This window comes from Sorangium sp. So ce119 (genome assembly GCF_051524405.1).
GTDB classification, from domain to species: domain Bacteria; phylum Myxococcota_A; class Polyangia; order Polyangiales; family Polyangiaceae; genus Sorangium; species Sorangium cellulosum_G.
The window spans coordinates 5,359,406-5,417,076 of record NZ_CP150310.1 but is presented as its reverse complement, the minus strand read 5'-3'; the positions used below and the strand labels follow the sequence as shown (position 1 = coordinate 5,417,076).

The window sequence follows — 57,671 nt, the reverse complement described above, 5'->3', positions numbered from 1 at the left end:
GCGCTCGAGGCGGACGGCGCCTTCCGGCAGCTCGTCGACCGCGTCGGGGCCGCCGGCGAGCTCTGCCCCGCCGTCCCCGCGGCGCTCCGCGCCGAGCTCCGGCCTTACCAGCTCGACGGCTTCCGCTGGCTCTCGCGGCTCGCGGCGTGGGGCGCGGGCGGCGTCCTCGCCGACGACATGGGCCTCGGCAAGACGGTGCAGGCGCTGGCCGTGCTGCTCGATCGCGGCGCGCTCGGGCCCGCGCTCGTCGTCGCCCCCACCTCGGTGGCGTTCAACTGGAAGGACGAGGCGGAGCGCTTCGCGCCCTCGCTGCGCCTCACGCAGTACGCGGACGCGGCCGACCGCGACGACGCGCTCGCGTGGCTCGGCCCTGGCGACGTGCTGGTGGTCAGCTACGGCCTGCTCGCGCGCGACGCCGAGCGCCTCGCCGCCCGGCGCTTCGCCACGGTCGTGTTCGACGAGGCCCAGAGCCTGAAGAACGCGACCACGCAGCGCTCCCGCGCCGCGAGGGCGCTGCAGGCGGACTTCAAGTTCGCGCTCTCGGGCACGCCGATCGAGAACCACCTCGGCGAGCTCTGGAGCCTCTTCACCGTCGTGTTCCCCGGCCTCTTCGGCGGCTGGGAGTCGTTCCGGGGCCGTTACGCCGCGCCGATCGAGCGGCAGAGCGACCCTGCCGCGGCGCCCGCGCTGGCGCGCGTGCTCGCCCCCTTCCTGCTCCGGCGGACGAAGGCGCAGGTCGAGGCCGAGCTGCCGGCGCGCACCGAGGTGCGCGTGCCGGTCGTGCTCTCGGGCGCCGAGTGGCAGCTCTACGAGGACGCGCGCCTCGCGGCGCTGTCCGAGCTCGAGACGCGGCGGTCGGTCCTGCGGGAGCAGGAGCGCCGCGTCGAGGTGCTCGCGGCGCTCACGCGGCTGCGGCTGCTCGCGTCGCACCCGCGCCTGTACGACGAGCGCTCCGAGCTCGTCTCGTCCAAGCTCGAGCGCTTCCTGGAGCTCGTCGACGAGCTGCGCGCCGAGGGCCAGCGCGCGCTGGTCTTCAGCCAGTTCACGTCGCACCTCGCGCTGGTGCGCGAGGCGCTCGCGGAGCGCGGGATCGCGTTCGTCTACCTCGACGGCGCGACCCCCCGGAAGGCGCGGGGCGATCGCGTGAGCGAGTTCCAGGAGGGCACGGCGCCGCTGTTCCTCATCTCGCTCAAGGCGGGCGGCTTCGGCCTGAACCTGACGGCGGCCACCAACGTGATTCACCTCGATCCGTGGTGGAACCCGGCGGTCGAGGACCAGGCCTCGGATCGCGCGCACCGCCTGGGCCAGCGGCGGCCGGTCACCATCTACCGCCTGGTGGCGCTGGGGACGATCGAGGAGCAGATGCTGTCGCTGCACGAGCAGAAGCGCTCGCTCGTCGCCCAGGTGCTCGGCGGGAAGGACGAGGCGGGCAAGCTCACGACGCAGGAGCTCCTGGGCTTGCTCTCAGGGCGGCCCCGCGGGCCGGCCGGCGCGGATGGCGGGGAGGACGGGAGGGCGCTGGCGCCCGACGGCGGCGACGGCGTCGAGGCGGAGGCGCCCGACTGAGGGCGCTACGTCGCCCAGAGCAAGCGGAGCTCGATCTCGATCGCGTCGAAGGGCGTAGCGCGGACGCGCGCGGCGTCGCGGTGGGTGGCGACTGGCGTCCAGCCGCGTCCCGGGGCGAGCGAGAAGACCTCCAGGGTCCGCTGGATCGGGTCGACCAGCCAGGCGTGCTGCACGCCCTCGCGCGCGTAGATCGGCATCTTCTCCTTGCGGTCGACCTGCTCGGTCGACGGGCTCAGGACCTCGCAGATCCAGTCCGGAGCGAGCGAGAAGTAGGACGTATCCGGGAGCGCTGGCATGCGCTCGCGGCGCCAGCCGGCGATGTCCGGGACGAGGACCTCCACATCGCGCGGCGAAGCCGGGTCGGGGAAGTGGAGCTCGGGCTCATCGAGGATCCACCAGCCTCCCGGGCCGTTCTTGCCGTGGTCGAACGGACCGGTGAGCTCGGCGCCGAGGCCCGAGCTCGCGCGCGCATGCCGCGGCGCCGGCCGCGGGAAGACGTGCAGCACGCCGCGGACGAGCTCCGCCACCTTGTTCGGTGGCACGGCCTCGAGGTCAGCGTACGTGGCGCGGCGGGGCTTCTCGGCGGGCTGGCCCATGCGCTCAGCCTGCCCGCAGGGTCGCGGCAAGGCAAGCCGCCGGGGGAGCGCTCAATCTGGGTGAGCTCCTCGCCGCGGAGGCCGCCCAGCCCGGGTGAGCTCTCGGCCCTTCGCCCTCCTCACGCCTCGCCGACCTCGTTCGCGAAGGCCCCGGCGGGGTCGGCCTCTCTCGTCGGGTCGGCCGCAGGGGCCTTCTGGACGAGGGCGCGCTTCCAGCGCCCCGAGGCGTAGTACGCCAGGCTGGCGATCAGCGACACGACGAAGCTCACCGCGATGGCGTACCAGACGCCCTCCACGCTGCGCATCTCGCGAGAGAGCCAGTAGGCGAGCGGGGCGCGGATCACCCAGAGGCTGAGCAGGGAGATCACCGTCGTGACCACCGTCGCTCCGGCGCCGTTGATGATGCCGTTGCTCACGAACGACAGCCCGAAGAGGACGTAGCAGGCGCCGACGATGTGCAGGTACGAGACGCCGAGATCGACGACGACCGGATCGTTGATGAACACCCGGAGCAGCGCCTCGGGGAAGACGAGGGCCGCCGCCGAGATCACGAGCGTGATCCCGCCGCTGAACACGCAGCCCCACGTGAACACCTCGCGCACGCGGCCGTGGTGCCCCGCGCCCAGGTTCTGCCCGGCGAGCGTCGAGATCGCCATCCCCATGTTGATCGCGGGCAGGAACGCGATCTGGTCGATGCGCGAGGCCGCGCCGAACGCCGCGGTCGCGACCTCTCCGAACCCGTTCACGATCCCCGTGACCACCACCATCCCCAGCGAGACCACCGACTGCTGGATCGACGCCGGCACGCCGATCCTGCACGTCTTCCGGAGCGTCGGGCCGAGCTGGCCGAAGCGGGGCCACCTCGGCGCGATCGGCGACTTCTTGACGTGGAGGTACACGTTGAGCGCGACGAGCGAGATGACCTGGGAGACGATCGTGGCCCACGCCGTCCCGTTCAGGCCGAGCTCCGGCAGGCCCAGCCGCCCGAAGATGAGGAGCGGGTCGAGCACCGTCGTGAGAAGGACGGAGCCGAGCTGAAAATAGAGGGGTGTCTTCGAGTCTCCGGTCCCCTGGAGCATGCTCCGGAGCGCGAACATGCCGAAGCTGAAGGGCAGCGAGAGAAGGAAGACGCGGAGGTAGCTCACCGACGGCGCGAAGACGTCGGCCGGCGTGTCCATCGCCCGGAGGATCTCGGGCGTGAAGATCTCCCCGACGACGGTCAGCAGGACGCCGAGGCCGTAGATGAGCGCCGTGGAGCCGTCGACCACGCGCCGCAGCTCGTCGAAGCGCCTGGCGCCGAAGCTCTGCGAGACGAGGATGTTCGTCGCCAGGGTCATGCCCATCCCGACGCCGAAGATCGTGAAGATGACAGGGAAGCTCACCGTGACGGCCGCCAGCGCCCCGGTGCCCAGGAACTGACCGACCCAGATCGCGTTGATGAAGCTGTAGGTCGTCTGAAGGAAGCCCCCGAGGAGCATCGGGAGCGAGAACGTCACGAGGTGTCTGGGGATGCTGCCGGTCGTGAGATCGGTTCCGAACCTGGGTTTCATCGGGCTCCTCGCCCGAGAGCGGGCGGAACGTGGCGGCGTGGGGGCGGGTCGCGCGCGCGCAACGTGGCGTGGGCGGCTGGTCGCGCGCGCGTAACGTAGCGAACGCGCAGCGAGATTCCACTGCCCCTGGCGTGCAGCTTGCAGTCGGCGGCCGCGGCTGAGCGCACATCTGCCATCACGCGCCAGCGAGGAGAACGACATGGCGAAAGCAAAGTCTGCGAGCGCCTCCAGGCAACCGGGAGCGCAGGCAGCGAGCGCCGGGCCGTCCGAGGCGTCCTTACCGCTCGTGCCCACCGCGGCCGACCAACATCTCCTGGGCCGCGCCCTCAAGCTCCTGGTCAACGTCCAGGCCGCGCCGTTCATCGCGCGCGCCCGCCGCGAGGGGTACACGCCCGCCGAGCACCGCGAGGGGTGGCGGCTGCTCAAGCTCGCCTCGGGCGAGCAGCGCCCGCTCGAGCACCTGTTCGTCGAGGCGTCGGGCGGCGGCGCCGTCGAGGGCGCCGAGCGGCTGCGGCTGCTCCAGGAGGTCGACGCGTTCGAGGGCACGTGGTTCCCGCGCACCCGCGCGATCATCCGCCGCGTCGTCCCGCGCGAGCGCCGCGACGGCTTCGAGACGGCGTTCTTCAAGAACCTCGAGCAGCAGCCGCTGGGGCCGGCGGCGACCCTGGCGGTCGCGACCTTCCTTCGCCGCGTCGAGGGGCTCGCCAGGAACAGCGACGAGGACGCGAGGAAGGTCCAGCGGACGCTCGCGGCGCGCGGGCTGACCGAGGTCAGGATGCAGCAGGCGCGCGAGCTGCTCGGCAAGCTCGAGGCCGGCGCGCCCGCGCCGCCGCCCCGGATCCCGGCGGCCGAGCTGGAGAGGGCGTGGAAGGAGCAGCGAGAGGCGCTCGAGGGCCTGCGCGGCTGGTTCAACGACTGGGCGACGACGCTCCGGCAGGTCTTCCCGCTCAAGGCGCAGATCCAGCTCGGCCTCACCGCCGTGAGGCGCGCGGCGGCCGCCCCGGGAGAGGTCGAGGAGGACGCGCTGCTCGACGAGGACGACGCCGAGCTCGCCGGCGCGGAGCCGCCGCTCGGCTGACGCGGACGGAGGCTCGTCCGGGCGTCCCCGGACCATCCGAGGACCATCCGATCCCGTGTGCAGGCGCACCGACGGTCGGTGGGCGACGCGCTGCCTCGCGGCGCCGGCGCCAGCGGGGTTCCGCAACCGGTTGCTTCCTTCCGCAATGGGTTGCGTCATCCGACAAAGTTTCGCGCCGCCGCGGCCCGGGACGTCACGTCCCCACGGCACTGCGCCTGCGCGTCCTCCAAGACCTACCTCGGACAGCGCTGCCTCGCCGCGCGGCCGCGCCCGGCGTCCGGCGCGGCATTCAGACCGCGCGCAGCCTCCACACCGCGGGTCGCAGCAGCAGGAGCGGCGCGGCGAGGCCTGCGAGCACGCCGGCCCACACCGTCGCTTCCACGCCGATGCGGCCCGCGAGCCAGCCGGCCGCCAGGGTGCCCGCGGGCAGCAGCGCGCCCGTGATCACGTGGAGCGTGGCGTTGACGCGGCCGAGCACCGTCAGGGGCAGCATCGATTGCCGGGCGCTCACCGCGTGGATCATGAACGCGACGAGGAAGGCGTCCCCGACGAGCTGGTGCAGCACCAGCGCGGGGACGGCCAGGTCGCCGAGTTGCGCGGCGAGCGGGATGAGCAAGGCGCCCGCCTGGCCCACGGTGAGGCTGAGGATCATCGCCGGACCGGCGCCGAGGCGGCGTCCCAGCCAGCCCGCGATGACGCTGCCGCCGAGCGCGCCGATCCCGCCCACGCTGATGATCAGGCCGACCGCGGCGGGCTCCAGCCGCAGGTGCTCCAGGAGGTAGAGCATGTACAGCGCGGAGAAGGCCCCGCCGCTGAGGAGCGCCTGCGCGCCCAGGGCCATGAACGTCGCCCCGACCACGGGGTGGCCGAGGCCGTGGCGCAGCCCCACCCGGAGATCCTCGCGGAGCGAGGCGCCGCTCCCGGCCGCGTCGCCTTCAGGGGCGGCCGGCGCCTCCGCCGCCCGGATGCGCCCGAGCAGCGCCGCCGACCCGAGGTAGGACAGCGCGTCCACCACCATCGTCACCGGCGCGGTGAGCGCCTGGATCAGGAGGCCCGCCGCGCCGGGGCCGGCGATCTCCGCGGCGGCCTCGGTCCCCTCCAGCCGCGCGTTCGCCTCGACGAGGCGGTCCTGCCCGACGAGCGCCGGCAGGTACGCGTTGTCGGCGATCTGGAACAGGGACGTGGCCATGCCGACCAGCGCGGCCACCGCGGAGAGGTGGACGAGGGTCAGCGCGCCGGCCCATGCCGCGATCGGGACCGAGAGGATCAGCGCCGCGCGCGCGAGATCCGCGCCGATGAGCAGCGGCCGCTTGCGCGAGCGATCCACGAGCCCGCCCGCGAAGAGCCCCACCAGGACGCCCGGCGCGGTGGCCAGCGCCGAGAGCACCGCCACGCCCGCCGCGTCGGCCCCGAGGCTCACGATCGCGATCACGGGCAGCGCCGTCCGGCTGACGCGCCCGCCCAGCGCGCTCACCGCCTGCGCCGCCCAGAGGCGCAGGAAATCGGGGTTGCGAGAGAGGCCGTCGCGGGAAGGGGAGGGCATGGAGAGCGCGAGCAGAGCAGGAAAGCGGAAGGAGGGGGAGCGGCGTCTGCCGCCGCATCCGCGCGCCTCGATCGACGGGATCGCGGTGGCCGCGCGGAGGCGTGGCAAGCCAGAGGTACTCCGGACAGATGCGCGATGCTCACGTCCCGCATCGGACTCACGGCGCCCGCATCTCGCTCGCCTCGGAGGGCCGGCGCGGCTACTAAGGCCTCCCCGGAGCCACTCGCGCCCATGCCCACGCTCCTGCGTTCACCGGCCACCAGGATCGGCGCAGCGCTCGTCGCGATCGCGATGGCGCTCGTCGGCTTCCTGCCCCTCTTCGACGGCCCCGGCTACGAGAGCGCGCTCGCCGCGGGCCTCCTCGTGCCGGGCGCCGCCGCGATCGCGACCGCGCTCGACGTCGCCGCCCACCGGCCCGCGCCGATCGAGGCGTTCCGGCGCGGCGTCGCGAACGGCGCCCTCTTCGCCCTCGTCGCGTACGCCACCACGCTCGCGCACGGCCTCCGCGCCGGCTTCTGCGACGTGCTCGGCGGCTCCGCGCACTTCGCCCTCGGGCCCGGGCTCGGCGCCGCGCTCGGCGGCGCGTGGGGCGCCGTCGCGGGCGAGCTCGCCGCGGGCAGCCGGCGCGACGACGCCGCGCCCCCGCTGCCGGCGTGGCGCCGCCGCCTCGCCGCCGTCGTCGCCGCGCTCGCCGCCCCGCTCGGCTCCGCCGGCGTGAGCGTCGTCCGCTTCTACACGAGCCCGATCGTCTTCGCCTACGACCCCTTCGCCGGCTTCTTCAGCGGCACCCTCTACGACACGGTCGTCGACGCCTCGGGGCTGCTCACCTACCGCGCCGGCACCCTCGCCACCCTGTTCGCCGCGTCCGCGCTCGCGCAGCACCTCGTCCACGACGCGAGCGGCCGCGTGACGTTCCAGCCGCAGGGCCGCCCCGGCCTGCTCCTGCTCGGCGCGGCGAGCGCCGCGGTGAGCGCCGGGACGCTCCTCGAGGGCGCGCGCCTCGGCCACTTCCAGACCTCCGAGAGCATCGCGGCCGAGCTCGGCGCGCTCTCGCAGGGCCAGCGCTGCGAGGTCGTCTACCCGCGCGGCATGCGCGAGGCCGACGTCCAGCGCTTCGTGCGCGAGTGCGACGCGCACATCGAGGCCGGCGAGCGCTGGCTCGGCGCGCCCGCCGAGGTCGACGGCGAGCCGCTCCGCGTCCGCGCCTACCTGTTCGAGAGCGCCGCGCAGAAGGGCGCGCTCATGGGCGCCTCGCGCACGTACGTCGCGAAGCCGTGGCGTCACGAGGTGTACCTGCAGGCCGCCGGCTACCCGCACCCCGTCCTCGGGCACGAGATCATGCACGTGCTCGCCGGCGCCTTCGCCCGCGGCCCGTTCAAGGTGGCCGGGCGGCTCGGCGGGTGGCTCCCCGACCCGGGCCTCATCGAGGGGATCGCCGTCGCCGGCTCGCCCAAGGAGGGCGAGGACCTGAGTCCGCGCGGGTGGGCCAAGGCCATGAAAGATCTCGGGATCTTGCCGCCGCTCTCGCGCCTGTTCGCGCTCGGCTTCCTCGCCGAGAACTCGTCGGCGGCCTACACCGTGAGCGGCGCCTTCGTCGGCCACGTGCGCGCGACGTACGGCGCCGCCGCGGTGCGCGCGTGGTACGGCGGGCAGCCGCTGCCGGAGATCACCGGGGCGCCGTGGGCGGCGATGGAGCGCGCCTGGCACGCCGACCTCGACGCGCTCGCGCTCCCCGACGCCGCCAGGGCGCAGGCGAAGGCGCGCTTCGACCGGCCCGCCGTCTTCGAGCGGCGCTGCCCGCACGTGGTCGACGCGTGCACGCAGAAGGCCGAGCAGCTCCGCGCGCGCGGCGATCACGAGGGCGCGATCGCCGAGTACCGGCGCGTCCTCTCGCTCGACCAGAGCCCCGCGACCCGCGTCGCGATCGCCGAGACGCGGCTCGCCAGCGACGCGCCCAGCAGCAGGAGCGAGGGCGTCCGCGAGCTCGAGGCGATCGCCGGCGACGGGTCGATCCCGCGCCACCTGCGCGACCGCGCCGCTGAGCGGCTCGGCGACGTCGCGCTCGCGGCGGGCGACCGGGAGCGCGCCGTGACCTGGTACCGCGAGGTCGCCGGACGGCTCGTCGACGAGGACCGGCTCCGGACGCTGGACGTGAAGATCGCCGCGGCGAGCGACGAGCGCGCGCGCGCGGCCATCGTCGAGCTGCTGATCGGCACCCGCGGCGGCGCGCCGGACAGGCTCCGGGCGGCGGAGCTGCTCGGCGCCTGGGCCGCGCAGGCGCCCGGCGACGGCCTGCCGAGCTACCTGCTCGGCCGCCAGTACCTGAACGACGGCCGCTTCGACGAGGCCGCCGATCGGCTGGAGCGGGCGCTCGCGGCCCACCTGCCCATCCAGCGCGTCTGGATCGAGGCCGAGCGGCTGCGGCTCGTCGTGGCGTGCGGCCTCGACGACGCCGAGACCGCTCGCCGCCTGTTCGCCCAGTACGCCGCCCACGACGGGGCGGCCGGCGCCGGGCCCGCCGTGAGCGAGGAGCGCCGGGACGCCGCCCTCCGCCTGCTCGAGCGCTGCGCCGGGCCTACGTCCCCGGCAGCCTCTTCCGGGCCGCCGGCGGGACAAAAGTGAAGAATGCCTCTCGTTCCTGCGCGCCGCCGTGGTGAGATGTCGTGGAAATGCTCGATGCGCCCGCGAGCGAGAGGTCCCGCCGCCTCGTCGCGCTGAACGCTGTCCTCACCGTCGTCGCTCGCCACTCGAACCTGCTGCTGCCGAGGCCGTTCGAGGAGCTCGCCGGCGCCGTCTGCCGGTTCGCCCCGTTCCACCTGCTCGCGGTGGTGTTTCCCGAGCCCGAGGGGGAGCTGCTCGCGTACGCGACCTTCCGCGGCGAGACGCTCTCCGCCGCGCCGTTCGCCGCGCGGCTCCCGGCGCCCGCGGCGCTCTTCCGGCGGGTCTTCGGCGAGGGGAAGACGTTCTCCTGCGAGAGCACCCGCGCGGGCGACGCGCTCGACAAGATGGGGGCCGCCGAGGGGTGCCTCTCGTACGTCGCGCTCCCGGTGCGGAGCGCGCCGCCCGGCGCCGAGCCCGGCCAGCCGGCGGCGCGGTCCTCGGCGCCCGCGAGCGCGGGCGCCGGCCCCGTCATCGCCGCGCTCGTGCTCGGCTACGCGGAAGCCGCCGCGGCGGCGCCGGTCGCCCTCCTGGAAGAGCTCGCCGAGGCGCTCGGCGCCGGCCTCGATCGCTCGCTGCGCGTCGTCGCCGGCGAGCGCGAGGCCGCCGAGCGGCTGCTGCGCATCCGCGAGCTCGAGGAGCAGCACCGGAACCTGCTCGACAACGCGCCGCTCATCATCTTCCGCCTCGATCCCGAGAGCGGCGAGCTCTCGTTCCTGAACCGCCACGCCGAGCGGCTCCTCGGCGTGCCGGTGGCCGAGGCGCTCAGGACGCCGGGCTTCCTCGCGGAGGCGCACGCCGACCCGGAGGGCGTGATGTGCTTCGAGGACGCGGTCGCCCGGGCCAAGCTCGGCGCGCCCTCGGCCTCCTACGAGGCGCGCCTGCGCCGGCGGGGCGGCGACGCGATCACGGCGCGCGGCACGGTGTACCCGCTCGTCTCCGATCGCGGCCGCGTGGTGGCGATCGAGGGCGTCCTCGCGGACGTGAGCACCGAGCACGCGGCGCGCACGCGGCTCATCCAGGTCGATCGGCTGTCGACGCTCGGCACGCTGGCGGCCGGCGTGGCCCACGAGATCAACAACCCCGCGGCGTTCATCCTGCTCGGCCTCGACATGCTCGACCGGCTCCTGCGCGGCCCGAACGTGCGCATGGAGGGCGCCGCCGCCTCGAGCGCGTCGGAGCTGCTCCAGGAGCTGCGCGACTCCATCAAGCGCATCGTCGACATCGTCCGCGATCTCAAGCTGTTCGCGAGCCCGCCGCAGCCCGAGGGCTCGCGGCGCACGCTGACGGACGCGAACCGCACGGTCGAGTCCGCGCTGAGCCTCACGCGCGGCCAGATCATCGAGCGGGCGCAGATCGTGAAGAGCCTGTCGGAGGTGCCGCCGGTCCTCATGGAGGACGGCCGGCTCGGGCAGGTCATCGTGAACCTGCTCGTCAACGCGGCGCAGGCGATCCCGAAGCCGAGCTCGAAGCTCGAGGCCCGCGAGCAGACGGTGACGGTCGAGACGCGGAGCGACGGGCAGACGGTCGAGATCGTGGTGACCGACACCGGCGCCGGCATCGCGGAGGAGAACCTGCCGCGGATCTGGGCGCCGTTCTTCACGACGAAGGGGCCCGAGGTCGGCACCGGGCTCGGCCTGTCGATCAGCCGGGAGATCATCGAGCGCGCGGGCGGCCAGATCGCGGCCGAGAGCCCGGTCCCCGGGGCCGATCCGCCGGGCGGCGCGCGCTTCATCATCTCGCTGCCCGCGGCGGGGCGCACGGAGGAGGCGACGCCGAGCGTGTCACCGGTGCCGCGGCTCGTCTCGAAGCGGGCGCGGGTGCTCGTGGTGGAGGACGAGGCGTCGCTCGCGCGCGCGCTGTCCGAGCAGCTCGGCCGCGTGCACCAGGTGTCGCTCGCGCCGAGCGCCGACGCCGCGATGGGGATGCTCGCGGGCGGCCAGCGCTTCGACGTGGTGCTCTGCGACCTGCGGATGCCCGGCATGTCGGGCGACGTCTTCTACACGCGCGTCCGCGAGAGCGACCCGGCGCTGGCGCAGGGGTTCATCTTCATGACCGGCGTGGGCTTCGGCGCGGACTTCGAGCGGTTCCTCGCCTCGTCGGGCCGCCCGCTCCTCGAGAAGCCGTTCTCCGCCGAGGACGCGCTGTCCGCGATCGCCGAGGTCGTCTCGGCGAACAGCGCGAGCGCGCGGGGCAGCGGCGCGTAGCGCGCGCGGGTCAGCCCAGGATCTGCGCGCAGGCGCGCTGGAGCTCTCGCAGCACGTCGGGGGTGGCCTGGAGCGTGATGCGCGAGCGCGCGTCGCCCTCCTGGTAGCTCAGCGTGAGCACGACGACGGGCGCCGCGATCTTCGCCCCGCGGCTCGCGGCCGCGATCGTGTCGATGCGCCAGTCGACGCCGGTGAGCAGCTTGCCGTGGTCGAGCAGCGCGCCGCGCACGATCTCCCGCCGCACGACCGCCCTGGCCTGGTCGTAGCCGGCGAGCAGGATCGCCTGGAGCTCCTCGGCCTCCTCGACGGGCACGAGCACCGCGAGGTCGGTCGAGAGCGCGGCGGGGTCGAGATCGCGCTTGCTCGCCTCGCGGACCAGGAAGCGGCAGGCCTTGAGCACCCGCGCGAGCGCCTCGGACCCGACCTCGTGCCGGCGGCAGAACTCGTCGAGGTGCCGCTCCACGGCTGCGGGCACCGGCTCGCCGAGGCTCGGCCCGAGCGCCTCCCAGAGGCGCCGGCGCGCGCCCTCGGGCAGCTCCAGGAGCCGGCGCAGGTCGGCGGCGAGCTCCGGGGGCGGCGGCTGCCCGCCCAGGCTGCGGAGCCCGGCGCGGGGGGAGGGCGCCTCGTGCGCCGGCGTGCTCATCGCGACCTCGACAGCACGCGCGGCTCAGTCGCTGAGCTGGATGGGGACGTAGAGGGCGCGCATCTTCGACATCGTGCCCTGGCGCGTGTACCCGGCGAGCCCGTAGAGGAGGTTCCACCAGTGCCCCTCCGGCGTCTCGCCGTACGAGAACACGGGGAAGAAGTGGAACTCCCACTCCTTGCCTCGCCGCACCCGCTGCTCCTTGTAGAACGTGTTGAGCGCGAGCTGCGTCACCGAGTTCTGGTCCGCGAACCGGAAGAAGAGCGGCAGGACCACCGTGGTGCGCGAGCTCGGCGACGCGAAGTCCCAGAGGAACGGCGCGACGACGAGGTGCGTCGAGTTGCGATCGCGCCCCGAGTAGAAGAACGGATAGATGTCCGTCTCCCAGCCGGTGAGATCCTTCGTGTGCCGGATGAACGGCGTGAGCCACGTCGTGTCGCTCAGCCCGTGGCGCTTGAAGCGGCCGTAGAGCGGGAACAGCGCGAGATCGTCGCTGCGCGGCGAGGTGTTCCGGTAATAGAACGGCAGCAGCATCGTCCGCTCGAGATCGATGTCGGGATCGCGGTACTGCCAGAAGAGCGGCGTGATCATGTCGAGCTCCGTCCGCCCTCGATAGCGAGCGTAGCCCCAGGTCGCGAAGGTGCTCTCCCCCTCCTCGCCGCGCGCCTTCACGAAGAGCGGCGTGATGAGCAGGTTCGAGTTGCCCTCGACGCCGTAGTGGAAGAACGGGAACAGCGTCGTGCGGTCGTGGTTCTTGCCCCAGCTATGCCAGTAAAACGGCATGACGTTGAACACGTCACCCTTGCGCGAGTGCTGCCAGAGCAGCGGCCCCCACAGGTTCGTCGAGCGGTCTCCGACGTCGCTGTAATGGTAGTAGTGCAGGAGCGGCGGGATCACCTCGTACTCGCTGCTCTCGTCGCGGCCGTAGAAGTAGAGCGGCGCCAGGCCGAGATCGATCTTGTCGGCCGAGCGCGCGTCGCACGCGGGGCCGCCTCTCCAGCTACAGAAGAGGGGCCCGACCATGTTGAAGCCGCTTCGCGCGGTGTGGTGCGTGAACGTGAGCAGGGGAGGGATGTGGAAGTAGCCGCTCCCGTCGTCGCTCTTGCCCTCGAAGAAGAGCGGCGCGAGCCAGTTGTCGTGCCGGCCCGGCTCCGCCTTGCGCCCGGGGCTCGCCGGGCGACCCTCGGACTCGCGGTGCATGAACGGGCCGACAATCGTCGTGTGGGTGTTCTGGTCCCGCAGCTTCCAGAAGAACGGGAAGAGCACGTCGGCGTCGACGTCCTTGCTCCGCCGGTTGTAGTAGAACGGCGTCACCATCGTGGCGCGATCGCCGGGCATCTTGCGCTCGGCCCAGAAGGGCACGACGGTCCGGAACTGGTAGTCGCCGCTCCGCTCGCCGTAATAGAGCCCGTACCAGTCGCGCTGGATCTCCTCGGCGCGCCCGCGCTCCCACTCGCCGGGGTCGTTCGTGCCGATCTGCTTCTTGACCGACGGCGGCACCGCGAGCGGGTCCTCCGGCAGCGTCGGCTCCTGCGTCTGGATCGGGCTCTCCTCGGAGGTCGGCGCCGCGTGCGTCTCCGGCGTCCCGGGCGGCGGCTGCTGCGGTGAGCTCGTCGGAGGCGGCCCCATGCCGGGCTGGCCGAAGCCGACCTGCGCCGCCGCGATCGACGGCGCGGCGAGCGCCGCCAGCGCGGCCGCGAGCGAGAGCGCCGGTGCCGAGCACCGCCGCCGCGCGCCGCCCCTCGCCTCGCCCGGCCGCGCGCCGCGCGCCGGTTCGCTCACCGGAGCGCCGCGCGCCCCCCGCGAGCAGCCCTGCTCTCCCATCGCCTCGTAGGTCAACGCGCTCCCCGCTGGCCGCCGCCCGGTGAAGACTCGAGGGCCCGATCCGCGAGCACGCGCGCCGCGCCGTCGAGCGGGATCTCCTCCTGCACGTGCGCCGCGAGGTCCTTGATCTGAAGGACGCCGCGCTCGATCTCCGCGTCGCCCAGGATCACGCAGAGCCGCGCGCCGAGGGCGTCCGCGCGCCGGAGCATCGCCTTGAGCCGCCCGCCGCGCCCGTCGAGCTCGACCGAGACGCCGAGCGCGCGGAGCTGCTTCGCGAGCAGCAGCGCGCGATCCGAGCCCACCTGGCCGAGCGGGGCGAGGAAGCAGCCGGGCCTCCGGCGCGACGTGTCGCCCGCCATCAGCGTGAGCAGCCGCTCCATCCCCATCGCGAAGCCGATCGCCGGCACGCTCGGCCCGCCGAGCCCCGCGATCATGTTGTCGTAGCGGCCGCCGCCCCCGAGCGTGCTCTGCGCCCCGAGATCGCCCGAGGTCGCCTTCACCTCGAAGAGCGTGCGCGTGTAGTAGTCGAGCCCGCGCACGAGCGACGGGTCGACGACGTAGTTCACGCCGAGCACGTCGAGGCAGCGGAGCACGCCGTCCCAGTGCGCCCGGTCCGCGTCGTCGAGCAGGTCGAGGATCGACGGCGCGTCGCGGGACACCTCGTGGTCGCGCGGATCCTTCGAGTCGAGGATGCGCAGCGGGTTCTTCTCGAGGCGGCGCTGCGAGTCCTCGCTGAGCCTGTCCTTGCGCGGCGTGTAGTGGGCGAGCAGCGCCTCGCGGTAGCGCTCGCGCGTGCCGGCGCTGCCGAGCGAGTTCACGTGGACGACGAAGTCGCCGATGCCGATGCGCTCCAGGAAGCCCGCGATGAGATCGATCGTCTCGGCGTCGCAGAGCGGCCCCGGGTCGCCGAAGAGCTCGCAGCCGGCCTGGTAGAACTGGCGGTAGCGCCCCTTCGCCGGCCGCTCGCCGCGGAACATCGGCCCGAGGTAGTACCAGCGGGTGATCGGCTCCTTGGCGTGGACCGCGTGCTCGACGTAGGCGCGCGCGGCGCCCGCGGTGCCCTCGGGCCTTACCGTGAGCTGATCGCCATGGCGCTCGAAGGAGTACATCTCCTTCTCGACCACGTCCGTCGTCTCCCCCATCTGGTGGCGGAAGAGCTCCGTCGGCTCGAGCAGCGGCGTGCGCACCTCGGCATAGCCGTGGAGCTCCGCGTGGAGGCGGAAGGCCCCCTCGAGCTTGTGCCAGCGCTCCACCTCTTCGGGGAGGATGTCGTTCATCCCCCGGACCGCGCGCAGTTCCATCGCGCGGCGCTTATGGTCGGTGCTGGCGAGCGGGTCAAGCCGGTCGGATGCTTCCCTGTACGTTGGGTCTCGCCGGCTCACCGTCCGAGGGCTATGTGCTCTCCCCAGAGGCATGGCGAAGGCGAAGACGCGCGCTGCGGCGATCGATCTTGGGAAGGCCCGCGTCGGCGTGGCCGTGACCGACGAGCTCGGGCTCTACGCCCACCCGCGGCCGCACCTCGACGGGCGGAACCGGAAGGCGCTGCTGGAGGCGCTTGCGGCGCTCGCCCGGGACGAAGGCCTCACGCGGTTCCTTGTCGGGCTGCCGCTCGAGATGAACGGGGACGAGGGGCCGGCCGCGCGGCGGGCGGTCGCCTTCGCCCAGGCGCTGGCCGACGCGGCTGGCGTGGAGGTGGAGCTCATCGACGAGCGGCTGACCACGGTCGAGGCGGCACGGCGGCTGCGCGACGGAGGGAGCTCGGCGCGCAAGAGCAAGGAGCGCGTCGACGGGGCGGCGGCGGCGCTCTTGCTCCAGGCGTGGCTGGACGGGCGGCGCAGCTAGCGGGGGGCGCGGCCCTAGCGGCTCTCGCTGCGGAGCAGCAGGTACGCGCCGGCGGCGCCGACCGCGCCGATCCCGAACAGCACCACGTCCCACATGGGCCACGCGACGCCGGCGGCGCGCCGGAGGACGACGGCCTCGATGACCCGCACGAGCAGCGACGCGAAGCCGTACGCGCACAGCCCGACGACGATCGGCCGCCGCAGGTTGTCGGACAGATCGACAGCCTTCATGCTGTTGTTCCACACGTTCCGGCGCACGTGGCGCGCGCCGATCAGCGCGGGGGTGATCAGCGCGAAGCCGATCCCGGACGCGAGCAGGACCGCCTCGAGGCCCGTCAGGTTGTCGGTCACCCCGCCGCCGCGCGAGAGACGGATGATCGCGGTCACCAGCGTGATCAGGCTGCCGGCGACCCAGAACACGCCCAGCGTCGAGAGCAGCAGGATGAGCGGCCTCGCCATGCTCACCTGCTGCGCCTGGCGGAGCTGCATCGTCGGCGCGGCGCGCGGCGCCGACGGCAGCGACGTGCGCGGCCCGGGCAGGGCGGGGGAGGTCGGCTCCCTCGGCTCGGGCTCGCTCGAGTCGTAGAGCGCGAGCTCCGCGTCGAACTCCTCCATCGTCTGGTAACGGTGGTGGGGCTCCTTCGCCATGGCCCGCTGGATGATCATCTCCAGCGGCTCGGGGATGCTCGGCTCGAGCGAGCGCGGGCGCGGCGGGTCCTCGGTGAGCACCGCGGTGAGCGTCGCGGTCGGGTCGTTGCGATCGAACGGGCGGCTGCCGGTGAGCGCGCAGTAGAGGATCGCGCCGACGGCGTAGATGTCCGCCCGGTGATCGACGCGCTCGCCGCGGGCCTGCTCCGGCGCCATGTACGACGGCGTGCCCATGATCATGCCGGTCTGCGTGAGCGCGGCGCCCGGCGCGTCGTCGACCTTCGAGATGCCGAAGTCGATCACCTTGGCCGTGGGCATCGTGAGGTCGCCGGTGAGGAACACGTTCTCCGGCTTCATGTCGCGGTGCACCACGCCCTTCGCGTGCGCCGCCGCGAGCGCCTTGCAGATCTGCCGCACGATGCGCACGGCGGGCCCGATCTTCATCTTGCCGACGTCGTTGAGGTAGTCGGCGAGCTCCTTGCCCTCGAGGAACTCGTTGACGAGGAACGGCCGCCCCTCCGCGGTGCGGTGGACGTCGAAGACGGTGACGACGTACGGGCTCTGCACCGCGGCCGCCGCCTCCGCCTCGCGCTGGAACCGCGAGATCACCTGCGGCTGCCGCGCGAACTCCGGGTGGAGCATCTTGATGGCGAACCGCTTGCTCGAGATCCGCGTGTGGCGCGCCTCGTACACGCGGCCCATGCCGCCCTCGCCGACGACGCGCACGACCGTGTAGGTCTCGTTGAGCGTCTTGCCGACGAGATCGTCGCGCAGCGAGTCGTCGACCGAGTCGTCGAGCGTCGCGGCGTCGCGGGGGCACACCCTGAACTCGGCCGGGTACCGGACCCCGCAGGTGGGGCAAACCTTGGGCGTCGCGTTGTCGCTTCCCGGGGTCGGGAGCGAGGTGGCCGAGGTGGAGAGGCTCGTCATCGCGTTGGCGATATGCAGATCCGACTGCGAGCCGCGTGCGTCCGACTGCGGTCGGGACTGCGGTCGGGAGGCTTCGTCAGGGGGCCGGATGGTGCCGGGCATCGCCGACCGAGGGTAGCCAATCGGCGTTTCTGGGGGTGACAAATCGCGCGACCATGTCGACCGCGTTGACGGACCGAGGCACCTGCGTATACTCGCGCGCTCCTCTGCTCACTGGCCTGAACCTCGTGGGCTCCCGCCGCTCCGGGCGGGGGGCTCGCCTTCAGGCGTCGCTTGGCCAGTCGCCGGCGTTACCAACGCACCGGCCCGGACGCTCGGCAGCGCACCGGACAAGGCCATGGAGAGCCAGCCATGCTGCATTCTGTTCAGAAGACGGACATCATCCAGAAGTACGCGATCCACGAGGGGGACACCGGGTCGCCCGAGGTCCAGATCGCGCTCCTCAGCGAGCGGATCAACCAGCTCCAGGAGCACTTCCGCACGCACCAGAAGGACCACCACTCCCGCCGGGGCCTGCTGAAGCTGGTCAGCCAGCGCCGCCGTCAGCTCGACTACCTGAAGCGCGTCGACATCGAGCGCTACCGCAACCTCATCAACCGCCTCAACCTCCGCAAGTAGCGGAATCCTCAGGCAGATCGCGCCGCTCTCGCCGGCGCGACGCCCTCCTGCCGCGCCTCCCCATGCGGCAGCGCGGCGGGCGGCGCGCTTCGCCGTGAGCCCGCCTGGGCTCGCTCGTCCGTCCCGCGGCTCCGCGCGGCGGAGGGCGGCCCCGCCCCATTCCGTTCCAGGATCTCTCCAGCGCCGGCGTTTCGCTGGCGTTCGCGTTCCTTCCGTTCGGGAGGTTCGCGGTGCGCACCCCTGAACGTCTGCTTTTTGCGCTGGCGAGAGCGGAGCGGACGCTTTAAGGAGGTCATTCACTGACCATGGAACAGCGGGGTGACCGGCCTCGCCGTTCCCGAGCGCGGGCTCCGCGCGTCTTCGTCTTCGCTTCGTGCGCAGCAGCGCGGCTCCTGCGCAGGGACCGAGGAAGAAGAGCAGCCCCTCGCGCTCGGCGTAGCGCCGCACGCAGCGGCCCTCGCGATCGCGAGAGAGAGCTGAAAATCCAATGTTCGTTCGTGAATCCGTCATGGTGGGCGGCCGTGCCCTCACCCTCGAGACCGGCCGCCTGGCCAAGCAGGCGCACGGCGCCGTGCTCGTCACCTACGGCGACACCATGGTGCTCGTCACCGTCGTCTCGCAGGACGAGCGGCCGGGCCTCGACTTCTTCCCGCTCACCTGCGAGTTCGTCGAGAAGACGTACGCCGCCGGCAAGATCCCCGGCGGCTTCTTCAAGCGCGAGGCGCGCCAGCGCGAGGAGGAGATCCTCACGTGCCGCCTCATGGACCGCCCGCTCCGCCCGCTCTTCCCCGAGGGCTTCAAGCGCGACACGCAGATCATCGCGACCGTCCTCTCCAGCGACAAGCAGAACAAGGCCGACGTCCTGGCGCTGACGGGCGCGAGCGCCGCGCTGCACATCTCGGAGATCCCCTGGCACGGCCCGGTCGTGGGCGTGCGCGTCGGCCGGCTCGACGGCGAGTTCGTCGCGTACCCGACGGTCGCCGACATCGAGCGCTGCGACATCGATCTCGTCGTCGCCTGCTCGCGCGACGCGATCGTGATGGTCGAGGGCGGCGCCGCCGAGGCGACCGAGGCGGAGATCATCGACGCGCTGATGTTCGCGCACGAGACGGCGCAGCCGGTCATCGACCTCATCGAGAAGATGCGCGCCGCGGTGGGCAAGCAGAAGCGCGAGTTCGTCGCCCCGGCGCTGCCGGACGACGTGAAGCAGCGCGTCGCCCAGATCGTCGACGAGGACCTCAAGGCCGCGACGCGGGTGACCGACAAGAAGGCGCGCTACGACGGCTACAGCACGCTCAAGAAGAAGCTGACCGAGACCCTGAGCGCCGAGCTCGGCGCCGAGAAGTTCCTTCCGCTCCAGGGGCTCGTGAAGGCCGAGTTCGAGGAGCGCAAGGCGCACGTCGTCCGCACCTACGTGATCGACGAGGGCCGGCGCATCGACGGCCGCGACGGCAAGAGCATCCGGCCGATCATGTGCGAGGTGGGCCTGCTCCCGCGCGTCCACGGCAGCGCGCTGTTCCAGCGCGGCGAGACGCAGGCGATCGTCACGACGACGCTCGGCACCTCGACCGACGAGCAGAAGATCGACGGCCTGATGGGGGAGACGTGGAAGCGCTTCTACCTCCACTACAACTTCCCTCCCTTCTCGACCGGCGAGACGAAGCCGATGCGCGGCCCCGGCCGCCGCGAGATCGGCCACGGCGCGCTCGCCGAGCGCGCGCTCTCCCGGATGATCCCGCCGCCGGATCAGTTCCCCTACACGATCCGCATCGTGTCGGAGACGCTGGAGTCGAACGGATCGTCATCGATGGCGGCGGTCTGCGGCGGGTGCCTGTCGCTCATGGACGCGGGCGTGCCGATCAAGTCGCCCGTCGCCGGCATCGCGATGGGGCTCATCATGGAGGGCCAGCGCTACGCGGTGCTCTCGGACATCCTCGGCGACGAGGATCACCTCGGCGACATGGACTTCAAGGTCTGCGGCACGGCGCGCGGCGTGACCGCGATCCAGATGGACATCAAGATCGCCGGCCTGAGCCGGGTGATCCTGATGCAGGCGCTGGATCAGGCGCGCGAGGGACGGCTCCACATCCTGAACAAGATGCTGGAGACGCTGCCGACCACGCGGCCCGAGCTCAGCCAGTACGCGCCGCGGATCACCACGGTGCGCGTGAAGCCCGACCAGATCCGGCTCATCATCGGCCCCGGCGGCAAGACCATCAAGGGCATTGTCGACCAGACCGGCGTCGCGATCGACGTCGAGGACGACGGCACCGTGAACGTCGCGTCGGCGGACTCGGACGCGGTGCGGAGGGCGCTCGACATCATCAAGGGCCTGACCGCCGAGCCCGAGGTCGGGGCGACGTACAAGGGCACGGTCAAGCGCCTCACCGACTTCGGCGCGTTCGTCGAGATCCTGCCGAACACCGACGGCCTGCTGCACATCTCCGAGATGGCGCACACGCGCGTCGAGCGCGTCGAGGACGTCCTCAAGGAGGGCGACTCGCTCGACGTGAAGGTGCTGAGCGTCGACCGCGACGGGAAGATCCGGCTGAGCCGGCGCGAGCTGCTCCCGCTCCCGGAGGGCGAGGAGGGCGATCGGGCGCGCGAGCGCATGGCGCAGGCGCGCGACGCCGGCCCGCCGCCGCGGCGCGACGGCCCCGGCGGTGGCCGCGGCGGCGATCGCGGACCGCGGCCCGGCATGGACCGCGATCGCGGCGGGCCGCCGCGCGAGCGCCGCGAGCGCCGCTCCTAGTCGATCGCCCCCGAGGACGGGGACGCCATGCCGCGCTGCGGCGCGCCGCTGGGCCTCCCCCGTCGCTCACTCCCCATCACGAAGTACGTCTGATTTGCGGCGATCCGCGGCCCTGCGCGGCGATCGCTGCCTGCCAGCGGGCCGGCGCGCCCGGCTGCTGCGTTGACGCGCGCGGCCGCGGCGCGCGCCGCGCCTGGAGCAGGCATCGCGCTGCTTTGTTGGAATCTGATGAACTCCGCATGGCCCGTTCACAATCAGGGTAGTGTCGAGACCCCTGCTCGTGGCATGCTCCGCCCGTGCTCGTACGCAGAGCGAAAATCGTCTGTACCATTGGCCCTTCGTGTGACTCTCAAACGACGCTGGAGCAGCTCATCCGCGCCGGTATGGATGTCGCTCGACTCAACTTCTCTCACGGCTCGCATGAGGATCATGGCAAAGCTATCGCCACGGTCCGCGCGGCTGCGGAGGCCTGCGGGAAGCCTGTGGCGATCCTGCAAGACCTCTGCGGCCCGAAGATCCGAGCCGGTCGCTTCCCCGGCAACACCTTCGAGGTCGCTGACGGGGCTTCGGTCACCCTGATTGAGGCGAACAGGGACAGCCCTGTTGCCACGCCCGGCGAGATCCCGATCCTCTACGAGGGTCTCGCGTCCGACCTGCAGCCGGGCGACGTCGTCCTGATGGACGACGGCCGCGTCGTGGTCACCGTCACCAAGGTGGACGGGGAGCGCGTCCACGCCGGCGTGACGCAGGGCGGACGCCTGCGCGATCGCGTCGGCGTGCACCTGCCCGCGAGGCGCGTGCGCATCTCGGCCCTCACCGAGAAGGACAAGGCCGACCTGAGCTTCGGCCTCGCGCAGGGGGTCGATTACGTCGCCCTCTCGTTCGTGCGCAACGCGGACGAGGTCCGCCACGTGCGCGACATCTGCGAGGCCTGGGGTCGCCCGACGCCGATCGTCTCGAAGATCGAGACGCCAGGCGCCATCGACAACCTCGAGGCGATCATCCTCGCCTCGGACGGCGTCATGGTGGCGCGCGGCGACCTCGGCGTGGAGTTCAACCCGGAGCGGGTGCCGATCATCCAGCGCGAGATCCTCGGCCTCGCGCGCGTGCACCAGAAGCCGGTCATCGTCGCGACCGAGATGCTCCAGTCGATGGTGACCGCGACGCGCCCGACGCGCGCCGAGGCGAGCGACGTGGCGACGGCCGTCTTCGACGGCACCGACGCGGTCATGCTCTCGCAGGAGACCGCGACCGGCGCGCACCCGCCGCTCGTCGTGCGGATGATGGCCCGCATCGTCACCGAGGCCGAGCAGAGCTCGTTCTACCGCTATCTCTCGAGCGAGCAGCCCGGCCAGCGCGCCAACGTCCCGGAGGCGACCGCGCGCGCCGCGTGCGACATCGCGAAGGACATCGGCGCGAAGCTCATCATCGCGTTCACCGAGAGCGGCCTCACCGCGCGGTACGCGTCGAAGGCGCGCCCCGTGGTGCCGATCGTCGCCTTCTCGCCGAACGACACGACGCGCCGGCGGCTCGCGCTGCTCTGGGGCGTGGTGCCGTTCCCCGTCGACGCGCTCCGGAACTCGGACGAGATGGTCGAGCGCGCGACCGGGCAGCTCCTCGCGAGCGGCCTGGTCTCGCCCGGCGACAAGCTCGTCACCATCTTCGGAGCCCCCGTCGGCGTCTCTGGGTCAACCAACACGATTCGGGTGAAGGTTGTTGAATGAGCCTGCCCGCCCCCGATAGGGGCTCGACGGGCGAGCAGGACTCCCTCTCCAGACACGCGGGCGCGGAAGGCCTCCCGAAGCTCGACAAGTACGAGCTGATCGAGGAGCTCGGCCATGGCGGCATGGCCACGGTCTACCGCGCCCGCGACCCGCGCCTCCGCCGCGAGGTCGCGGTCAAGATCATCCACAGGCACCTCCGGGAGAACGCCGAGGTCGGCACCCGCTTCGTCGCCGAGGCGCGCGCGGCGGCGAAGCTGCGCCACCCCGGCATCGTCGAGGTGTTCGACGTCTCCAGCGAGCAGGACCGCGAGCGCTACCTCGTGGTCGAGCTGCTCCGCGGCTCCACGCTGCGCAAGATCGTGAGCGCCCACCGCGACATGCCGGCCGAGGTCGGCGCCGCCGTGGTGCTCGAGCTCTGCGACGCGCTGGAGCACGCGCACGCCGCCGGCATCATCCACCGCGACGTGAAGCCGGAGAACGTGCTGGTCGAGCTGCCGTCCGACCGCGACGGCGCGAGCTGGGACGGCGCGGGCGTGGTCATCAAGCTGACCGACTTCGGCATCGCCAAGGTCCTCGACGCCCAGGGCGTCACCTCGACCGGGCAGGTGCTCGGCTCGCCGGCGCACATGGCGCCGGAGCAGATCGAGGGGGGCGAGGTCGACGCGCGCACCGACGTGTTCGCGCTCGGGGTGCTCTTCTACGAGTGCCTCGTCGGGCACCTGCCGTTCGAGGGCAAGAACCCGGCGCAGGTGCTCCGCAAGGTGCTCGAGGGGGCCTACCCGGAGGCGGAGCGCGAGCGGCCCGCCGTGGGCGCGCGGTGGAGCCGGATCGTGGCGGGGGCCCTCGCGCACGACATCGCGGCCCGCACGGCGAGCCCCCGGGCGCTCGCCGATCTGATCCGGGCCGAGCTCACGGAGCTCGGCGTGGTGGAGCCGCGCGCCGAGCTCGCCGCCTACTTCGCGGACCCGGCGGGCTACACCGAGCGCCACGTGGCGCGGCTCGTCCCGCGGCTCGTGGCGCGCGCGGAGGCCGCCCGCAAGCGCGGCGACGTGCCGGGCGCGGCCGCCGACTACAACCGGGCGCTCGCCCTCGCGCCGAACGACCTCTCCATCCTCAAGCGGCTCGCGCGGCTCAACGCGAGCCGCAACCGGCGGAAGCTCGCGCAGCGCGCGCTCGCCGTGGCGCTCGGGTCGGTGGCGCTCGGCGTCGGCGCGTTCGCGATCGCCCGCGCCCTCCGCGAGCCTCCGCCGCCGGACGGGGGCGCGCTCGCGCCGCCCGAGCCGCAGCCGTCGGCGCCCATGGACGGCCTGGTACCGCGGCCGAACCTGCGCGCGGTCGCGCCCCGCGCCACGGAGGTGCCCAGCGCCATGGACGTGGCGGTCGCGCCGCGCCCCCGCGCGCGGCCGCAGCCTCCGGCGGCCGCGTCGCAAGAGGAAGTCCCGTCGGTCCGCGATGTCGTCTTCCAGATCGTCCCGAGCGGCGCGAAGCTCGTGCTCGACGGCGTCGAGATCAACTGGTTCGGGGCGAACAAGATCACGCCGCTCAAGATCGGCGCCCACAGCGTCCACATCAGCGTGCCGAACTCGAGGTGCTGCAAGCCGTACTCGGGCGTCATCTCGGTCGCCGCGCCCAAGCCGGGCGTCACCGCGCCGCAGCGGATCATCCACAAGCTGGAGATCCTGCCCAGCACGGTCGTCCTGAGCGGCGCGCCGGCCAACGCGCAGTACGCGTGCCCGCAGATCGGCCTCATCGGCTACGCGGGCAGCCCGCAGACCGTGACCCTCAGCGACGTGTTCTGGAGCGGGCGCTGTCGGTTCACGCCTGCGGCGTCCGACGCCGCGCCGCTCGTCGGCAACGTGACGCTCGTGGCCGGCGAATCGAACACCGTTTTCTGGCCGTCCGGTTGAAGGGATCGCCGTCGTTCCCCGTCATTCCCGCGTCGGTACCTGAAATCTCAGCATCTCCGGCGAAACTCCGCTACATCACGGCGAACTCCTCCGCATGGCTGCGCGAACTCCAGGCGGGAAATCTCCCGGCGCTCGCTTCCCATCGGTCGGGAGCCGCCGCGCCCTGCCGGCGCCGCGGCGCCTCGCGGCGGCGGCGGCGGGCGCGCTCGCGCTGTGCTCCGCGGCGCTCGCGCGTGCCGACGACATGCAGCAGTTCGAGGTCGCGAAGACGCGCTTCGACGCCGGGAGCTACGAGGAGGCGGTGAGCCGCTTCGCGGCGATGCTCGACCCCGCGAACCCCCCCTGCGAGCGCGGCCCGACCGAAGCCGCGAGCACGCCGTGCAGGATCTCCGAGCCCGATCTGATCGAGCGGGCGCGCGGCCTCGCCGCCGCGGCGCTGGTGGCGCTGCGGCGCACGAGCGAGGCGGACGCGTACATCGAGCAGATCCTCCTCGCCAATCCGGGCTACGCGCCGAACCCGGCGGTGTTCCAGCCCGAGGTCATCGATCGGTTCTCCGCGGTCCGGGCGCGGATCCGGGCGCGGCTCGAGGAGGTGACGCAGCAGCGGGCCGAGGCGCAGCGCGCGGCGCGGCTGCGGATCGAGCAGCGCCGCCAGGACGAGCGCCGGTGGGTCGCCGAGCTCCAGCGCCTGGCCGGGCGCGAGCGGGTCGTGGATCAGAACTCCCGCTGGATCGCGATGCTGCCCTTCGGGGTGGGGCAGTTCCAGAACGGCGACGAGGGGTTCGGCTGGTTCTTCCTGGTCAGCCAGGCCGTCGCCGGCGGGACGTCGATCGTCTCGGCGCTGGCGCTCGCGAGCTACCAGAACGTCGACGTCACGGCGAGGCCCCCGCCGCAGGGCGGCGGCCCCGTGCAGAGCGTCGACATCGACGCGCTGAACCGCCGGATCGGCACCGCGGCCGCGGTCAACCGCGTGGCCTTCGGGGCCTTCGCGACGCTCGTCGCGGCCGGGATCGCCCACGCGCAGATCACGTTCGTCCCGCAGACGGTCGCCTTCCGCGCGCGCCCCGTGCCGCCGCCGCCCCCGAGCTTCACCGCCGCGCCGACGATCTCCGCGCTCCCCGGCGGCCTGTACGCGGGGGTCGCCGGCCGGTTCTGACCGGGCCCGCCCCGCGCGGCGCGGCTCACGCCTTCTGCGCGGCGGCGATCCAGAAGCCGCCGAGCTGCGCGAGCGGCGAGTCGCACAGCGCCCACTCCGCCCGGTGCAGGAGCCGGCCGAGGCCCGGCACGCGCATCGCGGCCGCGAACGGGGTCACGATGCGCACGCCGCGCGACGCGACGACGCGCATGCCCGCCGGCATCAGGGCGGCGGCGGCGCGCGGCGCGTCGAAGCGCGTGTAGACGGCGCTCTCCCGGGTCCTGTCGCTGATGGCGCCCGCGGGGCCGAGCTTCTTCACGAGCCCGCGCAGGCTGTAGGGGTTGTAGAACTCGGCGATCACGTGCCCGCCGGGCCGCACCACGCGCGCCATCTCCGACAGCGCGCGGCGCACGTCCTCGACGTGGGCCAGCACCTTGAACGAGCAGGCGACGTCGAAGCTCCCGTCGGCGAACGGCAGCGCGGTGGCGCTGCCCTCCACGACGTCGAGGCCGCGCTCGCGGGCGCGATCGAGCATGCCCGGCGAGAGGTCGACCCCGCGCGCGGCGCGCGCGAACTCGCGGATGCGCGCGAGCAGGAGCCCGGTCCCGCACCCCACCTCGAGCACGTCGCGGCCCTCGCCGAAGCGCCGCACGAAGTCGACCTCGAGCGCGTCGACGAGGTCGTGGTAGCCCCCCCGATCCCGGCCCCCGCGCCGGGCCTCGTAGCGCGCCGAGAACTCGTCGTAGTACGCCCGCGTGGCGCGCAGGTGCTCGTCCGCGGTGGCCTCTTCCGTCTGGGATCGCATGGGCTCGCTATAGTACTCCCCGGCGCGCGCGGCTTGCGCCGGGGCGCAGAGGGGCGCATCTCTCCTGCGAGGTGACCCCATGAAGCCCGGCGACCATCCTGATTTCTTCCGGTTCGCGCCGCCCCCCGGGACCTCGCGCGAGAGCTCGATCCGGCTCGATCGCGAGGGCCGCTTCTGGCACGACGGCGCCCGCGTCGACCATCCGGCGCTCGAGCGCGGGCTCCGGTCGTGGATCGCGCGGCACCCGGACGACGGCCGTCCGATCCTCACGAACGGCTACGACTGGTGCTACTTCCAGGTCGAGGCCGCCCCGCTCTTCGTCGACGCGCTCCGGATCGACGACGGCGGCGTGACGCTGGTCCTGTTCGACGGGACCGAGGAGCCGCTCGATCCGGCGACGCTCTCCGTCGGCGACGACGGCGTCGTGTACGCTCGGGCCCGGGGCGGCGCCCTGGAGGCGCGCTTCACGCGCCACGCGCAGTCGCAGCTCGCCCCGCTGCTCGTCGAGGCCGAGCCGCCCACCCTCCGCGTCGGCGGGCGTGAGGTCCGGCTGCCGCCGCGGGCCGCCGCCGCTCAGTAGCGGTACTGCCAGAGCAGATCGAGCACGCCCGAGGTCTCCTGGCGCTCGTCGACGCCCACGGTGCCGCGGAGCGTCCAGTGCTTGTCGATGCGCCAGTCGACGGTGACCTCGGTCCGCGTGCCGCGCTCGTTCGCCGTGCCGCCGGGGGTCGGCCCGCCGGCGCTCTGCGTGGTGCTGCCCTGGACCGCGCCCTCCTGGAAGGTGGCCAGCGCCGTGATCTCGTCGTTCAGCCGGTAGACGAGGCTCGTCCGCAGCGAGCCCTCCGAGGTCGTCCCGAACCGCGTCGACAGCCCGCGCAGCGGCGCGATGCCGCTCAGCAGGGCGTTGAACTGGGCGGCCGCGAGCTCGCCGCCCACCGACGCGGCGACGCTGCCCGCGGCCTGCCAGCCGGGCGTCTCGGCGCCCGCCGCCTGCGCCCCCTCGGAGAAGTCGGCGCCGAACAGGAGGCGCGCGAGGATGTCCTGCTGAGAGCTCGGCGGGTTCGAGGTGAAGCGGAGCTTCTCGTTGGTGATGGGCCGGAGCGTGCCGTTGTAGGTGGCGTAGATGCGCGTGCGGTCCGGGGCGTCCCAGTGCGCCAGGACGTTGAGGTGCGGGTTCGACGGCTCCTCCTCGCGCAGGCGCACGTGCCCGCGCACGATCTCGAACACCTTGCCGTAGATCTCGAGCTCGCCGCGCTGGAGCACGATGTTCCCCGACACCTGCGCGTCCTCGGCCAGCACCACCCGGGGCGGCGCGTTGTTGTCGCTCGTCGCGCGGAGCCTCAGCCCCGCGCCCGTGACCTGCGCGTCGTCCACGTAGAACGTCATCGCGTAGCGGAGCGCGTCCGCCGCGCGCCTCTGCTTCTCCGGCCCGAGCGGCTGGCGGACGGAGATGTCGGGGTTGTCGTCGAGCGGCTGCACGTTCCGGCCGCTCGTCGCCGGCAGCGTCACGCGGAGCGTCGGGATCGTGGCGTACAGCGCGAGCTCGCCGGGCTTCTTCTCCGCGATGAACGACAGCGCCCCCGAGGCGGTGCCGAGCGGCACCCCCTCGAGCGTCAGCGGCAGCGCCTGGCCCTCGGCGATGGTCAGCGCCCCTGCGCCGTCGCGCAGCGCGAGCCCGTCGAGCCGGAGCAGCGCCCAGCCCTGCGCCAGCCCGGTCATGCCCGCCGCGCGGAAGCCCTCGATCCGGACGACGCCGTCGTCGGCCGTGATGCGGGCGGCCACGTCGCGCAGGTCCTGGCCGAACTCCGGGATGTGCACGACGCCCTCGCTGATCTCGAGCTGGGCGCGCAGGCTGCCCCCCTCGGCGCCGGCGAGCTCGACGCGGAGGTCGCCGTCCAGGATGCCGTCGATCTTGCTCACGAGCTGGCCCACCAGGGGCTGCAGCGCCGCGAGCCGGAAGCGCTCGGCGGAGAGGGCGAGATCCGTGCGCTCGCCGTCGGGGACCGGGATGAGCCCGTCGCGGAAGCGCACGCTGGCGTAAGCGTTCGCGCGGAGCTTGCCGCCGCTCGGGCCCTCGAGCGCGAGCTCGGTGACGCGGAGATCCCCGCGCTCGCCGCCGGGCCTGGGATCGATCCGCATCGAGAGCACGCCGCGCGTGAAGGCGAGGTCGCCCCCGAGCGAGAGGTCCGGCAGCGTGAGGTGCGCCGTGAGCTTCGGCGCGATGTTGAGGCCGCGCATCTCGATCTCGCCGCTGACGTGCCCGTCGATGCCGCTGTCGCCGAGCAGCGGGATCTCGCCGAGCGGCACGTCACGCAGGGTCGCGCGGAGCGCGCCGGTCCACGCCGGGGGCGGGCGCGCGCCCTTCAGCGCGCGCGGGGAGGGGGTCGCGAGCAGGCGGTCGAGGGGCGCGATCAGCTGGCCGCGCACGGCCGCGATCTCGCGCGCGCCGCGCGTGACGTGCGCGTCGAGCGTGGCCTGCTCGCTGTCGTACGTGACCCACGCGTCGAGGTCGGTGGGGAACAGCAGATCCGTCACCCTCGGGGCGTCCTTCGGCGCGACCATGAAGCCCCAGACGAGCGTGCGCGCCGTCACGACCGGGCGCGCGACGGTGCCGCTCGCGTAGGCGTCGATCCGCAGCTCGCCGCCGAGCGGCGGGAGCGCCTCGCGCACGAACGAGGGCAGGGTGGTGAGATCGTCCAGGGAGCGCCGCGGGATGGAGACGTTCGCGGTGATGGGCGCGCGCAGGAGCGACGCCCACCGGCCCGCGGGCGGCCCTGCGAGCGCGGCGAGGTCGAGGTCGATCGCGCCGGACGCGTCGGCGAGGATGCCGCCGTCGTACAGGGTCATCGCGGCCTCCGCCCTGCCGGTCGCGCCGCTCAGCGAGCCCCTGATGTGGCCGTCGATGAAGCGCGACTCCCAGGCCGGGCGCTCGGCGCCCAGGCGGTGCGGCCCGGCGAGCGCGAGGCCCTGCGTGCGCACGAGCACATCGTGGAGCGACGGGAACGGCTCGCCGGCCGCGCGCGACACCCGGAAGCGCGTCGTGAGCTTGCCGCGTACCTCGCTCACGATGTGCCCGATCGGCACGAGCTGCGCGAGGCACCCGAGGTCCCAGTCGTCGGCCGCGACCTCGGCCTCGCCGATGAGGGCGGCCCACGTCTCGGCGCGCAGGAGCGGCCCCTTCAGCGTGCCCTCCGCGCCGGAGACGCGCACGCTCGCGAGGCGGCCGGCGCACCGGGGCGCGGCGCCCTCCCACGGCTGCCCTGCGGCCGCCGGCGGCGCCTTGCCGTCGATGCGCACGAGCGCCTCGGCCTTGAGCTGGTCGCGCTCGAAGGTCGCCGCGAGCTCCGCCGAGACGCCGGACAGGAACGCGACCTCGCCCCCCGCGAGCTCGAGCCGCACGTGGCCCGAGCGGCCCGCCCTGCGGTCGTGCTCGAGCGCGACGTCGACCTTGGCGCGGCCGCGCACGCGGAGCGGGATACCGAGCAGGCGCGCGATGCGGCCGAGGTCGATGCCCTCGCCCCGGAGGCTCCCGGTGACGTCGTCGCCCCGCACCGCGAGCCGCCCCCTCACCGAGCCGAGCTGCGCGGAGGTGAGCTCGAGCCCCTCGACGGCGAGCCCGCCGGCCGAGGGGGTGATCGCCGTGATCTTCCCCGCGACCTCGGCGCCCTCGCGCCGGAGCTGGAGGTCGACGTCGCGGAGCGCGCCGGTGGCGGAGCTCAGCCGGGCCGAGGCGCTCAGGGCGTCGTCGCCGTCGGTGACCGTCGCGCTGAGCCGCGGCGAGGCGAGGGGGCCGGAGATCCGCGCGGTGACCTCGTCGTAGGTGTGGCCGCCGGCGAGCGCCTCCTGGCCGGAGAGCGAGGCGTCGAGCGCGAGCGCGTCGAGCGGCCCGGAGACCCGCCCGGCGACACGCGCGCGGGCGAGGCCGACGTCAGGGCCGACGCGGACCCCGGCGAGCGCGCCCTCGAACCGCGCGTCGAGCGCGCCGTCGCGCAGGGTGCCCTCGACGCTCACGCGGCCGCCGCCGTCGACGGCCCCGGCGAGGCGCGGCGCGGCGGCGATCGCCGGGACGTCGGCCGTCGCCGCGAAGCGGACGCCCTGGCCGCCCGGCAGGAGCGAGATCTCGGCGTCGATCGGCGCGCCCGGCTCGTGGAGGTGCGCGCGCGCGTGGAGCTCGCCGCGATCGAGGACGAGGTGGACGTCCGCCGCCGGCACGCGCTCGCCGAGCAGCGCGGTGGGCTCGGTCCGCGCTTCGACGGCGAGCCGGAGCTCGTCGCCGAGCTCGACGCGCACCCGACCCTCGGCGGTGATCAACGGCGCCGGGTCGCCGTCGCTCGCCGGCGCGGTGCTCGCGCCGGCCGCGCCCGTTCGCGCCGGCGCGGCGCCGGTCCGGGCAGGCGGGGTGCCTCTTCGAGCTGGCGCGACGCCGGCTGGCGTGGGGGAGGCCCCGGTTCGAGCCGGGGCAGCGCCGGTCTGCGTCGGCGCCGCGCCCGTCTGCGCCGGCGCGACGCCTGACGCGGAGAGCTGCACGCCGAAGAGCCGCAGATCGACGTCGCGCGCCTGCGCGTGGGCGTCGAGCCGGACGGGGCCCGTCACGTCGAGCCGCCCCGCGACCGCGACGTTGCCCCCCGCCGGGTCGGCAGGGTCCGCCGAGACCGAGGCCACGACGTCGAGCTGCGGGAGATATCCGTTCACGGCCACGCGCGCGGAGACCGGCTCGGTGAGGGGGTGATCCGGGAGCAGGCTCCGGAGCTGCTCCGGCGTGGCGCGCGGGACGCTCGCGTGCGCCTCGAGGTGCTCCTCGTCGAGCACCGCCCGCGCGGTGATCTCGACGTCGGCGAGCCGGCCGGCGAAGCTGCTCCACATCCGGACCTTGTCGCCCGCGCGGAGGTGGTAGTTCGCGGTGCCCGCCGTCGTGGCGGGCAGGAACGCGCGATCGACGAGGCCGGTCTGGTCGATGTCGAGCGCGACGCCCTCCGGGCCGACGTGCACCGACCCGACGAGCCGGCTGACGTCGGCGTCCAGCGCGCGCGGCGGCGCGAGCTGCCCGTGGACCCAGCCGCGGCCGATCTCGATGCGCGACAGGGCGATGACGACGTCGCGCGGCGGCGCCTCGGGCGCGGCCGAGGGCGGGCGGGTCGGCGGCAGCGGCGCGAACGTGTCGCCGAGGGTGACGCCCCCCGCGCCGCTGCTCTGCACCAGCACGTCGGCCTGCTCGACCCGGATGTACGGGACCTCGATGCGCAGGGCGCCCTTCCCGAAGAGCGCGCTGCGGAGCATCGGGAGCACGTCCGCCCGCGCCTCGATGCCGCGCGCGTAGATCACCTTGTTCCCCTGCGGATCGAGCGCGACCGCGGCGCGGATCCGCACGCCGTCGAGGCCGAGCGCGTCGATCTCGTCGGCGACGATCTTCCCCTCGAAGAGCGAGCCGAGCAGCCGGTTCGTGGCGTCGCGGGCGACCCGGCGCGCGGCCGGCATGTCGAGGTGGAGCGCGACGCCCACGGCCGTGGCGCCGGCGAACGTCAGCGTGAGCCCGATCGCCGCCGCCGCTGCCGACGCGGCGCGGCGCATGCGTCCAGGCGCGCGCGGCGCCGGGGCGGGCCGCGGCTCTGGTGCGGGGGCGGGCGTCACGGCAGCTAGCTTAGTACGCGCGGGCCGCGGCGACCTTGCTGCCGCGCCACGCAGGACGGCGAGTTGCGTCCGGGGCCCCGCGGCGCGCGCCGGGACGCCCGCGCCCCGCCGGGCGGCGCGCGCGCCGGGACGCACGCGCCCCGCCGGGCGGCGCGCGCGCCGGGACGCACGCGCCCCGCCGGCGCCGCCCGCTCAGCCGGCGAGCCGCTCCAGCTCCACGAACAGCGTGCCGAGCTCCGGCTTCGACCGGAGCGGCGCGCAGAAGCGGCTGGCCAGGTGGAGCAGCTCCGCGTCGAGCTGGTCGGCCCTGCGCCCCATCTCGGCGATGCGCTCCTGGGACTCCCGCCGCCGCGCCTCGAGCTGCCGGTCGAGCTCCTCGAGCCGCTCGCGCAGCTTCTTGATCTGCGCGTCCACCTCGGCCACCTCGTGCTCGCGGGCGATCGCCTCGCTCTCCGCCTCGTAATCCGCCTTGCGCGACGCGTACCAGCCCTCGACCAGCTCGGCGAGCTTCCGGTAGCTGGCGGCGAGCTCGAGGTAGGGCTCGGCGAACCCGCTCCGGCCCTCCCAGCGCACGGCCTCCTTGTGCGCGGTCAGCACCGCGGGGATGAACGCCTGCGTCGCCGCGGTGAGCGGCGCCACCCGGGCGCGGAAGGAGCGGGCCTCCTCGCGCGTGAGCGAGGCGTCCACCGTGAGCGCGTCCATCGCCCGCCCGATCTGCAGGCGGCCGTCGCGCCACTCCTCGGCGACGCCCTCGAGGCGCCGCTGCTCGTCGAGCGCCCTGGACCGGAGCTCGGCGTGCTCGCGCACGAGGCCGCGCAGCCCCTCGAGCTGCCGCTGCATGTCCGCCGGCGCCGCCGGGCCGAACGCGCGGGCGGTCATGCGCTCGAACAGATCGAGCCGGCTGACCCAGGGGTCGCGCCCCGGGCCCCTCGACCGCACCGCCGAGTCGCGCGGCATCGCCTCCGGCGGCGGCGGGAGCGCGATCCGGCTCGCGGCCGCGATCTCCTCGAGCTCCGCGAGCACGCGGTACGCGTCCACGGGGCGGTCCGAGGGCTCCTTCGCCATGAGGGCGCTGACCAGCCGGTCGAGCGCCTCCGGCATCTCCGGGGCGAGCTCCCGGAGGCGCGGGGGCTGCTCGTTCATGTGCTTCAGGATCCAGCTCGCCGGATCGGGCGCGTCGAACGGCAGCCGCTGCGTGACCATCTCGAACATGATGACCCCGAGCGAGTAGAGGTCGGCCGGGGGGCCCGCGTCGATGGTCGTGCTGCGCTCGGGCGCCATGTACTGCGGCGTGCCGAAGATCTCGCCGAGGTTCGTGAGCCGCGCGTCCTGCGCGCACCGGGCGATGCCGAAGTCGAGGAGCTTCACCCAGTCGCCCTTCAGCAGGAACACGTTCTCGGGCTTGAGATCGCGGTGCACGACGTCGAAGTCGTGCGCGCGGCCGAGGGCGCGCGCCATCTGCACCCAGATGGGCAGCGCCCGCGCGAGCGGCACCCGGCTGCGCTCCACCACGTCGGCGAGGCTCGTCCCCTGGAGCAGCTCCATCACGAGGAAGGGCAGCCCGTCGTCGGTGTCGCCCTGATCGAAGATCTCGATGATGTTCGGGTGCGCGAGCCGCTGCGCGTGCCGCGCCTCGCGCCGGAAGCGCTCGCGCGTGGTCGTGTCCTGCGCGAACTCCCGGTTCAGGATCTTGATGGCGCACGGCGTGCCGATCAGCTTGTTGTACGCCCGGTAGACCGTGGCCATCCCGCCGATCCCGAGCCCCTGCTCGATGACGTAGCGGCCCGCGATCGACATCCCGATGCGGGGGTCCTTCTCGGAGACGAGCGACGAGCCGTCGATGAAGCAGAAGGCGCTGTCGGCCGGATAACGCTGGTGGCACTGCGGGCAGGTCTTCATGGCGGGCACGTCGGCTGCAAGGTTACACTCTACGGGGGGCCGCTCTGGAGGGTCAACGCTCGGCGCGCGCCGCGGCGCTTTGTTCGAGCGGCGGTGGTTCACGTGGCGCGCGGCCGCCGCGCGCCGTCTCGCGGATCGTCGACGCGGGCCTGCGCGACGTTGCGCACGTTGCGCACGTTGCGCACGTTGCGCACACGATGGGCGACGTCGCGCGACGCCTGCGGAGCTCGCCGCGTTATGTTGTGGGGACGTCATGGACGAGGTCCCCTTGCGCGCGGTGGTGATCGGCTCGGGCGTCGGCGGCGCCGCCGCGGCGCTGCTCCTGGCGCGCGCCGGCATCCCGACCGTCCTCGTGGAGAAGGAGCGCCGGCTGGGCGGCTCCGCTGCGGCGTACGAGCGGGACGGCTTCCGTGTCGATACAGACACGCACATGCTCTGCCGCGGCGAGGGCGGCCCGCTCGGCGACGTGCTCCGTCGCGTCGGCCAGGGCGACGCGATCACCTTCCTCCAGAGCAGCGAGCCCGCCGCGCTCTGCCTGGCGGGCGCGGGCCGCGTCGTCGTCCAGGCCGAGCTCCGGCGGCTGGCCGGGTCCGCGCGGGAGCTCGCGCGCGGCCTCGAGCTCACGGCCCTGGAGGCCGCGCGCGCCGCGCGCCTGCTCGCGCACGCGACGGCGATGCGCGACGTGGACCTGGCCGCGTGCGACGAGATCACGGCCGAGGCGTACGCGGCCCGCTTCCTCCCGCGCGCCGCGGCCGCCGCCCGGCTCGGCGGGCTGCTGGCGTTGCCGCTGCTGCTGCCCGGCGCCGAGGCCTCGGCGGGCGAGGCGCTCCTCGCCTGGCGCCGGCTCGCCCGCGCCGGCCAGCAGCGCTACCCCGAGGGCGGCGCGGCGCGGGTGCCCGACGTCTTCTGCCGCCTGGCCCGGGAGCTCGGCGCCGCCGTGTGGACGGGCGCGGCCGTGCGCCGCGTGGTGGTGCGCGATCGGCGCGTGCGCGGCGTGGAGCTCGAGGACGGGACCGCGCTGCCCGCGCGCATCGTGGTGAGCACCGCCGGTCTGCTGCCCACCGTCTCGGGCCTCGTGGGCGAGCCGCACTTCCCGGAGGCGTACGTGGCGCGCGCCCGCGCGCTCACGCCGCAGCCGGGGCCGATCCAGGTGAAGGTCGCGCTGCGCAGGCGGCGCGTCGCGGCGGGCGCGCTCGCCGGCCTCGCGGGCGGCGGCGCGACGTCGTTGCCGTTCTACTGCCTCGTGCCGACGCGCTTCGACCCGTCGCTCGCGCCGCCCGGGCATGAGCTGCTCTGCGCGGTCGCCGTGTCCGGCGCGCGCGGCGGCGCTCCCGCCGCGTCCGTCGACGGGCTCCTGCGCGCGCTCGACGGCGCGGCGCCCGGTTTGCTCTCCGACGCGATCTTCGTCGACGGCTCGCCCGACGGCCGGCGCGGGGACGCCGGCGCTGCGGGGGACGCGCCTGCGGCGGGGACCGCGCAGACGCCGGGCCAGGTCGGCCGCGCGCGCCCCGCGGTGCACACGCCCGTCCGGGGGCTCTACCTCGCGGGGCGCGCCGCCGGCGGCCGCGGCGCGGGGATGGAGCTCGCGGCCGCGAGCGCGATGGAGTGCGTCGATCGCATCCTCGTCGATCTGGGCCGCGATCTCGGCGCGCCCGCGCCTCCGGCGCTGCGCGACATCGCCGGCGCGCTGCTCGGGCGAGCCGCCGCTTCCACCTTGTCCTGGGTCACGCGCCCCCGCGGCTAGGCGCTCTCGAGGGCGCTCAGCGCGGGGTCGAGGAGCCGCGGCTGGCGCGCGCGAGCGCGTCGAACGGGAGGTTCTGATCCTCGAACACGGCGTCGAGCTCCTCGCTGCCCCGCTCCCGCACGCCCGAGCGCGGGGACAGCTCGGGGCGCACCGACGAGGGCGGGGCCAGGCGTGCCGACAGCGGCGCCATGGTCCTGATCGAGGTCGGCCCCTCGGTGCCCGAGGGCGCGCCGGGCGGGACCGAGCGCACCGAGGTGGGCGCGTTCGCCATCGAGCGCAGGGACGGCGGGCTCGGCAGGCGCGTGGAGGAAGGCGGCCCGGCCTGCGAGCTCGACGGCGGCATCGGCGTGGGCCGGTGCGACGGGGTCGGCGGCGCCGGGAGCGCGCGCGACGACGCCGGTGTGCCGCCCGGCAAGCGCGACGACGGCGGCGGCGGCGCGCTCGGGTGCGCGCGCATCGAAGGAGGCGGGCTCGACAGGATCCCGCGCGCCGGCGCGCCGCGCACCGAGGGGGGCGGGGTCGAGAGGGGGGCGCTGCCGGCCGACGCCGGCTGCACCGACGGGAGGCCCGGGAGCGCGCGCGTGGAGGGCGGCGGCACCGAGCGGGGCAAGCCCGGGGGGGCGTACGGGCTCGGCTGCGCGGTGCGCACCGACGGCGGGGCACGGAACGACGGCGGCGCGCTGGACGGAGGGACGGGGGTGAGCGTGTGGCTCGTCAGGGGCGTCCGGACCGAGGGCGGGGAGCCGGCGCGCGACGAGGGCGGCGGCATGGTGCTCTCGCTCGCCGCCGCGTCGCCGCGCCGGGGCGCGAGCCGCGGATCGGCGCCCGGGACCTGCCGCTGCGCCGCGCGCGGATCCACGCCCGCGGCCCCCTTGGCGCCGACTGTCTCGCTGCGCTGCGCGCCGATCAGCGTGTAACGCCCGCTGCCCTCGTCGCGCCGCCCCTCGTCGCGCCGCCCCGCGTCGCGCTCGCGCTGCGCGCTCATCTCGCGCGTGTCGCGCAGCGCACCTCTCAGCATCGCCTCGAGCTCGCGCTCGCAGACCTCCTCGTCGAGCCGCACCAGCGTCGAGCGGACGTCCCGGGCGAGCGCCTCGAACTCGGCCGGATCCGTCGCGTAGACGCCGTTGGAGAGGATGATCGCGAGCGGCCGCCGCTCGGCGGCGATCGTCGCTGCGGTCGCCGCGTCGCAGCGGTGCAGGAGCACCCCGCAGCCCGGCGCCACCGTGAGGCACAGGCTGAAGAGCGCCGGCCACGCCGGATCAAGGACCACAAGAATGCTGGGTACATGAAGCGGGGTTGCGGTGATCTGCGCGCGACGGTCCATGGCAGATCGAGGATAACTGAAACGAACCGGTTGATCGTAGTTCTCTTTCTCTAGCTCGGTCATTTTCGCTCTGCTTGCGCGTGCTGCAATGTGGCCAGCGGCGCAGATCTCCTACAGCTTGATTGTCTGTGTGCCGCGCGGCGCGAATTGCGCGCCGTCGCCGCGCGCCCCCCGCCGCTTTCGTCACCGCGTGTCATCGCCGCGCGCGCCGCCAACCCGCGCGCGGCGCGCCGCCCTCTCTCCTCTCGCGTCCGACCGCCGCGCGGCGCCCTCGCGCTGGGCTCGGCGCGAGCGGAGCGACGCGCGTCCTCCGCCGGGATGAGCGGCGGAGGGCGCGCGTCGCGGAAACGCCGGTATCGCGGTGGGCGCCGTGTCTCCGGTGGACGCCCGGCGATGACGTGGTGCGATGCCCGCGCCGTCGCCTCGCCGGGCGGCCGAGGATCACAGCCCGGTGTAGATGGTCGCGAACGAGGCCGCCTCGCCGCGGAGCAGCAGGTTGAGCCGCGGGTTCGGGACCTTGAAGGTGTGAATCTTGGCGTTCCGCACGTCGAGCACCGCGAAGGCGCCGCCCGGCGTGCTCTCGGCGAGGCCGTTCATCAGCAGGTTCAGCACGACCGAGACGCGCTTCGACGAGAGGGGCTCCCCGCGGAAATACATCTTGATCACGTGGGGCGTCCCGTCGATGACGAGCCCGAGCTCCGGGTTCACGTTGATCTCGAGATCGCCGAGGCGGTACGTCGACGCCGGCGGCTCGAACCACGTCATCTTCGCCGAGGCGAGGAACTTGCGGTATCCGTTCACCACCGACGGGTAAATCCGGCGGCGCCGCTCGTCGTGCTGGGCGGCCAGGAAGCCGTCGAGCACGCTGATGGGCTTTCCGCTCCTGTGCATGTCGACGATCGCCTCGCGCACCTGCCTGTAAAAGTCCGTGTGGAGCTCGTCCTTCCGCTCCTTGAACTCCCTGACGCCGGTCAGCTTGGGCGTCCCGGCCTTGAGAACGAAGTCGACAAAGTACGTGAGCGAGATCTTTTCCATGAAGAAGTCTCCTCCAAACGAAGCGTTCAGGCGCGCCATTTACAAGCGTCGTGCGAGAGACACGCCGTCGCGCCGCGTTCTTGATGTCTACCATGGATAGCCATCTTGGACCCGTCCGGAAAGGGATCGATCGGACGGACATTGTCCCAACCTGTCAGGGGCGGACGGCCGGGGCGTTGCGCGTAAAAAGTCGTGTGAAATCAAATGGTTACAAGTATCGGAAGAGCTCTTCGCGCCGGTCCGCGCCGGGTTCCGGTAGGCTCTGCCGGACCCTGAAGAGAGGAGGCGCGCCGCGATGAGGAGCGACAGATACCGACTGTTGTCCGGGGGTATCCTGTGGATAACAGGAATTGGCAGGGCGACTCGATGCGTCGACGCGGTCGGACGTGGTCTGTCACAGCCCGGTGCTCGACAGCGCTTGACGCCGACCGCGCGCGCGGGACGGCGCCGGGCGACGGCAGCGCGGGGGGACGGGGGCGCGGCGGAGGCATGGCGGCGGCGCGGCGGACGAGAGGAGCGTGGGTGATGAACATCAGGTCTGAGCGCGCGGGCGACGAGGCAGGGATCCGCGCTGTCCACCGCGCGGCGTTCCCCTCGGCGATGGAGGCCGAGCTGGTCGACAGGCTGCGGGCCGCGGGGCGCGCGGTGGTCTCGCTCGTCGCGGAGATCGACGGCGCCATCGTCGGACATGTCCTGTTCAGCCCGGTGGCGATCGCCGGCCCCGGCCCGACCGGTGGAGGGCTCGGCCTCGCGCCGCTCGCGGTCTTGCCTGCTCTCCAGGGCCGCGGCGTCGGATCCGCGCTGGCGCGAGAGGGCATCGAGGCGTGCAGCGGCGCTGGCTGCGCCTTCGCCGTCGTCCTCGGAGCACCGGAGTACTACGCCCGGTTCGGGTTCAAGAAGGCCAGTCTGTTCGGCCTGGGCAACGAGTACGCGGCCGACGAGGAGTTCATGGCGATGGAGCTCGCCGAGGGCGCGCTGAAGGACGCCCGAGGCGTCGTGACCTACAGCCCCGAGTTCGGCGTCTTCGCGGCCTGATCTGGATCTGGAGAGAGATTCAACGCAAAGACACAAAGGCGCAAAGGCGCAAAAAAAGAACAGCTTTCATGCATCCTTGCGCGTTTGCGCTCCTGGCGTCTTTGCGTTGAAATCTCTCTCCTCTCGCGAGGCAGAGCCGTGGCAGGACTTCTGACCCGCGGGACCGACGGCGCCCGCGCCCGCGTGTGTCAGACGTGACGCCGGTGCCATGGCGGCGCCGCGCTCGCCTGTGTCCGATGTCCAGGCGACGAGCGCCATGTGGATGGCGGAGGGACGCGGCCGCCTCAGGCGGGAACGGGCGCGCTTACGGGTCAGGCCGCCGAGCGACGCCACGCGGCGCGCGCGTCGACGCCGTGCTCGGCGAAGCGGGGCACGTAGTCCCGCTCCACGGCGCGCTCGAGGATCTCGCCGTAACGGGCGACCGGCATGAGGCCCCAGGCGCGGTCGTCGTCCGAGATCGCCGCGCGACGGGCGCCGCCGGCGGGCATGTAGCTCTTGCGCATCCGGGCGAACATGGAGGGGAGCTCGCGCTCGACCAGCAGGCGCACGGCCGGTGCGCACGGCAGATCGAGCAGGTAGCGGAGCAGCGTCCAGCCGAAGTCGCGGTGCCGCACCTCGTCGCGCAGGATGCGGTCGAGCGCCCGGCGCGCGACAGGGACGATGCACCCCTCGCGGAGCACCTTGAAGAGCGGGACAGCGACCGTCTCTCCGAGGCAGAAGATCTCGACGCCCGCCCGCGCGACGGCCAGCTCGAGCGGCTCGTCGTCCTTGCCCTTGAGCCCCAGCGTCTCGCGGCGGAGCGGCGCCAGGGCCCCGCCGCCCGCGAGGACGTGGACCCGATGGCTGAGGCGCGCGTGCGCGAGCTCGTCCTTGACGATGCGCAGGCCGTCGTCGATGAGATCCGGCGACGCGCCCATCTGGATGAGCCAGAGCGTGAGGTGCTGCGTGATCGCCGCCGAGCGGTACTCGGCCTCTATGCGCCGCCCCCACTCGCCGCGCACCGCGTCGCTCGCGGAAGGGAGCGGGGCCCGCGGCGCAGGGTCGGCGTCTGCGGCGCCGTCCTGCTCCGCGTCGGCGTCGGCGGCGCCGTCCTGCTCTGCGTCGGGGGCGTCCGTCATGGGGTCACGCTATGCGCTGGGTCCTCTGGCGGCAAGACGGGCGACGGGAGCGCGCCGGCCGCGGTCAGTCGGTGGTGGTCGCCGCGGAGGGCGGCACGCAGACGTGCTTGGTCAACCCGCACGCGGCGCAGGTCACGTCGCCCGGGGACGCGGCGACGCAGGGGTTGACGACGACCTCCTGACAGCGCGTCCCGGCAGGACACGCCGCGTCGACCTCGCCGCACGGCAGGCTCGGAAAGCAGCCCACCGCGGCGAGCGCCGGGGTTCCCGTGCCCTCGGCGCACCCTGGCACAAGCCACTGACATGTCGGTCCCAGGCCCGCGCACTCCTCCCCGGTGGCGGCCGTGAGACAGTCCCCCGGGGGCGGCGGGGGCGGCGGGGGCGGTGGGTTGCAGGAGACCGCGATCGTCACGGACCACGTGCCGTCGGCGCCGCAGGTCACCACGGTCGGCTCGGGGCAATCGGGGGGGCCGGCATAGGAGCAGCTCTCCCCGAGCAGCTCGCACGCGCTGCCGGTCGTCGGCAACGACTCGGGGCACGCCGGCGGCGGCGGGTTGCAGGAAACCTCGCTCTCCACGCGCCACGCCCCCTCCGCGCACCTGTAGCCGATGGGGTTGTCGCAACCATCGATGTAGCTGCAGGACAGGTCGTCCGCGTCGCAGCTCGACCTGCGTTCCGGCATCTCCTCGGGGCACGCCGGCGGCGGCGGCGGGTTGCAGGACATCTCGCGCTCCACGCGCCACGCCCCGTCCACACACGCGTAGTCGATGGGGTTATCGCAACCGTCGATGTAGCTGCAGGACGGGTCGTCCCCGTCGCAGCGCGATCCAGGTGCCGGCATCTCCTCGGGGCACGACGACGGCGGCGGGTTACAGGCCCACCCATCGGGACAGCCGTCGTCCACGGTGGGGTCGCACCCCGGCAAGGCCACGGCGCCCGCGAGCGAGGCCGCCGCGGCGACCGTCACGATGAAGGGGGCCCTGAGCACCTTCCGCTTCTTCTGCATCGTCATGACCTGCTACACCCTTTCTGTGGCACAACATGGCGCAAGGCTCGTCCTTGCGCCCTTCAAGGGCCACGTCGAGCAAGCAAGGTGCCACGACGGTCGACGGCAGCGACGCCGCTACCGGCACGCGCTGATCCGCACGTCGTCGATGTTCCAGCCCGACATGGGCGCGCCGCCAAAGGCGATGACGGCGCTGTAGCCGAACCGCACCCTCAGATCCGGGTTCCTGTACGGCGTGAGATCGTACGTGACGTCCCTCCACGCGGACTCGGTGACATCGTCGAGCGGAGACTCGTAGACGATCCTCCAGCGCGATCCGTCGAAGACCTCGACCCGGGCCTTGTTGCGGTAGCTCGTGTTCAGCCAGCGCCAGAACGACAGCGTGACCCGCCCGCGCACCGCCGCGTCGACCGCGGGGCTCGTCAGGTAACGCTGCGGGTGCGGCGCGGTGATGCTCGGGCCGCCGCCGAGGAGCACGCCCGCGACACCGTTGTCGCCGGCCTTCGTGTGATCGCTCGCCGGATCCGGGAACCCCGCGCGCTGTCCGCGGGACGCCCGCGCGGGGCCGATCTCCCAGCCGGGCGCGAGGCTCCAGCGGGCCGCGTTGTCCGAGAAATCCTCCGCGAACAGGACCTCTGCCGAGCACGGCGCGCCCGGGCCGTCGCCCCCGGGGGCGCCGCGGAGCGCCGCCGGCGCGGACGCGGCCCAGTCCAGCGCCAGAGAGCCGTCTCGCTCCGCGATCCACGGCTCGCCCGTCGGGCCGGCGGTGCACCCCGCCACGGCGAGACCGCACGAGACCGCGGCCCGTCCAATCCACGTCTTCATGGTCGCTCCTGCGAACGTGCAATGCCCCCGGCGCCGGCACCATTCCGCATGGCCGCCGCGCAGCGCCGAGAGCACGTGTTTGTAGGACCGAACCGGGGCGGTGGACAGCCCAGGTGAGCGGCGCCCGATGCGGTGAGATCGGCGTCATGCGCCCTCTGACACGGCGATTCTGCCATCGCCCTGGGGCGACCTGAGCCGTACCCGCGCCAGCGCCGGCGGGGCGATCACGCGACGGGCGGATCAGCGGGGCGCCGCCGCGGCTTCGGGCGGCGGAGCCGGCGGGATCGGCGTGCGCGAGATCGTCTCGCGCGTCGTCACGTCGCTGATCATCAACGTGAGCAGGAGGCCGAGGAGGAGCGCCGACACGATCATGGGGAGCGCGTTCGCGAAGCGCTGCTCGACGAGGTGCATGAAGAACAGCAGCACGAGCACCGTCTTCACCGTGGCGATGAGCAGCGCCGCGACGACGTCGCCCCGGCCGAGGTGGGCGAGCGAGAGGAGGTACGAGGCCAGCGTGAGCGCCATCAGGGCGAGCCAGACGATCACGTAGGTCCGCGAGGAGAGGTGCTTGACGGTCATGGGTGCAACGTGCCGTTAGCGGTGCATCAGGTAGAGCATCGGCCAGAGGAATATCCAGATCACGTCGACGAGGTGCCAGTAGAGCCCGCCGAGCTCGACGTGCGTCTCGTTGCCCGCGCCGTACCGGCGCCGGAGGCACCCCCACGCGAGCCAGCCGAGGACCACGAGCCCCGCCGTGACGTGGACGGCGTGGAGGCCGGTCGAGACATAGTACAGCGTGAAGAACAGCCGCGCGCCGGCCTGCGGGAGCTCCTCGAAGCGGTAGGCGGCGCCGGGGAAGATCCCCTCGTGGAAGTGCGCCGCGTACTCGATGCCCTTCAGCGTGAGAAAGGCGGCCCCGAGCGCGATGGCGCCGAGCAGGAGGCGGCCGGCCCGCGCCGGCCGATCCAGGCGCACGGCGTAGACGCTCAGCGCGACGAGCAGGCTGCTCGTCAGGAGGATCGCCGTGTTCGCCGTGCCGATCGGGGCGCTGTTGTGCGCGATGCCGGCGGCGAACTCGGCGCCGTACATCGCGCGGTAGCCGGCGTACAGGCCGAAGAGGCCGCCGAAGAGGAGGACCTCGCTGGCGAGGAAGATCCACATGCCGAAGTGCGCGGCGTGGGTCTGCTTCTCGAGATCCTCGAACTGCATGGCGAGCCGCGGCGGGGCGAGCGGCTGCGGCTGCGGTTGCGGCTGCGGTTCAATGAGCGGCGGCTGAGATTCGAGCATGGGCCTCCTCCTCGGTCAGGTGGTAGTCGTACGGGCCGCGCTCGACGATCGGGGTCACCGGGAAGTTGTGCTTCGACGGGATGGGCGGCGTGATCCACTCGTAGCTGCGCGACCTCCACGGGTTGGCGGGGGCGCGCGCACCCCAGCGCAGGGCGATGAGCAGGTTCACCAGCGAGAGCACGAGCGCGGCCCCGAGCAGGTAGGCGCCCCCGGTCGAGAGCACGTTGAGCCACTGGTACTGCTCCGGGTAGCTGTAATAACGGCGGGGCATCCCGGCGTTGCCCAGGAGGAACTGGGGGAGGAACGTGAGGATGAACCCGAGGAACGCCCCGAAGGACGTGAGCAGCCCCATCGGCTCGGAGTACATGCGGCCGAACATCTTCGGGAACCAGTAGTGCGCGGCCGCCAGGAACGCGGTGAGCGTGCCGCCGACCATGATGAAATGGAAGTGGGCGACGACGAAGTACGTGTCGTGCCAGTGCACGTCGAGCGACTGCGTCGCGACGGCGATGCCCGTCATGCCCCCGAAGACGAAGAGGAACAGGAACCAGAGGAAATAGAGCATCGGGGTGTTGAGATGGATCGACCCCTTCTGCAGCGTCGCCACCCAGGTGAAGACCTTGATGGCGGAGAAGATCCCGATGAACATCGAGAACGCGCCGAAGATGCCGGCGTCGACCTCGCTCATCCCGGCCACGAACATGTGGTGCCCCCACCCCGCGAACCCGATGAGCGCGATCCCGAGCGACGAGATGGCGATCGCCCAGTAGGACGCCGGCTGCCGCTGCGAGAAGGTGCAGACCACCTCGCTGATGACCCCGAGCGCCGGGAGCACCATGATGTAGACGGCAGGGTGGGAGTAGAACCAGAACAGGTGCTGGAACAGCACGGGATCGCCGCCCAGCGCCGGGTCGAAGAGGCCGAAGTGATAGACGTGATCCGCCCCGACGAGCAGGATCGTGAGGCCGAGGACCGGGGTCGCGAGCAGGATGATGATGCTCGTGCTGTAGATGGCCCACACGAAGAGCGGCAGGCGGCCCCAGCCGAGCCCGCGGGCGCGCATCGTGTGCGTGGTCGCGATGAAGTTCACCGCGGTCATGATCGACGAGATGCCGAGGATGAAGATGCCGATCACGACGGGAATGACCGCCGTGGGCGTGGTCGTGCTGTAGGGCGGGTAGAACGTCCACCCGGTGTCGGCGCCCCCGCCCACGGCTGCCCCGAGCGTGATCACGGCGCCGATCGCATAGACGTAGAGGCTCGCCAGGTTGAGGCGCGGGAACGCGAGGTCCTTGGCGCCGATCATGAGCGGGAGGGCGAAGTTCCCGAAGATGTTCGGGATCGACGGGATCATGAAGAGCCACACCATGACCACGCCGTGGAGCGTGAACATGCGGTTGTAGGTCGCCGCGTCGATCACGGTGGGCCCCGGCGTCAGGAGCTCCGTCCGGAGGACGAGCGCGAAGACGCCGCCGAGCAGGAGCATCGGTATGATGAGCGCGTAGAACATGATCCCGATGCGCTTGTGATCGGTCGTGAGCAGCCACGAGCGCACGCCCGCGTCGGATCGCAGATAATCGGCCTCGTGCGCGCCGTGCCCCGGCGCTACCCCCTCGATCTCGTGTGCGATCATGGCGTCGTCCCTCCCGGCGCGGCGGCGCCGCTCCCGCCCACGCCGCCGTCCCACGGCACGACGGGGCCGCGGGGCACGTCGCGGATCGATTTGATGAGCTCGATCATCGCGGCGATGTCCGGCGGCGTGACCTGCCCCAGATACGACGGCATGACCGGCTGGAACCCGCGGTGCATCGCGGCGAGCGGGTCCATGATCGACTCGGTGATGTACGCCTCGTCGGCGATGCGCTCGCCGCCGCCCTCGAGCGGCACGACGGCGCGGTACAGGCCCGCCCAGGTGGGGCCGATGTGCGGCGTGCCGTCGAGGGTGTGGCACCGGAGGCAGTTGTGGCGGGCGGCGGCGCGCTCGCCGCGGCTCGGCATCGTGGGCTCGGCCTCCGCGCGCTCCTGCTCCGCCTGCGCGGCGGCCTCCTGGGCGAACGCCGGCGTGCTCGCCGCGCCGCCGGCGAGCCAGCGCTCGTAATCGGCGGGCTCGAGCGCGATCACCTGGCCGCGCATCTCCGAGTGGCTGGTGCCGCAGTACTCCGTGCAGAGGATGGGATACGCGCCGGGCTCGCTCGCCTCGAACCAGGCCGTGGTGTAGCGGCCCGGGAGGACGTCCTGCTTGATGCGGAACGCGGGGACGAAGAAGCTGTGGATGACGTCGCGCGACGTCATGATGAGCTTGATCGGCCTGCGCGCGGGGACGTAGAGCACCGAGATCATGCTCTCTCCCTCGGGGTAGGCGAACTTCCACATCCACTGCTTCCCGGTGACGTAGACGTCGAGCGTGTCCTCGGGCGGCGTGCGCAGGTCGACGAACTGGCGCGTGCCGACGTTCCAGAACGCGAGGAACAGGACGCCGAGGCCGAGGAGCGTCACCGTCTCCAGGGCGAGCGCCGGCTTCGCGAGCGTCCCGGCGTGCGGCCGCGCGGTGTCCTGGAGGCGCCGTCGATAGCGGATGAGGAAATAACCGCCGATCAGCGTGATCAGGACAGCGCCGCCCATCGTCACGGAGACGACGATGTAGTGGAGCGCGTCGATCTCGCGGGCCAGCGAGGAGCGCTGTTCGGGCAAGAAGAGGATCTGGCGCAACAGCTCGTTCATCGCGCGCCCTCCCACCGCCGGCGCTGCCACCCTCGCCAGCCGAAGAAGGCGAGCAGCGTGAGGACCCAGGCCAGGATGCCGGCCGCGCCGAGCCGCAGGAAGCCGGCCACCTGGGGGCCGTAGCGGCGGCTCGCCGGGTCGTAGCGATAACACGTCATGAGGACCCGATCGAGGGTGGTGCCGACCTGCCCGCGGCTCGCCTCGAGCAGCGCGAGCCGGAGGTCGAGCGCGGGGAACTCGATGCCATAGAGATAGCGAGAGATGCGGCCCTCCGGCGTGAGCACGAAGACCGCCGCGGGGTGCGCGTACTGGTCGGTCTGCGGGTCGTGCGCGAACCGGAAGCCGAGATCGCCCGCGAGCGCGCGGATCTCGGGGACATCGCCGGTGAGGAACGGCCAGAGATCCGGCGCCGGCGCGGCCGCCATGCCCAGCGCCGCGAGCGTGGCTGTCCGCTTCCGCGCCGCGGACTCCGGGGTGTCCCGTGGATCGAAGCTCACCGTGAGCGCGCGGTAGTGCTCGCCGAGCCGGTAGTCGAGCTTCCCCATGCCGGATACGAGCCCGCGCAGCACGAGGCCGCACAGCGTCGGGCAGCGGTAATAGGCGAGGACGAGGAGGACCGGGCGCCGGCCGTCGAGGTGCGCGGCGAGCGGCGCGGCGCGCCCTTCCATGTCGGTGAACGACAGCGCCGTGTCGATGGAGCTCCCGAGGCGCTCCTCGATGTCGGCCTCGCGCGCGGCCGGCGGGAGCGCCGGCGGGTCGGCGGCGGCCGCGAGCGGCGCGCGCGAGAGCGAGAGGGCGAGGAGCGCCGCGGCGGAGAGGTGCGCCGTCCTCATCGGCTCTCCTCGGCGACGAGGCCCATCGCGTCCTCGATCGGGATCTGCACGATCCCGCGCTCCCGGTCGGCCCAGCCGAAGCGGCCGAGCTCCTCGCGCTTCCTGCGATTGAGCACCTTGCCGAGCCCCTCCTCGCCGGTGGCCTGGCGCCGGAAGATGCGCTGATCGACCCCGGCCACCACGCCGCGCGGCTGGAAGCCATCGCGCGCGTGCTCCATGGTCCTGCCGCCGGCGCGGAGCGCCGCCTCGCGGCCCCGCAGGATCATCCAGGACCAGGCGCCCAGGGTGGCGAAGATGACGATGACCGCGAACGCGATGGCCAGGATCCTCCGCCAGGGGAGGTGATCCTCTTCCTGGCGCACGTCGGGACGGCGGTACTGGGAGGTCATACGCTCTCGTAACGGAGTGCGGCCGGCAGCGCCGGGTCGTTGACGGGGACGAGCGGCTTGCCGCGCTGACGGAGCGCGGCGAACGCGACGCACGGGCCGACCACGGCGAGGAGCGCCGCGAGATCGAGCCAGTGGTACGGCGCGCGAACGCCGGAGGCCTCGGGCACGACGAGCCAGTGCATGTCGAGGTAGTGCGCGACGAGGACCCAGGCGGCGACCGCCGACAGCCAGGCCGGCCGCCGCTTGATCCCGTAATTGAGCAGGATCAGGAAGGGGATCACGAAGCGCGCGAGCACGAGGACGAGGGTCGCTGTCCCCCACGGGCCGTGGTAGCGGCGCAGGTAGAACTCCGCCTCTTCGGGCTTGTCCGCGATCCAGATCAGCATGAACTGGAAGAAGGCGGCGTAGGCCCAGAAGATGGTGAACGCGAGGAGCAGCCGGCCCAGCGCGTAGTAGTGCGAGCTGCTCAGCCCGGGCAGGAGCCCGGCGCGCTCCGAGGTGAACGTCAGCCCCGTGAGCAGCGCTATCGCCGCGACGAAGCCGCCGGCGAAGACGTAGACGGGGAACATCGTCGACACCCACGTCGGCGCGAGCGACATGAGCCAGTCGAACGAGGCAAAGGAGAGCGCCAGCGCGACGAGCGGCAGGCCGCCGACGCTGAGCGCGCGGAGCCGCCCGCCGCCCGCGAGCGCCGGGCTCGCGTCGCCCCGGAGCGAGCCGCGGCGCAGGAGGGCGCCCAGGGCGAGCCAGATGGCGAAGTAGATCCCCGTCCTCACGAGGAAGAAGGGGAGGTTCAGGTAGGGCGTCTTGTGGAGCACGATCGCCCGGACGTGCTCGTCGTGGATCGACTCGGGATGGAGCCAGTCCCCGTAGAGCGCGTCCATCCCGAGCAGGAGCGGGAGGAACAGCGCGGCGAGGGGCGGCAGCGCCGAGAGGATCGCCTCCGCGAGGCGGCGGACGGCCACGGGCCATGTCGCGCCCATCGCGTGGCAGATCATGAGGAAGATGAGCGCGCCGACCGCGGTGGTGACGGCGTAGGCGTAGGCCGCGAGGTACGCGTAGAAGACGCGCTCGCGGTCCACGAACGCGCCGACCACGAGCAGGACGGCGCCGAGGAGCGCGAGGCCGAGCGACCGCGCGACGAGCGCGCGGCCGCCCCGGAAGATGGGGATGCGAGGGACTCGTCCGTTCACGGGAGCTCCTTCAGGGCGCGCTCGCGCAGGGGCGGGGGGAGCGCGTCGAGCGCGGCGGCGCGGCTCCGCCCGAGCGCCTTCACATAGGCCACGATCGCCCAGCGCTCCCGGAGCGGGATGTGCGGCTCGTACGAGCGCATGAGGCCGTAGCCCTCGACGATGACCTGGTAGATGCGGCCGGGCGGGAACGCCTGCACGCGCGCGTCGACGAGCGACGGCGGGCGCCGCTGCGTCATGTTCCGCGCGACCTCCGACTCGCCGTCTCCGGCGATCCCGTGGCAGGCGCCGCAGAAGATCTCGTAACGGCCCTGGCCGTACCGGATCAGCTCCAGCGTGACCGGGATCGGGATGCGGTCGACGTGCGCGCCGCCCGCGACGCCCCGCGTGAGCCCGGGATCGCCGGTCACCCGGTCGTTCGGCACGGTGCCCTCGGGCGGGCGGCGCATGACGGCGCCGTCGTGGAACATCTCCGCCGGCTCGTAGGGCGCGTAGCGCTTCTGGCGGATCATGCGCTCGAGATCCAGCTCGTCGGCCTCGCCGCGCTCGTCCTGGGCCGGGGTCGCCGGGGTGCACGCGACGCAGAGCGCCGCGGCGAGGCCGGCGAGCGCGCCGAGGACGACGGAGCGCCCGCGCCTCACGGCCGCTCCTTTCCGGCCCAGGCGACGGTGAGCGCGCCGAGATCGGTGAGATCGCGCTCGGCGATGGGCCGGATGAGCGCCGGGTCGCGGGCGTCGATGCCGATCCAGAACCGGTCGATGGTGGCGCGCTCGAACCCCGGCACGTCGAACACCGGATTCCAGAGCTCGGGCAGCCTCGTGAGGACGAGCAGCACCACGAACCCGACGAGGGAGGTCGTGAGCACCATCATCTCGAAGGTGATCGGCACGAACGCCGGGGCCGCGTGCTGCGGCCGCCCGCCGACGTTGAGCGGGTAGTCGTAGGCGTTGTTGTACCACTGGACGAGGTAGCCCCCCGCGGCGCCCGCGAGCGCGAAGGGGAAGACGATCCACGTGAGCGGCGATCGACCGAGTCCGAGCGCCGCCTCGGCGCCGTGGACCGGGTACGGCGTGAACGCGTCGAGCCGCCGGTATCCGCGGCTCCGGAGCTCCGCGAGCGCGCGGAGCATCGCCTCGGGCGTCTCGAACTCGGCGAGCAGTCCTCTCTTCATGTCAGTGCTCCTCCTTGCCGAGCTCGTGGTTCAGCTCCTTGACCTCGGCCACGGGGATGAACGGGAAGAGGCGCAGGAAGATCAGGAAGAGCAGCAGGAAGAAGCTGATCGTCCCGGCGAACATCGAGATATCGACCCACGTCGGCCGGTAGGCGTGCCACCCCGACGGGATGAACTCGCGCTGCAGCGACATGACGATGATCACGAATCGCTCGGCCCACATCCCGACGTTCACGAGGATGGAGATGATCCAGAGCAGGACCATGTTCCTCCGGACCCGCGAGGACCAGAGGAGCTGCGGGACGAGCACGTTGCAGAACATCTGCGCCCAGAACACGGCGGCGTTCGGGCCGGCGGGGCGCGCGACGAAGAACTGGTAGATCTCGTATTCCGACGCGCTGTACCAGGCGGCGAAGAACTCGATGATGTACGCGTAGATGACGATCCAGGCGGTGACGAGCGCGAGCTTGCTCAGGTTGTCGATGTGCCGCTGGGTGATGACGCTCCCGAGGTGGAAGATGCGGCGCGCGGGGATGAGCAGCGTCAGCACCATCGCGAAGCCGGAGAAGATGGCCCCGGCCACGAAGAACGGGGGGAAGATGGTCGAGTGCCACCCCGGGACGAGCGCGGTCGCGAAGTCGCTGCTCACGATCGAGTGGACCGAGACGACGAGCGGCGTCGCGAGCCCGGCGAGCAGCCCATAGAGGATCCGGTAGTGGCGGAAGGCGCGCGCGGAGCCGCGCCAGCCGAGCGACAGGATCCCGTAGACGATCCGCCGGCCGCGGTCCGGGGCCCGGTCGCGCAGGGACGCGAAGTCCGGGATCAGCCCGAGGTACCAGAAGACCAGCGAGACCGTGAAGTACGTGAAGATGGCCGCGGCGTCCCACGGGAGCGCGCTCTTGAACTGGGGCCAGACCGCGAGCGTGGAGGGGTAGGGGACGAGCCAGTAGGCGAACCAGGGCCGCCCGAGGTGCAGGAGCGGATAGAGGCCCGCCTGGATGACGGCGAAGAGCGTCATCGCCTCGGCGAACCGGTTGATGCTCGTGCGCCAGCGTTGCTCGAGCAGGAGCAGGATCGCGGAGATGAACGTCCCCGCGTGGCCGATGCCGACCCAGAACACGAAGTTGATGATCCCGAACGCCCAGCCGACCGGGATGTTGTTGCCCCAGACCCCGATCCCGGTCGTGACGGTATAGGTGATGGTGATCGCGAGCAGGGCCGTCCCGGCCCCGGTGAGGGCGAACGCCGCCCACCACAGCCTGGATCGCGGCTTCCACACGACCGACAGGAGATCTTCCGAGAGCGCCTCGTCGGTGGGCCGCCCGAGCAGGAGGGGCTGGGTCACGGCTTGACGAGCTCCGGGTTCTCGTTGTTGATGCGCGCGAGGTACATGGTCCTCGGCCGGGTGCCCTGGTCGTGGAGCACCACGTAGCTCCGCGGCTCGCCGCGCCACGCGACCATCTCCGTCTCCTGGTGAGAGAGCGAGCCGAACTGGATCGCCCGCGTCGGACAGGCCTGCTGGCAGGCGGTGACGACCTCCCCCGGGCGGATCTCGCGCTGCTCGACGCGCGCCGCGATCTCCGCGCGGCGGATCCGCTGGACGCAGTACGTGCACTTCTCCATCACGCCGCGCTCCCGCACGGTCACGTCGGGGTTGCGCTGGAGCCGCGCGAGCCCGTCGTTGTAGGCGTGGAGCTCGGTAAAATCGAACCAGTTGAACCGGCGGACCTTGTAGGGGCAGTTGTTCGAGCAGAACCGCGTCCCCACGCAGCGGTTGTAGGTCATCTCGTTGAGCCCGTCGGGGCTGTGCGTGGTCGCGTTCACCGGGCACACGTATTCACACGGCGCCTTCTCGCAGTGCTGGCACAGCATGGGCTGGTGGACGACGCCCGGGTCGCGCGGGTCGCCGGAGTAATACGTGTCGATCCGGAGCCAGTGCATCTCGCGGCTGTTCAGGACCTCGTCTTTGCCCACCACGAGGACGTTGTTCTCGGCCTGACACGCGACGACGCACGCGCTGCACCCGGTGCAGATCGTGAGATCGATCGTCATGGCCCATTGCCCGAGCGGCACCCCGGGGGCCGTCACCGCGGGCAGGAGCGACGGCTGCGGCCCCTTGAACGCCTCCGTGAAGTCGGGGTGCTCGCGGTAGACGGCGAGGGGGACCGAGAGCGCGATGGGGCGCCCGTGAAGGCTCCAGTGCGCCTGCGTGAGCGCGAGCGGGTGCTTCTCGCCCGGCCGCTTGCGCACCGAGGCGCCCGCCGCGAAGAACGGCGCGTCCGTGGTGCGGAGCCGGTACGCGTCGACCCCCACGCCGGCGGCGATCGACTCGGCGCCGCTCCGGCCATAGCCGAGCTGGAGCGACACCGTCCCGTCGGCGTGCCCCGGGGCGACGAGCACCGGTATCGAGATCGTCCGCCCCCCGAGCTCGACATCGACCATGTCCTCGCTCTCGACGCCGAGCGCCCTGGCGGTCTCGGGGCTGAGCAGCGCGGCGTTGTCCCAGGTGAGCTTGGTGATCGGGTCGGGCAGCTCGAGCAGCCACGGGTTGTTGGCGAACCGGCCGTCATACACGTTGGCGTCGGCCGAGAAGGCGATCTCGAGGGTCTCCGCGGGCGCCGGCGTCGCCGCGGCGAGCTGCCCGAGCGCCGCGGCCGCCGCGGCGACCCCGTCGGGCCGGAGCGCGGCGTTCTCGCGCGGGGCCGCGGTGCCCTCGACGAGCCCGCGCCGGAGCGCCTCCTCCCAGAACGCGTCGAAATCGGCGCCGCCCCGGCGCGCCCGCCACGCCTCGCGGAGCAGCTCGCGCGCGCTCCGGCGCGGCTCGCCCGCGAACACCGTGAGCACCTCGGAGGCCGTCCTGCCCTGGAAGAGCGGCTCGATGAGCGGCTGGATCAGCGAGATCGTGCCGTCGTAGGCGCGCGCGTCTCCCCAGGCCTCGAGGTCGTGCGCGGCCGGCACGAACCAGTCGCAGCCGGCCGCGGTCTCGTCCTCGTAGAGCCCGAGGTAGACGCGGCTCCGGACGGCGCGGAGCAGCCTGGCAAACTCGATGTCTGCCGGCGCCGTGTAGGCCACGTTGTTCTCGAGGATCACGAGCGTGTCGACGGCGCCGCGCCGGATCTCGTCGGCGAGCGCGGCGAGCTCCTGCTCCGCGCCGCCGGCCGTGACGAGCGTCCCCGCGGTGGCCCACGCCGCGCGGTCGTTGCGGAGCGCCGCGTTCATGAGGTGCGCGATCGCGTGGACCGGCGGCGGCTGCCGCTCCCCGACCACGACGACGCTCGCCGCGGCGCCTCGCGCGAGGTCGCGCGCGAGCGCCTGGACGAACGGCCTGTCCTCCGCGCGCACCCGCGCCCGGGCCGGCTCGAGCGCGCCGAGCGCGTCCGCGGGGATGGATCCGGGGCGCGCGCCCTCCGCGAGGAGCAGCTCCGCCGCGATCGCCGCGGCGAGCGCCGGCACCTCGCTCGGCCGGCGGCGCAGCCGGTGATCGGCGAGGCTCCCGGTCGGGCTCAGCCCGGGCTCGGCGACGTAGAGCCGGCTCATGGTGCCCGTCGGCGAGCCGATGCGCCTGCGCTCCGCGAACTGGCGCGCGTACCGCACGCTGAACGGCATCGACGCTAGGAAATCCGCGTCGAGCGCGAGGATGACGTCCGCCGTCCGGAAGTCGTACTGCGCCTGGAGCGGCGCGCCGAACGCGAGCTCGGCCCCGCGCGCCGCGTCGCGCGACCGGGCGGGCGCGTGGAACGTGAACCGGGCCGCCGGGTGGCGCTCCTGGACGCGACCGATGAGGGCCTGCGTGAGCGGCGAGCCGGTGGGCCTCAGGACGAAGCGGAGCCCGGCGCCGCGGTCGCCCCGCGCGCCGCCGAACTGCTCGACGAACGCCTCCCACGCGGCCGGCGCCGCGCCGCGCCGCGCCGCGCGCGCGCGGTGCTGGTCGTAGAGGCCGAGCACCGACGCCTGCTCGTGGACGCCTGTCGAGCCGAGGCTCGCCGGGTGCTCCGGGTTGCCCTCGACCTTCGTCGGCCGCCCCTCGTGGTTCTCGACGAGGATGCCCGTGGCGAACCCGTCGAGCTCCAGGCTGGTCGCGTAATACCGGAGGATCCCGGGGGTCACCTCCGGCGGCGTCGTCACATAAGGGACGATCTTGTCCGCGGGCCTCGCGTTGCACCCGGACACGCCGGCGAGCGCGATGCTCGCGCCGAGCAGCTTGAGCCAGGTCCGCCGGCTCACCGCGCCGGCGTCGCCCTCGCCGCCGGGGAGCGCCTGCGCGGCGGCCTCGCGGAGCTCCGGTGTCTCGAGGAGCTCCGCCAGGCTGCGCCAGTACGCTTTGCCCGTCTTGCCGTCGAGCGCGGAGCTCCATGGGATCTGTCTTCGATCAGCCATCGTCCCTCTTCAGGTCATCGGTGGATCGGCGCCTCCGCCGTTGCCAAGGTCCCCTGTTCGCCGAGCGATCGCCCTCCTCGCGCCCGCGCGCTCACCGGTGGCACGTCGAGCAGTGCGTGAGCCGCCGCACGCCGAGCTCCTGCGCGATCTGCCGGCCGATCCGCGCCGCTTCGGGGCCGGCGTCCCAGTCCATGTCCGCGACCGCGGAGGGCGGGCGGAGGTGTCGCTCCGGCGCCCTGTGGCAGTCGAGGCACCAGCCCATCGACATCGGAGACACCTTGTAGACGTCGGGCATCTGGTCCACGCGGCCGTGGCACGTCACGCAGCCGACCCCCTTGTTCACGTGGATCGCGTGGTTGAAATAGACGAAGTCGGGGATGTCGTTGACGCGGCTCCAGGGGATCGGCGTGCCCGAGAAATAGCTGCTGCGGACGAGCTGGAGCTTCGGGCTCTGATTCCATATCTGGCTATGGCACCCCATGCAGAGCGCCGTCGACGGCATCCCCGCGGTGCCTGTCCGCTCGACCGTGTAATGGCAGAACCGGCAGTCGATGGCGTCGTCCTGCACATGGTGCCTGTGGTCGAACTGCACCGGCTGCTGCACGGGCAGGTTCTGCCCGGTGTTCCAGTCGCTGCGCACGTAGAGCATCGGCGCTGCCACGGCCGCCGCGCCGCCGAGGAACACGGCGGCGATCGCGATCCGGAGAGCGGTGTTGCTCCAGCGTGGAAATACGGATGCCATGATCTCGCGTGGACCGCCGCGCTCACCCTGCGTCAACGCGGCCGTCTCCATCGATGCGAGGATCGCCGGGGCCGTTTCGCGGACTCGCCGCCTCTCGCGGGCCGGGGCCGGCGCGCTCGGGCGATCCCGGAGGCGCGCCGTCCGGCGTGCGTCTATCGCGCGCGCGTCAGAGCGTGTGAAGGCGCGCGATCTGCGCGCGGGCGATCTCTAGGACTCCGACGGTGAGGCAGCCCTGAGAAAGCGAACCACAAGAGCGAACCACAGAGGGCACAGAGGGCACAGAGGGCACAGAGGGCACAGAGTTTTTTCTGCTGTTCCTCTGTGCCCTCTGTGCCTCTGTGGTTCGAATCTCTTCTTCCCTGGGTGTTTCGAGCTGATCGGCGCTCTGGATCGTCGACGACCGAGCGCGGCGCGGCCCGCCGCGCCGGCGCTCACATCGACCAGCGAAGCCCGGCGTAGCGCGGCCCGAGGACGAGCTCGGTGGAGGGCGCCGGCGCGGAGGCGGCCTTCTTCTTCTCGGGCTCCACCGGCACCAGGCGGCCGCCGACGATCGCGAGCGGGATGCCGACGCCGGCGAAGATGAGCCCGCCGACGACGAGCGCGGCCCCGGCGCCTCCTTCGTCCTCGCCGTACGTCTCGCACTCCGGGTCGGAGCACTCCGAGGCGAGCGCCAGGCCCCCGCCGAGGAGGGCGATGGTGCCGAGGCTCGTCAGGACGATGCCCGTGACCATCATCCCCTTGCTGCGGCGCCGCATCTGCGGACGGGCCGGCGGCGGCGGGGCGCCTCCGGCGACCGGCGCGAGCGCGGCGCCGGTCGTCACCCGCGCGGCGCCGCTCGCCGGCGGGGCCGCGCCGCTGGTCGGTCGCGCGGCGCCGGTCGCGTCGGTCGCGCCGGTCGTCGGTGACGCCGCGGCGCGCGCCGGCGCGCCCGCGGGCAGCGGCGGGATGGCCACCGTCTCCGAGGCGCCCGCCCTGGTGACCTCGACGGTCTTCGCGAACGGCGCTCTGCCGGCCGCGGAGGCCTCGATCGTGTGCTTCCCGGGATCCACGGGCACCGGGATGCCCCACTGCGCGCGCCCCATGGGGGCGCCGTCGCGCTTCACCTGGAGGTCGGCCGGGGCGTCCGCGGGCGCCGTGATCGTCAGCCGGATGAGCCGCGGCTCCAGCGCCGTCGCGCGCTGCCGCGCGACCTTCTCGCGCTCCACCTGGCCCGCGGCCTTCGCCGCGCCGGCCACCTCGAGGAACGTCGACCAGGCGCTCGCCGTCCGGCCGAGCTGCTCGTAGCAGGTCGCCAGGTTGAACTGCGTCCCGATCCCCGGGTCGAGCCGCTGGCTCTCCTCGAGCTTCGGGCACGCGTCGGCGTACTTGCCCTGGGCCATGAGCTGCCTGGCCGCGTCGAACAGCGCCTGTGCTGCCGCGGTGTCGGCCCTGGCGTCGCGGCCGCCGCCCACGAGGGCGGCGAGGAACATCGCGAGCGCCAGCAGGCGCCCGAGGTGCTGCAGGGGCAGGCTCGTCATGCGTGGTGTCCTCACTTGCGATCGTCGAACAGGTTGCCGTTGGCCGGCGCCGCGGCCGGCGGGGCGGGGGCCACGGGCGGGCGGGCGGGCCGGGGCGGCGGGGAGGCGGCGGCGCCGGCGGCGCGCGGCGCGGCGCTCGCCGGGCGCGGCGCCGCCTTGACGCTGGCGGGCGCCGCGGAGGTGGCCCCGTTCGGGCCCGGCGCTGCCGCGGGGACGTCGTCCATCGGCGCGGGCGCCTCCACGGCGCCGGGCGTGACGGCCGGCGCGAGCGCCGCGGACGTCGCCGGCAGCGCCGCGGACACGGCCGGCAGCGCCGCGGACATCGCTGGCAGCGTCGCGGCGTCGGACAGCGTCGGCGCCGCCGAGGCGCTCGCGGACGGCTCTGCCGGCGCGTCGCCGGGCCGCGCGCGGCCGGTGAGGAAGGCGAAGGCCCCGACCGCGGCGACCAGCGACAGGCCGACGCCCAGCGCGACGGCGAGCCCGACGTGCCGCTTCCGCGTCACCACCGTCCCGCTCCACGTCGGCGACGTGCTCGCCAGGGTCGGGGAGGTCGCCACGCCGCCCGACGCTGTCGCCGGCCGCGGGGGGCCCGAGCTCCGCGCGATCCCGCTGATCCGCTCGACCGAGAGCCGCGCCCGCCCGCTCGCGAACGGCGCGAGCGCCGCGGCCAGCTCCCCGACGTCGCGGAAGCGCCGCTCCGGCGTCTTCTCCAGGCAGCGCAGGATCACGGCCTCGAGCCCCGGGGGGACGTCGACGCGGAGCGCGGCGAGCGGGCGGGGGACGCCCTGCATGATCGCCACGCAGAGCTGCGGCATGGTCGCGCCGTCGAACGGCGGCTCGCCGGCGAGCAGCTCGAACAGGATGACCCCGAGCGACCAGACGTCGGTGCGCGCGTCGACGTCGCGGGACGACTTGAGCTGCTCCGGCGACATGTAGAGCGGCGAGCCCATCACCGCCGTCGTGTCGGTGATCCGCGGGTCGGAGCCGCTCGGCGCCACCTTCGAGATCCCGAAGTCGAGCACCTTCACGCACGGCGAGCCGTCCGCGCGCCGCGTGAGGAACAGGTTCGCCGGCTTGAGGTCGCGGTGGACGATGCCCGCGGCGTGCGCCTCGGCGAGCGCCTCGCAGGCCTGGAGCACGTACTCCACCGCGGCCTGCGGCGGAACCCGCCCGCCGGCGCGCAGCGCGTCGGCGAGGTCGCTGCCCGACAGGTACTCCATCACCATGTACGGCGTGCCCGACTCGAGCGTCCCGACGTCGGTCACGCGCGCCACGTGCTCGCTCTTGACCTTCACCGCGGCGCGCGCCTCGCGCACGAAGCGCTCGGACAGCGTGCGCGAGCGCGCCGCCGCCGGCAGCAGCAGCTTGATCGCGACCCGCTCCTCGAGCTGGAGGTGCGTCGCCGCGACGACGACGCCCATCCCGCCGGCGCCGATCACCCGCTCGACGCGGTATTTCCCCGCGATCACCTGCCCCTCTCGAACCAGCCCGTCGGCTTCGTCGTGTGTCGGCGCGGTGCTCGTCATGGATCGGTCCCTTCGGCGCGCCGGACCGAGGCGCGCGTGGACGCGCGATCTTCATGGAAAACCCGGCGCAAAGCCAGCCCACGATAGCCGCCGGGCGGACGGCGATCAATCGCGTGGCTGCGCTCCGTCGCGCCGCCCGCGCCCCGCCCCGCCGCGCGCCGCGCCGCGCCCGGCCCCGGCGCCTCCCTGCCGCCCCGGGGCGCTTCCCCCGCGCGTGAATCCGGGAGATCATCGCGCGCGTCATGGAGCACGGCCCCCCCGGCAGCGCCAGCGAGCGGC

General features: G+C 73.3%; 43 protein-coding genes (2 of these 43 running past the window's edge). 14 read left to right on the top strand and 29 right to left on the bottom strand.

Going from position 1 to position 57,671, the window contains the following annotated elements:
- Positions 1–1,566: the 3' portion of an SNF2-related protein gene (locus WME76_RS20300; RefSeq protein ID WP_437961721.1), read on the top strand. It extends 2,046 nt beyond the left edge of the window; the window shows 1,566 of its 3,612 coding nt (coding positions 2,047–3,612); the start codon falls outside the window, past its left edge; it ends in the stop codon at positions 1,564–1,566.
- Between the two features lie 5 nt (positions 1,567–1,571).
- Here the strand turns inward: WME76_RS20300 and WME76_RS20295 are convergent, their stop codons facing one another.
- Both WME76_RS20295 and WME76_RS20290 read right to left on the bottom strand, forming a co-directional pair.
- Entirely contained in the window at positions 1,572–2,162 is a 591-nt protein-coding gene (locus WME76_RS20295; RefSeq protein ID WP_437961720.1) for a Uma2 family endonuclease, read from the bottom strand.
- A 119-nt stretch (positions 2,163–2,281) separates the two neighbouring features.
- Positions 2,282–3,712, bottom strand: coding sequence for an MATE family efflux transporter (locus WME76_RS20290; RefSeq protein WP_437961719.1), 1,431 nt, complete (start codon positions 3,710–3,712; stop codon positions 2,282–2,284).
- A gap of 199 nt (positions 3,713–3,911) precedes the next feature.
- Between WME76_RS20290 and WME76_RS20285 the strand changes: the two genes are divergently transcribed.
- Complete coding sequence (locus WME76_RS20285; RefSeq protein ID WP_437961718.1) at positions 3,912–4,790, top strand: hypothetical protein; 879 nt, start codon at positions 3,912–3,914, stop codon at positions 4,788–4,790.
- 289 nt (positions 4,791–5,079) lie between these two features.
- Here WME76_RS20285 and WME76_RS20280 read toward each other — a convergent pair whose 3' ends face one another.
- The gene (locus WME76_RS20280; RefSeq protein ID WP_437961717.1) at positions 5,080–6,333 is read right to left on the bottom strand and encodes an MFS transporter; all 1,254 of its coding nucleotides are present in this window, start codon (positions 6,331–6,333) and stop codon (positions 5,080–5,082) included.
- A 231-nt stretch (positions 6,334–6,564) separates the two neighbouring features.
- Between WME76_RS20280 and WME76_RS20275 the strand changes: the two genes are divergently transcribed.
- Together WME76_RS20275 and WME76_RS20270 are read left to right on the top strand one after the other, a co-directional pair.
- Complete coding sequence (locus tag WME76_RS20275) at positions 6,565–8,955, top strand: hypothetical protein (protein WP_437961716.1); 2,391 nt, start codon at positions 6,565–6,567, stop codon at positions 8,953–8,955.
- 47 nt (positions 8,956–9,002) lie between these two features.
- A complete protein-coding gene (locus tag WME76_RS20270) occupies positions 9,003–11,198 on the top strand; it encodes a hybrid sensor histidine kinase/response regulator (RefSeq protein WP_437962133.1) in 2,196 nt (731 codons plus the stop codon).
- 10 nt (positions 11,199–11,208) lie between these two features.
- On the opposite strand, the gene WME76_RS20265 is transcribed toward WME76_RS20270, so the two are convergent.
- From WME76_RS20265 to hisS, 3 genes are read right to left on the bottom strand one after another with little or no spacing between them, the layout of a single operon-like run.
- Complete coding sequence (locus WME76_RS20265) at positions 11,209–11,841, bottom strand: COMM domain-containing protein (RefSeq protein ID WP_437961715.1); 633 nt, start codon at positions 11,839–11,841, stop codon at positions 11,209–11,211.
- 24 nt (positions 11,842–11,865) lie between these two features.
- The gene (locus WME76_RS20260) at positions 11,866–13,623 is read right to left on the bottom strand and encodes a hypothetical protein (protein WP_437961714.1); all 1,758 of its coding nucleotides are present in this window, start codon (positions 13,621–13,623) and stop codon (positions 11,866–11,868) included.
- A 53-nt stretch (positions 13,624–13,676) separates the two neighbouring features.
- Positions 13,677–14,966 carry a histidine--tRNA ligase gene (gene hisS, locus WME76_RS20255; protein ID WP_437961713.1) on the bottom strand — a complete coding sequence of 430 codons (1,290 nt, stop codon included), beginning with the start codon at positions 14,964–14,966 and terminating at the stop codon, positions 13,677–13,679.
- Between the two features lie 112 nt (positions 14,967–15,078).
- On the opposite strand from hisS, the gene ruvX reads away from it, so the two are divergent.
- Entirely contained in the window at positions 15,079–15,507 is a 429-nt protein-coding gene (ruvX, locus tag WME76_RS20250; protein WP_437961712.1) for a Holliday junction resolvase RuvX, read from the top strand.
- A 14-nt stretch (positions 15,508–15,521) separates the two neighbouring features.
- On the opposite strand, the gene WME76_RS20245 is transcribed toward ruvX, so the two are convergent.
- Positions 15,522–17,084 carry a serine/threonine-protein kinase gene (locus WME76_RS20245; RefSeq protein ID WP_437961711.1) on the bottom strand — a complete coding sequence of 521 codons (1,563 nt, stop codon included), beginning with the start codon at positions 17,082–17,084 and terminating at the stop codon, positions 15,522–15,524.
- Between the two features lie 351 nt (positions 17,085–17,435).
- Between WME76_RS20245 and rpsO the strand changes: the two genes are divergently transcribed.
- The 5 genes from rpsO (at position 17,436) to WME76_RS20220 (ending at position 25,241) form a co-directional block, all read left to right on the top strand.
- The gene (gene rpsO / locus WME76_RS20240; protein WP_061619654.1) at positions 17,436–17,702 is read left to right on the top strand and encodes a 30S ribosomal protein S15; all 267 of its coding nucleotides are present in this window, start codon (positions 17,436–17,438) and stop codon (positions 17,700–17,702) included.
- Between the two features lie 487 nt (positions 17,703–18,189).
- Complete coding sequence (gene pnp, locus WME76_RS20235) at positions 18,190–20,454, top strand: polyribonucleotide nucleotidyltransferase (protein ID WP_437961710.1); 2,265 nt, start codon at positions 18,190–18,192, stop codon at positions 20,452–20,454.
- 296 nt (positions 20,455–20,750) lie between these two features.
- A complete protein-coding gene (gene pyk / locus WME76_RS20230) occupies positions 20,751–22,178 on the top strand; it encodes a pyruvate kinase (RefSeq protein ID WP_061617973.1) in 1,428 nt (475 codons plus the stop codon).
- The gene (locus WME76_RS20225; protein ID WP_437961709.1) at positions 22,175–24,085 is read left to right on the top strand and encodes a protein kinase domain-containing protein; all 1,911 of its coding nucleotides are present in this window, start codon (positions 22,175–22,177) and stop codon (positions 24,083–24,085) included. The genes pyk and WME76_RS20225 overlap by 4 nt, the downstream gene beginning before the upstream one ends.
- A gap of 94 nt (positions 24,086–24,179) precedes the next feature.
- Positions 24,180–25,241, top strand: coding sequence for a hypothetical protein (locus WME76_RS20220; protein WP_437961708.1), 1,062 nt, complete (start codon positions 24,180–24,182; stop codon positions 25,239–25,241).
- A gap of 25 nt (positions 25,242–25,266) precedes the next feature.
- Here WME76_RS20220 and WME76_RS20215 read toward each other — a convergent pair whose 3' ends face one another.
- A complete protein-coding gene (locus WME76_RS20215) occupies positions 25,267–26,025 on the bottom strand; it encodes a class I SAM-dependent methyltransferase (protein ID WP_437961707.1) in 759 nt (252 codons plus the stop codon).
- Positions 26,026–26,104: 79 nt separating this feature from the next.
- On the opposite strand from WME76_RS20215, the gene WME76_RS20210 reads away from it, so the two are divergent.
- Positions 26,105–26,605 (top strand): hypothetical protein, encoded by a 501-nt coding sequence (locus WME76_RS20210; protein ID WP_437283855.1) that lies wholly within the window; start codon positions 26,105–26,107, stop codon positions 26,603–26,605.
- Here the strand turns inward: WME76_RS20210 and WME76_RS20205 are convergent.
- Positions 26,599–31,593, bottom strand: coding sequence for a translocation/assembly module TamB domain-containing protein (locus WME76_RS20205; protein ID WP_437961706.1), 4,995 nt, complete (start codon positions 31,591–31,593; stop codon positions 26,599–26,601). The two genes, WME76_RS20210 and WME76_RS20205, sit on opposite strands and share 7 nt — an antisense overlap.
- Positions 31,594–31,845: 252 nt before the next feature.
- Positions 31,846–33,552 carry a protein kinase domain-containing protein gene (locus WME76_RS20200; protein WP_437961705.1) on the bottom strand — a complete coding sequence of 569 codons (1,707 nt, stop codon included), beginning with the start codon at positions 33,550–33,552 and terminating at the stop codon, positions 31,846–31,848.
- Positions 33,553–33,805: 253 nt separating this feature from the next.
- Between WME76_RS20200 and WME76_RS20195 the strand changes: the two genes are divergently transcribed.
- Positions 33,806–35,296, top strand: coding sequence for an FAD-dependent oxidoreductase (locus WME76_RS20195; RefSeq protein ID WP_437961704.1), 1,491 nt, complete (start codon positions 33,806–33,808; stop codon positions 35,294–35,296).
- 16 nt (positions 35,297–35,312) lie between these two features.
- On the opposite strand, the gene WME76_RS20190 is transcribed toward WME76_RS20195, so the two are convergent.
- Both WME76_RS20190 and WME76_RS20185 read right to left on the bottom strand, forming a co-directional pair.
- The gene (locus tag WME76_RS20190; protein ID WP_437961703.1) at positions 35,313–36,566 is read right to left on the bottom strand and encodes a hypothetical protein; all 1,254 of its coding nucleotides are present in this window, start codon (positions 36,564–36,566) and stop codon (positions 35,313–35,315) included.
- A 495-nt stretch (positions 36,567–37,061) separates the two neighbouring features.
- Positions 37,062–37,655, bottom strand: coding sequence for a hypothetical protein (locus WME76_RS20185; protein WP_061615524.1), 594 nt, complete (start codon positions 37,653–37,655; stop codon positions 37,062–37,064).
- Between the two features lie 525 nt (positions 37,656–38,180).
- On the opposite strand from WME76_RS20185, the gene WME76_RS20180 reads away from it, so the two are divergent.
- Positions 38,181–38,690: a GNAT family N-acetyltransferase gene (locus tag WME76_RS20180; RefSeq protein ID WP_437961702.1), complete on the top strand. Its 510-nt coding sequence runs from the start codon at positions 38,181–38,183 to the stop codon at positions 38,688–38,690.
- A 311-nt stretch (positions 38,691–39,001) separates the two neighbouring features.
- Here the strand turns inward: WME76_RS20180 and WME76_RS20175 are convergent, their stop codons facing one another.
- From WME76_RS20175 to WME76_RS20095, 17 genes are all read right to left on the bottom strand, one after another.
- On the bottom strand, positions 39,002–39,808 hold the full coding sequence (locus tag WME76_RS20175; RefSeq protein ID WP_437961701.1) for a ferritin-like domain-containing protein: 807 nt from the start codon (positions 39,806–39,808) through the stop codon (positions 39,002–39,004).
- 64 nt (positions 39,809–39,872) lie between these two features.
- Complete coding sequence (locus tag WME76_RS20170) at positions 39,873–40,820, bottom strand: hypothetical protein (protein ID WP_437961700.1); 948 nt, start codon at positions 40,818–40,820, stop codon at positions 39,873–39,875.
- Positions 40,821–40,931: 111 nt separating this feature from the next.
- Entirely contained in the window at positions 40,932–41,639 is a 708-nt protein-coding gene (locus WME76_RS20165; protein ID WP_437961699.1) for a hypothetical protein, read from the bottom strand.
- Between the two features lie 240 nt (positions 41,640–41,879).
- Positions 41,880–42,218: a cytochrome C oxidase subunit IV family protein gene (locus tag WME76_RS20160; protein WP_437961698.1), complete on the bottom strand. Its 339-nt coding sequence runs from the start codon at positions 42,216–42,218 to the stop codon at positions 41,880–41,882.
- A gap of 15 nt (positions 42,219–42,233) precedes the next feature.
- Entirely contained in the window at positions 42,234–42,926 is a 693-nt protein-coding gene (locus WME76_RS20155; RefSeq protein ID WP_437961697.1) for a cytochrome c oxidase subunit 3 family protein, read from the bottom strand.
- On the bottom strand, positions 42,898–44,559 hold the full coding sequence (locus WME76_RS20150; protein ID WP_437961696.1) for a cytochrome c oxidase subunit I: 1,662 nt from the start codon (positions 44,557–44,559) through the stop codon (positions 42,898–42,900). Before WME76_RS20150 ends, WME76_RS20155 begins: the two co-directional genes overlap by 29 nt.
- Positions 44,556–45,647, bottom strand: coding sequence for a cytochrome c oxidase subunit II (coxB, locus tag WME76_RS20145; RefSeq protein WP_437961695.1), 1,092 nt, complete (start codon positions 45,645–45,647; stop codon positions 44,556–44,558). Before coxB ends, WME76_RS20150 begins: the two co-directional genes overlap by 4 nt.
- Positions 45,644–46,480: an SCO family protein gene (locus WME76_RS20140; protein ID WP_437961694.1), complete on the bottom strand. Its 837-nt coding sequence runs from the start codon at positions 46,478–46,480 to the stop codon at positions 45,644–45,646. The genes coxB and WME76_RS20140 overlap by 4 nt, the downstream gene beginning before the upstream one ends.
- Positions 46,477–46,869, bottom strand: coding sequence for a hypothetical protein (locus WME76_RS20135; protein WP_437961693.1), 393 nt, complete (start codon positions 46,867–46,869; stop codon positions 46,477–46,479). Before WME76_RS20135 ends, WME76_RS20140 begins: the two co-directional genes overlap by 4 nt.
- The gene (locus WME76_RS20130; protein ID WP_437283838.1) at positions 46,866–48,062 is read right to left on the bottom strand and encodes a hypothetical protein; all 1,197 of its coding nucleotides are present in this window, start codon (positions 48,060–48,062) and stop codon (positions 46,866–46,868) included. The genes WME76_RS20135 and WME76_RS20130 overlap by 4 nt, the downstream gene beginning before the upstream one ends.
- Positions 48,059–48,700, bottom strand: coding sequence for a c-type cytochrome (locus tag WME76_RS20125; RefSeq protein WP_437961692.1), 642 nt, complete (start codon positions 48,698–48,700; stop codon positions 48,059–48,061). Before WME76_RS20125 ends, WME76_RS20130 begins: the two co-directional genes overlap by 4 nt.
- Complete coding sequence (locus WME76_RS20120) at positions 48,697–49,230, bottom strand: DUF3341 domain-containing protein (RefSeq protein ID WP_437961691.1); 534 nt, start codon at positions 49,228–49,230, stop codon at positions 48,697–48,699. Before WME76_RS20120 ends, WME76_RS20125 begins: the two co-directional genes overlap by 4 nt.
- Position 49,231: 1 nt before the next feature.
- A complete protein-coding gene (gene nrfD, locus WME76_RS20115) occupies positions 49,232–50,575 on the bottom strand; it encodes an NrfD/PsrC family molybdoenzyme membrane anchor subunit (protein ID WP_437961690.1) in 1,344 nt (447 codons plus the stop codon).
- On the bottom strand, positions 50,572–53,607 hold the full coding sequence (locus tag WME76_RS20110) for a TAT-variant-translocated molybdopterin oxidoreductase (protein ID WP_437961689.1): 3,036 nt from the start codon (positions 53,605–53,607) through the stop codon (positions 50,572–50,574). The genes nrfD and WME76_RS20110 overlap by 4 nt, the downstream gene beginning before the upstream one ends.
- Positions 53,608–53,698: 91 nt before the next feature.
- A complete protein-coding gene (locus WME76_RS20105; protein ID WP_437961688.1) occupies positions 53,699–54,349 on the bottom strand; it encodes a cytochrome c3 family protein in 651 nt (216 codons plus the stop codon).
- A 431-nt stretch (positions 54,350–54,780) separates the two neighbouring features.
- Positions 54,781–55,866: a hypothetical protein gene (locus tag WME76_RS20100; protein WP_437961687.1), complete on the bottom strand. Its 1,086-nt coding sequence runs from the start codon at positions 55,864–55,866 to the stop codon at positions 54,781–54,783.
- An 11-nt stretch (positions 55,867–55,877) separates the two neighbouring features.
- A complete protein-coding gene (locus WME76_RS20095; RefSeq protein WP_437961686.1) occupies positions 55,878–57,392 on the bottom strand; it encodes a protein kinase domain-containing protein in 1,515 nt (504 codons plus the stop codon).
- 242 nt (positions 57,393–57,634) lie between these two features.
- Here WME76_RS20095 and WME76_RS20090 point away from each other — a divergent pair, with 242 nt between their 5' ends.
- Positions 57,635–57,671, top strand: the 5' portion of a protein-coding gene (locus WME76_RS20090; protein ID WP_437961685.1) for a TetR/AcrR family transcriptional regulator. The gene runs 584 nt beyond the window's last position; 37 of the gene's 621 nt are visible here — the first part of the coding sequence; the start codon lies at positions 57,635–57,637; the stop codon falls past the right edge of the window.

Bases quoted from the DNA above. Each gene is read 5' to 3' on its own strand.
- WME76_RS20290 (WP_437961719.1), bottom strand. From the start codon at position 3,712: ATGAAACCCAGGTTCGGAACCGATCTCACGACCGGCAGCATCCCCAGA.
- rpsO (WP_061619654.1), top strand. From the start codon at position 17,436: ATGCTGCATTCTGTTCAGAAGACGGACATCATCCAGAAGTACGCGATC.
- WME76_RS20180 (WP_437961702.1), top strand. From the start codon at position 38,181: ATGAACATCAGGTCTGAGCGCGCGGGCGACGAGGCAGGGATCCGCGCT.
- WME76_RS20200 (WP_437961705.1), bottom strand. From the start codon at position 33,552: ATGAAGACCTGCCCGCAGTGCCACCAGCGTTATCCGGCCGACAGCGCC.
- WME76_RS20210 (WP_437283855.1), top strand. From the start codon at position 26,105: ATGAAGCCCGGCGACCATCCTGATTTCTTCCGGTTCGCGCCGCCCCCC.
- WME76_RS20205 (WP_437961706.1), bottom strand. From the start codon at position 31,593: ATGCGCCGCGCCGCGTCGGCAGCGGCGGCGGCGATCGGGCTCACGCTG.
- WME76_RS20160 (WP_437961698.1), bottom strand. From the start codon at position 42,218: ATGACCGTCAAGCACCTCTCCTCGCGGACCTACGTGATCGTCTGGCTC.
- WME76_RS20225 (WP_437961709.1), top strand. From the start codon at position 22,175: ATGAGCCTGCCCGCCCCCGATAGGGGCTCGACGGGCGAGCAGGACTCC.
- WME76_RS20280 (WP_437961717.1), bottom strand. From the start codon at position 6,333: ATGCCCTCCCCTTCCCGCGACGGCCTCTCTCGCAACCCCGATTTCCTG.
- WME76_RS20120 (WP_437961691.1), bottom strand. From the start codon at position 49,230: ATGAAGAGAGGACTGCTCGCCGAGTTCGAGACGCCCGAGGCGATGCTC.
- WME76_RS20285 (WP_437961718.1), top strand. From the start codon at position 3,912: ATGGCGAAAGCAAAGTCTGCGAGCGCCTCCAGGCAACCGGGAGCGCAG.
- WME76_RS20265 (WP_437961715.1), bottom strand. From the start codon at position 11,841: ATGAGCACGCCGGCGCACGAGGCGCCCTCCCCCCGCGCCGGGCTCCGC.
- WME76_RS20110 (WP_437961689.1), bottom strand. From the start codon at position 53,607: ATGGCTGATCGAAGACAGATCCCATGGAGCTCCGCGCTCGACGGCAAG.
- WME76_RS20215 (WP_437961707.1), bottom strand. From the start codon at position 26,025: ATGCGATCCCAGACGGAAGAGGCCACCGCGGACGAGCACCTGCGCGCC.
- WME76_RS20175 (WP_437961701.1), bottom strand. From the start codon at position 39,808: ATGACGGACGCCCCCGACGCAGAGCAGGACGGCGCCGCCGACGCCGAC.
- coxB (WP_437961695.1), bottom strand. From the start codon at position 45,647: ATGAACGAGCTGTTGCGCCAGATCCTCTTCTTGCCCGAACAGCGCTCC.
- WME76_RS20245 (WP_437961711.1), bottom strand. From the start codon at position 17,084: ATGACGAGCCTCTCCACCTCGGCCACCTCGCTCCCGACCCCGGGAAGC.
- WME76_RS20135 (WP_437961693.1), bottom strand. From the start codon at position 46,869: ATGACCTCCCAGTACCGCCGTCCCGACGTGCGCCAGGAAGAGGATCAC.
- WME76_RS20165 (WP_437961699.1), bottom strand. From the start codon at position 41,639: ATGAAGACGTGGATTGGACGGGCCGCGGTCTCGTGCGGTCTCGCCGTG.
- WME76_RS20185 (WP_061615524.1), bottom strand. From the start codon at position 37,655: ATGGAAAAGATCTCGCTCACGTACTTTGTCGACTTCGTTCTCAAGGCC.
- WME76_RS20150 (WP_437961696.1), bottom strand. From the start codon at position 44,559: ATGATCGCACACGAGATCGAGGGGGTAGCGCCGGGGCACGGCGCGCAC.
- WME76_RS20275 (WP_437961716.1), top strand. From the start codon at position 6,565: ATGCCCACGCTCCTGCGTTCACCGGCCACCAGGATCGGCGCAGCGCTC.
- WME76_RS20295 (WP_437961720.1), bottom strand. From the start codon at position 2,162: ATGGGCCAGCCCGCCGAGAAGCCCCGCCGCGCCACGTACGCTGACCTC.
- WME76_RS20095 (WP_437961686.1), bottom strand. From the start codon at position 57,392: ATGACGAGCACCGCGCCGACACACGACGAAGCCGACGGGCTGGTTCGA.
- WME76_RS20170 (WP_437961700.1), bottom strand. From the start codon at position 40,820: ATGACGATGCAGAAGAAGCGGAAGGTGCTCAGGGCCCCCTTCATCGTG.
- pnp (WP_437961710.1), top strand. From the start codon at position 18,190: ATGTTCGTTCGTGAATCCGTCATGGTGGGCGGCCGTGCCCTCACCCTC.
- WME76_RS20270 (WP_437962133.1), top strand. From the start codon at position 9,003: ATGCTCGATGCGCCCGCGAGCGAGAGGTCCCGCCGCCTCGTCGCGCTG.
- WME76_RS20195 (WP_437961704.1), top strand. From the start codon at position 33,806: ATGGACGAGGTCCCCTTGCGCGCGGTGGTGATCGGCTCGGGCGTCGGC.
- hisS (WP_437961713.1), bottom strand. From the start codon at position 14,966: ATGGAACTGCGCGCGGTCCGGGGGATGAACGACATCCTCCCCGAAGAG.
- WME76_RS20105 (WP_437961688.1), bottom strand. From the start codon at position 54,349: ATGGCATCCGTATTTCCACGCTGGAGCAACACCGCTCTCCGGATCGCG.
- WME76_RS20100 (WP_437961687.1), bottom strand. From the start codon at position 55,866: ATGACGAGCCTGCCCCTGCAGCACCTCGGGCGCCTGCTGGCGCTCGCG.
- ruvX (WP_437961712.1), top strand. From the start codon at position 15,079: ATGGCGAAGGCGAAGACGCGCGCTGCGGCGATCGATCTTGGGAAGGCC.
- WME76_RS20220 (WP_437961708.1), top strand. From the start codon at position 24,180: ATGGCTGCGCGAACTCCAGGCGGGAAATCTCCCGGCGCTCGCTTCCCA.
- WME76_RS20155 (WP_437961697.1), bottom strand. From the start codon at position 42,926: ATGCTCGAATCTCAGCCGCCGCTCATTGAACCGCAGCCGCAACCGCAG.
- WME76_RS20140 (WP_437961694.1), bottom strand. From the start codon at position 46,480: ATGAGGACGGCGCACCTCTCCGCCGCGGCGCTCCTCGCCCTCTCGCTC.